The organism is Brevundimonas sp. UBA5713, assembly GCF_002419815.1.
Classification (GTDB): Bacteria; Pseudomonadota; Alphaproteobacteria; order Caulobacterales; family Caulobacteraceae; genus Brevundimonas.
This window is the reverse complement of record NZ_DIGV01000036.1, coordinates 1-57013: the sequence shown is the minus strand read 5'-3', so window position 1 is coordinate 57013 and position 57013 is coordinate 1. Positions and strand designations below refer to the sequence as shown.

Genomic DNA, 57013 nt, shown 5'->3' with positions numbered 1-57013 from the left:
CGCCTTATAGTCGGCGACGACCTTTTCCCAGTTCTCGGCAGTCAGCTCGGTATCGACCGAAACGCCCAGACGTTCCTTGTGCTGGTCCAGCACTTCCTCGAAGTGGTCGTGACCAAGGCCAAGCACCACGTTCGAATACATGGCGATGAAGCGACGGTAGCTGTCGTAGGCGAAGCGACGGTCACCCGACAGCTTGGCCAGACCTTCGACGGTTTCGTCGTTCAGGCCCAGGTTCAGCACGGTGTCCATCATGCCCGGCATCGAGGCGCGTGCGCCCGAACGGACCGAGACCAGCAGCGGGTTCTCTACCGAACCAAAGGTCTTACCGACCACGCCTTCGACCTTAGCCAGCGCCTCGGCAACCTGCGCTTGCAGATCAGCCGGATAGGTTTCGCCGTTGGCGTAGTAATAGGTGCAGACTTCCGTGGTGATGGTGAAACCCGGAGGGACCGGAAGCCCCAGAGAAGACATCTCGGCGAGGTTTGCACCCTTGCCCCCGAGAAGGTTCTTCATCGATGCATCGCCGTCAGCCGAGCCGCCGCCGAAACCGTACACCCACTTGGTCATATCGCCGTTCCTAGGTCGTGGTCGTCGCACAGGGTATATGAGAATCCTGTGTTTCGAGCGCCTCTCTATCGCGCTGCACCTGCGAAGGCCACAGTTAGCCAGTCACAATCCGTGATGGGTTGTAGCAATTTCTCGAAATTTTATTCGTAGCCGCATGGAAACGCGCGCCCGAAACGCAAAACGGCACCACTGGGGTGCCGTTCGCGTCAGGATTGTCGGGACCGTTCCGGACTAGCCTGCGATCTGACCGAAGTCGGCCACGCGGCCCATCACTTCACGGACCTGAACCAGCAGTTTGAGGCGGTTGTCGCGCTCTTCTGCCACGTCCGAGTTGACCATGACGCCGGTGAAGAAGGCATCGACCGGAGCGCGAAGCTGGGCCAGTGCCGTCATGGCGGCGGCGAAGTCTTCGGTCTTAAGGGCAGCGTCCACAGCGGCATCCGCCGTTGCTGCGGCGTTGGCCAGAGCGATTTCTTCGGCAGGCTGGTTGGCCATAGAGGTCGAAACCTCGCCCGACGGCAGAGCGCCCTTCTTCTCCTCGGCCTTGAGGATGTTGGAGGCACGCTTGTAACCGGCCAGCAGGTTGGCACCGTCGTCGGTGGCGAGGAAGCCCGACAGGGCCTCGACGCGCGACACGATACGCACCAGATCGTCATCACCCAGCGCGAACACAGCCGCCACAAGGTCGTGACGCTGGCCTTGGTCACGCAGCAGGACGGTCAGACGGTCAGCGAAGAAGGCGACAAGCTCTTCCGTCGCTGCGCCAGCGCCCGACAGCAGCGAACGCAACGAGGCGCGGACATTGTTGTCGAGGATCAGACGAATAACGCCCAGAGCCGCACGGCGAAGAGCGTACGGGTCTTTCGAGCCGGTCGGCTTCTCGTCAATCGCGAAGAAGCCCGACAGGGTGTCGATCTTGTCGGCCAGTGCAATCGCGACGGTCAGCGGTGCGGTCGGCACGCTATCCGACGGGCCTTGCGGCTGGTAGTGGTCGCGGATGGCGTCGGCGATGGCGTCCGGCTGGCCAGCGAGGCGGGCGTAATAGCCACCCATGATGCCTTGCAGTTCAGGGAACTCGCCGACCATGCCCGAAGCCAGATCGGCCTTGGACAGACGCGCGGCCTTTTCAGCCTCGCCCGCATCTGCACCGACCAGCGGCGCGATCTCGGCGGCCAGTTTGGCGATACGCTCGACGCGGTCGGCCATCGTGCCCAGCTTGGCGTGGAAAGTGACTCCCGACAGCTTGGCGTTCCAAGCGTCGAAGCCGACCTTCTGGTCTTCTTCCCAGAAGAACACACCGTCGCTCAGACGGGCCGACAGAACCTTAGAGTTACCGGCAGCCAGAGCCTTGCCGCCATCGGCAGCTTCAACGTTGGCGACAACGACATAGTGCGGAGCGAGGCCTTCAGCGCCCGGCGTGCGGACGGCGAAATACTTCTGGTGCACCTTCATCGACAGACGAACGACTTCCGGCGGCAGAGCGAGGAAGGCGGGGTCCATGTCACCAAGGATCGGGGTCGGCCATTCGGCCAGACCAGCCACCTCGTCCAGCAGGCCGATGTCATCGACCAGTTCCAGACCCTTGGCGGCGCAGACGGCCTTGGCGCCTTCCAGCACCTTGGCCTTGCGGTCCTCGAACGACAGAACGACGAAGTTGCGCTCCAGCTTGGTGCGGTAGTCGGCGAAGTCGGTGACTTCGAACGGCTGGCCCGAACCCATGAAGCGGTGGCCTTCGGTCACGTTCGACGCGACGATCTTGCGGCCTTCACCACCGATGGTGCTGCCGAGGTCCAGCGCATAGGGGATCACTGCGCCATCAAACAGGGCGATGATGCGGTGGATCGGACGAACCCAGCGGAAGCTGCCCGAGCCCCAACGCTGGGACTTCGGCCACGCCATGGTGCGGAAGATGGTTTCCAGAGTTTCGGCCACAAACTCGGTCGTGGCGCGGCCCTTCTGCGAAACCTGCGCGTAATAGATGCCGTCACGCTCGACCAGTTGGTCCTGCGTCAGGCCGGTCTTTCGCAGGAAGCCTTCCAGCGCCTGAGCCGGAGCCGAGGTTTTGGGACCTTTCAGCTCTTCGTTCAAGTCCGGCGTTGCCACCGGCAGGCCTTCGACCACCAGCGTCAGGCGGCGCGGGCCGCCATAGGTGGTCAGGCTGTCCCACGTCAGGCCTGCCTTTTTAAACGCGTCCGACGCGATGCGTTCCAAATCACGCGCCCCGCCCTGCTGCATGCGGGCCGGGATTTCTTCGGAGAAGATTTCAATAAGAAGCTGGGACATGATCAGGCGTTTTTCGCTTCGGCAGCCGCTTCTTCGCGGCGCTCTTGTTCGACTTGGGCGGTGGCGCAGGCCTTACACAGGTCGCGGATGCGGCCGATATAGGATTGGCGCTCAGCCACGGCGATAGCACCGCGTGCGTCCATCAGGTTGAACAGGTGCGAGGCTTTGAGAACCTGATCATAGGCCGGCAGAACCAGCGGTTGGCCTTGCGGGCCCTTCATGGCCAGCAGGCGCGAGGCTTCGGCTTCCATGTCCTCGAAGCGGCGCTTCAGACCGGCAACGTCATAGCCGTGGAAGTTCGCTTCCGACTGCTGGCGCTCGTTCTCGAGGAAGACTTCGCCATAGGTCAGGCCTTCCTTGTTGAACTTCAGGTCATAGACGTTGTCGACGCCCTGAACATACATGGCCAGACGTTCCAGACCGTAGGTCAGCTCGCCCGAGACGACGTCGACCTCGATACCGCCCACGCCTTGGAAATAGGTGAACTGCGTGACTTCCATGCCGTCACACCAGACTTCCCAGCCCAGACCCCATGCGCCGACGGTCGGGTTTTCCCAGTCGTCCTCGACGAAGCGGATGTCGTGAAGGCTGGGGTCGATGCCGATGGCGCGCAGGGAGTTGAGATACAGCTCCTGCAGGTTGTCAGGGTTCGGCTTCAGAATGACCTGATACTGGTAATAGTGCTGCAGGCGGTTCGGGTTTTCACCGTAACGGCCATCGCCCGGACGACGCGACGGCTGAACATAGGCAGCCTTCCACGGCTTCTTGCCCAACGCGCGCAGGACTGTGGCGGGGTGCAGGGTGCCCGCGCCCACCTCGATGTCATACGGCTGCAAAATCGCGCAGCCTTGCTCGCTCCAATATTGGTGCAGGGTCAGGATCAGGTCCTGAAACGAAAGAGGTTCAGATGCGGCCACGGTCGACATTCAGTGCGATTTCGGGAGGCGCGGACCATAAGCCCCTCGCCCTGTCGCGGCAAGGCAAGGCAGGCCTTCATTTTCCCGCAATCATCGTTGCGTTAAACGAGCGTTGCTATGAAAGAACGTCTGGACCAGTTTCGCCGCCGTGCCGCCCGCTATCTGGGGCGCGATACCGTGCGCGTGGGGGGCGGTCGCGGGGTGTTGAGCCTCAGCTTTGACGACTTCCCCAAGAGCGCGTGGGAGCTGGCCGGGCCGATCCTGAAGGATCAAGGCGTGCATGCCACCTATTATGTGGCGGGAGGCCTGTGCGACGGCACCAATATCGGCAAGGTCCAGTTTTCAGAGCGTGACCTGCAAGAGGCCCATGCGGCGGGCCACGAGATAGGGTGTCACACCTTTTCCCACGTCAGCGCGTTGCGGCTGGACAAGGCGGGGCTGGCTGCCGAACTGGATCGCAATGCCGCTTGGGTGGCCGAGCGGCTGGACGGGCACCGGATGACGCACTTCGCCTATCCGTTCGGTGATGTGTCGGTATCGGCCAAGGCGGTGACAGGCGCGCGCTTCAAACACGCCCGCAGCGTGCGCGATGGCGTGAACCATGGCCCGTCGGACCGCAACAACCTGCTGGCGATCGGCATGGAGAGCCGTCGCCTGCCCCATTATGATCTCAAGGCGCTGATGGCCCAGACAGCCGAGACCGGCGGCTGGCTGATCGCCTATGGCCATGATGTTGAGCCGGACCCGACACCCTATGGCTGCACCGAACAGGATCTGGTGCGGGTCATCACTCTGGCACGTCAGGCAGGGCTGGACATCCTGCCGGTCGGGGCAGCAGGCCAGCGAATGATCGGCTAGATCAGGCCCGACCGCTCGGCCCATTGGATCAGCGAACGGCGCGGCCATGCGATGACATAGCTGCACGGCACGTATTGGCCCAACTCGATCAGGGCACGGCGGGTCGGAGACTTGGCCGAGGCCCGCTCCGTATGTATCGGGTGCGGCCCTTGGTGGATCGAGAAAGCCCCGTTGGCCAAGGGCATCTGCCGCAGATAGGCCAGACGCGGACTGACCTCTTCCAGCTGTGGGTCATAAAACCAGCTGGAGCCGATAGCTCCGGCCAGATGGGGACGGGTTTTCAGGATGGCGGCGGCGTGGGCCCACATCTTTTCCCAGCCTTCGGGGTTGAAGTCGGCCAGTTCGCGCGAGTCCGTGTGGTTTTCCAGCCAACAGCCCCAGCCGCGCGTTCCCAGCCAGCCGAATACAGGGGCGATGCCATGCCCCTTGGCCGCATTCATTACCACCTGACGCGGGCCCAGTGGCGAGGACAGGTCCAGCACCACCGTCCGGTTGGCCGGAACGCTGAGCCCCAGCACAAACCGCACATCCTTGGACCAGAAGTCCTGATCGTAACGGTCGGCATCGCTGTTCAGAAAGTCGATCAGCCGGTCCGTCCATGCCGGATACAGGGCCATGATCTGCGGCGGCAGGTTCATCGCATCCAGCCGCGCGGGCAAGGTCTGCGCCCAGCGCGCCAGCAGGCCGCGACGCAAGGCAAAGGTGGCAGGATCGCTGCACGGCGTGCCGATCACCTGATCCACCCGCTTGGCGCACAGTTCAAAATCCCAGTGCGGAGCGACCTCGATGGCCGCTGTCTCGGCCTCGGGCAAAAGTTGCGCCAGACGCTCGCGGTCGTGTGGCGACAGGCGGTCGAGAATGGCGGTTAGCGCATGGATTTGCGGCAGCGTCAGGCTTTTCATAACCGCGTTCTAACGCCGTGCCGCTTGCGATACGGTTAAGTTATACCGCGCCCAACACCACAGGCCTCACCCACCAGTCCACGCGGTCCAGCATCAGGGTCGCGCCAATAGCCTCTTCGCGGGTTTCAAACAGGCCAAAGACCGTGGCCCCCGAGCCTGACATGCGCGCCAATCGGCAGCCGGGCACCAAACGCATAACCTCCAGCCCCTCGGCAATATCGGGGGTGACAGCCAGTGCGGGGGCTTCCAGATCGTTGCGCTGGGCCGACAGCCAGTCGATCACAGCGTCAAAGCTGGCAAAGTCCGGCTCGGCGGGGCGATCCGCCCGCCCGACCGGCGCGCTGTCATAGGCACGGTAAACCGCCCCTGTCGGGGACGGCAGGCCCGTATTCAGCAGGACGGCGTGCAGCGGCGGCAGGCGCGGCATGTCCTCCAGCACCTCGCCCACGCCAGAGGCATAGGCCGTGCGGGCGCGCAGACACATCGGTCCATCGGCCCCGACAGCACGCGAGACCTCTTCCAGTGCGGCCTCGTCCAGCGACAGGTTTAACAGTTGGGCCGTGGCGCGAATGGCGGCTCCGGCATCAGATGACCCGCCGCCCAAACCGGCCGCGATGGGCAGGCGTTTGTCCAGAAACACCGACACGGGCGGATCACCGATTCCAGCGGCTGCACCCAGAGCGCGTAGGCCCTTAAGGACCAGATTGTCCCCCTCGCCTGCCAGCGCGGCCCCGAACGGGCCACCGACAGTCAGGGCCAGATGGTCCGACGCCTCGACCGTCACGCGGTCGCCCACATCGGCAAAGGCCACAAGGCTTTCCAGCGGGTGATAGCCGTCTTCACGCACCGCACCGACGTGCAGAAACAGATTGATCTTGGCGGGAGCCAAAACCGTCAGGGTCGTCTCGGTCATGTCAGGCTCAGTCCGCCAGTTCGACGGTCGGCGTGGTTACGGTAGCCGGTTCGCGGCCCAGGCGCTCGCGCAGCTTGGCCTCGACCTCGGCGCGGCGCTCGTCATCGACCTCCAGCGTCAGCACGCGCTCCCACTGAAAGCCCGCCTCGCGCTGGCGGCCCACGGCCCAATAAGCATCGCCAAGGTGATCGTTGATCTCGGCGTTGGCCGGTTCCTTGGCAACCGCCTGTTCCAGATTTTCGAGCGCCTGTTCCAATTGGCCCTGTTTGAACTGAGCCCATCCGAGCGAGTCCTGGATGTTGCCATCCTGTGGATCAGCGGCAAAGGCGCGGGCGATCAGGGAGGCCCCTTCCTCGACCCGGCGACCGGAGTCGACCCACAGATAGCCGAGGTAGTTCAGCACCGTCGGATTATTGGGTTGGCCTTGATAGGCATTCCACAGTTCGGCTTCGGCCTCGTCGACACGGCCCAGCGACTCATAGGCCGCGCCGCGCAGGAAGCGGACCTCATAGCCCTGTTGGGCATGGTTCAGGACCGGACCGTCCAGTACCTGAAGCGCCTCTTCATAGCGCTTCATCTTGATCAACTGGCTGGCCAGCGCGAATTGGTAAGCCGCCTCCTGGGGCCGAGCCTGTGCGGCCAGACGATATTCGGCCAAGGCCTCTTCGTCGCGGTCGGCCTTGTCAAAGCTGGCGGCACGCTGTGCGCGGGCCGAGGCATAGAAGGCCGGCGGGTTTTCAGGCACCTCTGCCAGCGCCGCACGACCGGCTGTATCCAGACCGCCGTTGATCAGCGACTGGCCGATGACCAGCTGGGTCTGGGTCTGCGGGACGATGGACTGGGCCAGACGCGCATAGACAGCAGCGAACTCATGGGCGCGCTGGGCGATCATCTGGTCGGCAGCGGTGCGCAGCGACATGGCCACGCCTTCGCGATAACGCAGAGGGGCGGGAGCTCGGCCCTTGGCCTCAACGCGGGCCTTGGCCTCGATAATACGCGCATCAGCCTGATTGGCAGCAACGGCGGCTTCATAGATGGCCAGCGCCTCGTCACGGCGACCACGGCGCTCCAGAAACTCGCCATAGGGAAGACGGAACAGGGCACCGGCCGCGGCGTGCGCGACCAATTCCTTCCACTCGGCATCGGCCTCGTCGTGGCGGCGGCGGATTTCCAGCAGGCGGGCGCGATTGCTGCGCGCCACCAGAATGCTGATCGGGTCGAAATCGGCAGGCGGGGCGGCCAACGCGCGGTCCCAGTCACCGGCCTCTGCGGCGATCCACACCTGCGCATAGACGGCGGCGCGGTCGTGCGGCAGACCGACAGGATTATCGCGCAGATAGGCGTTGGCGCGGCGTGCGCCCTCAAGCTTATAGGTCTGGATGCCCTTCACCAGACGCCCTGCCTCGACGATGACCGGCGACAGGCTGGCATCGTCCGGAGCAATACGGGCGGCGAACTCCAGATCACCGGCCAGAATGGCACCGGTAAAGGCCTGTTCGCGCAGGCGCGGCTGTTCGGGCGTCAACTGATAGGCGCGGCGCAGCTGTTCTGCCCCCACCGCAGTCTCTCCGCGCGACAGGGCATAGCGTCCGGCCAGAAAACGGCCAAATCCGCTGATGCCCTCTTCATCGGTCGGGATCGGGGCCCAGACCGACGGGATGGCCACCACCTCTTCGGCAGCGTCTTCGGGCAGCTCGGTACCTGCGGGCTCTCCGTCCTCGCCCTCTTCGGGAGCGGGGGCGATGATGATGTGCGGCACGGGGCGGACCGCATCCTCGTCCAGCGGCACTTCCTGCGCGGTGTGGGCCGGAATCGTCGCCTCGCCCTCGCGTTCGGGCTGCGGCGCCTCCTGTGCCACAGCCGAAGAAGCCAGGGCCGTCGCCGCCATCACGGACGCCAGCGAGGTCGACAAAAGCAGGGAGCGCATCGGTATCATGCGCGGACCCTTCACGTTTTCTCGCCGCGCGGCAAGGGCTTCGCGGTGGGCGGATGTAAAAAAGGAGGCGCTGCGAACTCGCAACGCCTCCTCCAAAACCTTCAAACCCTACAGGGCCTTATCTGTCCGATTACATGTTCGGATAGTTCGGGCCGCCTGCGCCTTCCGGCGTGGTCCAGACAATGTTCTGCGACGGGTCCTTGATGTCGCAGGTTTTGCAATGGACGCAGTTCTGGGCGTTGATGACGAAACGCGGATCGGTCTTTTCCGCTTCGTTGGCATAGACCACTTCGTACACGCCCGCCGGGCAGTACAGGCGAGCGGGCTCACCGTATTTGGGCAGGTTGACGTTGATCGGCACGGACGGGTCCAGCAGCTTCAGGTGGGCCGGCTGGTCCTCGGCGTGGTTGGTGTTCGAGATGAACACCGACGACAGCTTGTCGAAGGACAGTTTGCCGTCCGGCTTCGGATACTGGATCGGCTTGTGCTGCGAGGCCGGTTCGGTCGAGGCCGCATCGGTCTTGCCATGGCGCAGGGTACCGAAGAAGGAGAAGCCGCCGGTCAGGTGGTTGACCCACAGGTCGAACATGCCGATCGCGCCGCCCAGCATGGTGCCGAACTTCGACAGCAGCGGCTTGGCGTTACGAACGATCTTCAGTTCCTTATAGACCCACGACTTCTTGTAGGACGCCTCATAGGCTTCCAGAACGTCGCCTTCGCGGCCCGCGATCACGGCATCATAGGCCGCATCGGCGGCCAGCATGCCGGTCTTCATGGCATTGTGGCTGCCCTTGATGCGCGGCACGTTCACGAAGCCTGCCGAGCAGCCGATCAGGGCACCGCCCGGGAAGGCCAGCTTCGGCACCGACTGGAAGCCGCCCTCGGTGATAGCGCGTGCACCGTAGGAGATACGGGTACCGCCTTCGAGGTGTTTGGCGACGGATTCGTGGTGCTTGAACCGCTGGAACTCGTCGAACGGCGACAGGAACGGGTTCTTGTAGTTCAGGTGAACCACGAAGCCGACCGACACATAGCGATCGCCGAAGTGATACAGGAACGAGCCGCCGCCCGTTTTGTCATCCAGCGGCCAGCCCGTGGTGTGCTGGACCAGACCCGGCTGGTGCTTGTCGGCCGGAATCTGCCACAGCTCCTTGATGCCGATGCCGAACTTCTGCGGGTCGGCATTGTCGCACAGGTTGTGCTTGGCCATGATGGTCTTGGCCAGAGAGCCGCGAACACCCTCAGCGATGAATACATATTTGCCGTGCAGTTCGATGCCCGGCTGGAAGTCGCCGGTCGGCTTGCCTTCGCGGTCGATGCCGAACACGCCCGCGACAACGCCCTTCACGCGGCCATCGTCACCCCAGACGACGTGGCTGGCGGCCATGCCCGGATAAACTTCGACGCCCAGCGCCTCGGCCTGCTCGCCCAGCCAACGGGTGACGTTACCCAGCGAGGCGATGTAGCAGCCGTGGTTGTGCATGAACGGCGGCAGAGCGAACATCGGCAGGCTGATCTGGCCTGCCGGACCCAGCACCAGGAATTTGTCTTCCTTGACCGGCGTTTCCAGCGGCGCGCCCATCTCTTTCCAGTTCGGGAAGAGTTCGTTCAGCGCCTTGGGATCGATCACGGCACCGGACAGGATGTGGCCGCCGATTTCGGCAGACTTTTCCAGTACGGCGACGTTGATTTCCTTGCCGTCTTTTTCCGCGCGCTGTTTCAGTCGAATAGCTGCCGACAGGCCGGCGGGACCACCGCCGATGATGACGACGTCATATTCCATCACTTCACGCTCGACGCCTGCCAGCGCTTCCAGCGGCGGCAGGTTGTCGATGACGGCCTCTTGCCAGGCGTTTTTGGCACCGCCTTCGGACAAATGATCTGCCATGGTTCCCCGAAATCCTTATAGTCGACGTGGTTGTATGCCTTATCAGTAGGTGACGTGGCGGCGGTCAAGGCTTATTGCCATTTGTTGTAATGAATGCACACGCACTGGATATGGCTGCCTATGAATCCCTTCTCGCCTTCTGGCGGGACGCGGGGGTGGATGCCTGTTATCTCGGCAGCCCCATAGACCATACGGAATTCAAGCCCTTACCGACTCCGGCCACGGTGCAAAAGCTGGCGGCAGTTCCCGTCACGCGCGGCCCGCTGGGCGCCACCCACGTCGGATCAGGCGTCGAAGAGGCGCGTCGATTGGCCCAGTCCGCCAATGATCTGGACGCGCTGGTCGCGGCCGTGGCCCAGTTCGAGGGCTGTGCCCTGAAGAAGATGGGTGCGCGATCCACCCTGTTCGGTCACGGCCATCCGCAAGCCGATCTGCTGGTCATCGGCGATGCCCCGACCGACGAGGACGATGCTGCCGGACGCGCATTCGCCAGCCCTGCCGGACAAATGCTCAACCGTATTCTGGACGCCGGAAAGCTGACAGAGCGCGCCTATCTGACGCAGTCTGTGTTCTGGCATCCGCCCGGCAACCGTCCGCCCACTCCCGAGGAGCAAGCCGTCTGCCTGCCCTTCATCGAGCGCGCCTGTGCGCTGATCCAGCCCAAGGCCGTGCTACTGATCGGGTCTATCGCCGCGCGCGGTGTGCTGAAAACCGATGAATCCCTGCTGAAACTTCAGGGTCGCTGGCGTGACTGGGAGCCTGAGGGGGCACCCGCCGTGCCTGCCATCGCCACCTTCCACCCCGGATTTTTGCTGCAACAACCGCAGGCTAAGGGATTGGTTTGGCGCGATATTCTATCTATCAGCGCACGTTTAGGTACGGCAAAGATTGAGCCTCAGCCATAAAATGGGCATGCTGGGCCTATTAGGATGACCAATCCACAGAGCGCCTGAACGTCCAGGGATGGGATGTTCCGGTTGCCGATGAAGGGGGCCTCCGCGCTCATGATTCCAGTGTACCGAGCGCGTCGCGCTGCTGTATCGAACCGTCGCCCGTTAACCCTGTATGCACTGCCTGTTTTGGCGTCGCTGGCCTTCGGGATCGGTTCTGAAGCCCGCGCTGACGTGACTGTCACTGTGGCCGCAGCCAATACGGCGGCGAACTATGACGGGCCTACGCCCTCGGCGCTGAGCCGCGAAGACCGGCTGACCTATACCACCGCCTTTGATGCTCTTCGCCGGGGTGATCTGGAGAGTGCCCGCGAAACCGCGCGCCGCGCGCAGGACCGCATTCTGCTGGGTCAGGTCGAGTTCGAACGCCTGTTCCACGCCAACCATGTCGCCACCTATGAAGAACTGGTCGCGTGGCTGACCGAGTATTCAGACCTTCCGATGGCCGAGCGGGTTTACACCCTGGCCATGCGCCGCTTGCCGGACGGGGCGACGCCGCCACCGCGCCCAGGCAATATTCTGGCCCGCACATGGGACAGTGTGGCCCGATCCGGTCATGCCGCCGATCCGGCCAAGGCCGCGCGCGTCATGCTGAACAATGACGATCTGCAGAATGCCTATACGACAGGGCTGGAGATCGGCGACCTCTGGTCGGCAGCGCTGGCAGCATGGCGTCTTGGAGAGTTCAACAACGCCTTCCGCGCGTTCGAACAGGTCGCCAACGATCCCACCGAAGATCCTTGGGTACGCGCAGGCGGTGCGTTCTGGGCTTCGCGAGCGGCCGGACAATCGGGCCGTCAGGACCGGATTGCCGAGATGTTGCGCATAGCCGCGCGATGGCCGGCGACCTTTTATGGCCAGATCGCCCTGCGCCAGCTGGGCGAGGAGCCGGAAATTCTAAACATCGGCCCGCGTTCCTATATGGCCGAGACCCAGCGCCCCCAAGTTTATGAGCCCAATCCGGTTCCTAACGGCGATCTGAATGCCTTTGTGCAGAACGACGCGCACGCCCGGCGCGCTCTCGCCCTGTATGAAGTCGGTCGCCGTACCGACGCCGCCGCCACCGCCCGAGAGGGCATGCGTCAGGCGCGCGATTTCCAGCAACGCCAGTTGTGGAGCGGTCTTTATCGTCTGGTCGCCCCCAGCCGCGCGGCGGATCGGGCAGCGTCACGTATCGATGCCGCCGACTATCCCCTGCCCGACCTGATGCCCGAGGGCGGCTTCACCGTCGAGCGCGCTCTGGTCTATGCTCTGGTACGCAAGGAATCCGGCTTTAACGCCAGTGCCCGCTCGCATGCGGGTGCCTATGGCATCATGCAGGTCATGCCCTCGACGGCGGCCTATATGACCGGTGACCAGTCCTATACGCGACAGCCGCAACGACTGCTGGACGCCTCGCACAATCTGAAACTGGGTCAGGAATACATCAACCGCCTGCTACAGATCGAAAGCTTCCAGGGCGATCTGCTGAAGACGGTGGCCTCCTATAATGCAGGCCCCGGCCCCATGCTGGCGGCTATCCGCAAGCTGGGCCCGACCACCGACCCGCTCCTGTTGATCGAGACCATCGATGTGCCCGAAGCGCGCGATTATGTAGAAAAGGTCGTCGCGGCATACTGGATCTATCAGCGCCTGCTGGGCGGGCCGCTGAACACGCTGGATGCTGCCGCGTCCGGCGCGACGTCGGTGCCGCTGCGCCTTGATTATCGTCCGCCCGCGCCGCAACCCTTGCAAGCGGCAGAAGCCACTGTTCACAGCACGGGTAACTAGGCTTTCCGGGGTCGGTGCGCTTTAAGCCATTCCGCTTTGCACCAGCACATAGGCCGCGCCGATCAATAGCGACAGCAGGCCATAGTTACGGAGACGGCGTCCCCAGTTGATGCCCCGATCAATAGTGCGCATGTCAGTCTGCCCCTTAGACAGACTGACACTGCCGCAAATAGTTTAAAACATCGTTCTCTGAAAAGGCGGTCGGCCTAGTGCGAGGACGAGAGTTTCAGCGCGACCAGACCCGACACGATCAACAGGGCCCCTGCCACGCGCATGGGGGTAATGGCCTCGCCCAATACCGTGATACCGACGATGAAAGCGCCCACGGCACCGATGCCGGTCCAGATGGCATAGGCCGTGCCCAGCGGCAGAGACTTCATCGCTACCGCCAGCAAGCCGAAGCTGACAATCATAAATCCGATGGTGCCGATCGACGGCCATAGCTTGGTGAAGCCCTCGGAGCTTTTCATCAGAAAAGCCCAGACGATTTCGAACAGACCGGCAAGAAGAAGGAAAACCCAGGCCACGACAGACTCCCTAGCATGGCAAGCCGGGTCGTCCCGGCGTGAGTGCCCAATGCGGGGAGGTCGTCCTCCTGATCGCCTGTCACATAGGACAAGCCACGGCGGAGTAAACCCCTTTCTTCTATGAAGGTTTCATGACCCCTGCATAACAAGGCTTTGTGCGCCTTGACTCCTACCGCCTACGGAAGGAATGAGCGGGTCCATGATCACGCGCTATACCCGCCCCGAAGCCGTCGCCATCTGGTCCCAAGATACCAAGTACAAGATCTGGTTCGAGATCGAAGCCCACGCTGCCACCAAGATGGCCGAGCTGGGTGTCATCCCGACCGAGGCTGCCGAAGCCATCTGGGCCAAGGGCAAGGATGCGACTTTCGATGCCGACCGCATCGACGAGATCGAACGCACCACCAAGCACGACGTCATCGCCTTCCTGACGCACGTTGCGGAAATCGTCGGTGACGAAGCCCGCTTCCTGCACCAGGGCATGACCTCGTCGGACGTGCTGGACACCTGCTTCGCCGTGCAACTGGCCCGCTCGTCGGACCTGCTGCTGGCGGGTGTTGATCGCGTTCTGGCCGCGCTGGAAACCCGCGCCAAGGAACACAAATACACCGTCTGCGTCGGTCGCTCGCACGGCATCCACGCCGAGCCCGTCACCTTCGGCCTGAAACTGGCTGGCTATCACGCCGAATGGCAGCGCGCCCGTCGCCGTCTGGTGACCGCCCGTGAAGAAATCGCCACCTGCGCCATTTCGGGCGCTGTCGGCACCTTCGCCAACGTCTCGCCGGAAGTGGAACAATACGTCGCCGACCAGATGGGTCTGCAGGTCGAGCCGGTCTCGACGCAGGTCATCCCGCGCGACCGTCACGCCGCCTACTTCGCCGCCCTTGGCGTCATCGCCTCGTCGATTGAGCGTCTGGCCACCGAAATTCGCCACCTGCAGCGCACCGAAGTGCTGGAAGCCGAAGAGTTCTTCGACAAGGGTCAAAAGGGCTCGTCGGCTATGCCGCACAAGCGCAACCCGATCCTGACCGAGAACCTGACCGGCCTCGCACGTCTGGTCCGCTCCTCGGTTGTTCCGGCTATGGAAAACGTCGCCCTGTGGCACGAGCGCGATATCAGCCACTCGTCGGTCGAGCGCGGCATCGGTCCGGACGCCACCATCCACCTCGACTTTGCCCTGCACCGTCTGGCGGGCGTCGTCGAGCGCATGAACATCTATCCGGAGAACATGCAGAAGAACATGGACCGCCTCGGCGGTCTGGTCTTCTCGCAGCGCGTCATGCTGGCTCTGACCCAAGCGGGTATCAGCCGCGAGGACGCCTATGCCGCCGTGCAGGAGAACGCCATGAAGGTCTGGCGTGGCGAGGGCCGCTTCATCGACTTCCTGAAGGCAGACGAGCGCGTCACCCTGCCGGACGCCGAGCTGGAGGCCCTGTTCGACATTGGCTACCACACCAAGAATGTCGACGTGATCTTCAACCGCGTGTTCGGCCAAGGCTGATCATTCGGCAACAGTCTGAAGTTTGGGGCAGCGTTTATAGGCGCTGCCCCTTTTTCATGACTTCATGATTGTCTATCACCGCAGCGCAAAATTTTATCATCTGCGGCGTATCCTCCCAATGATCCTGACACTTTCTTGCCCCGACCGTCGCGGTCTGGTGGCGGCTGTTTCCGACTTCCTGCTTCAGCGCGAAGCCAATATCATTGACGCCCAGCAGTTCGGAGAGCCGAGCAGCAGCACCTTCTTCATGCGTGTGGCCTTTGATCTGGCCGCCCATGACAGTGAGGACGCCATCCGAACGGCCTTTGCCTCGATCGCCGCCCCCCTGCAGATGGACTGGCAGATGCGCGGGGCTGAACCGCGCAAAGTCATGATCCTGACCTCCAAATTCGATCACTGTCTGGCGGACCTGCTGTACCGCTGGCGCATTGGCGAGCTGGAAATGGACATCACCGCCGTGGTCTCGAACCACCCGCGCGAGATGATCGGCCATGTCGATCTGGGCGATATCCCCTTCCACCACCTGCCGATGAAGGGCGACAAGGCAGAGCAGGAAGCCCAACTACTGGCACTGGTCGAGGAAACCGGCACAGAGCTGGTGGTGCTGGCGCGCTATATGCAGATCCTGTCGGATGATCTGGCCGCCAAGCTGGCCGGTCGCTGCATCAACATCCACCACTCCTTCCTGCCGGGCTTCAAGGGGGCCAAGCCCTATCATCAGGCCCATGCGCGCGGCGTGAAGCTGATCGGTGCCACGGCCCACTTTGTGACGGCTGATCTGGATGAAGGTCCGATCATCGATCAGGACGTCGAGCGCATCAGCCACCGCGACGCGCCCGCCGACCTGATCCGCAAGGGCCGTGACATCGAGCGACGCGTTCTGGCCCGCGCTGTGTCGCACTATCTGCAAGATCGTGTTCTGATCCACGGCGATAAGACTATCGTTTTCGACTGAGGCCGATAATGCCCACGCCCGCGCCACAGCGCGCCAAAGGATTCGCACCGGCGGTGACGCCCGATATTCGCGTGTTGATCCTTGGCAGCTTGCCGGGCGTGGCCTCTCTGGCGGCAGGGCAATACTATGCCCATCCGCGCAACAGTTTCTGGCCGATTATGTCGGCCCTGCTGGGTCAGCCTCTGGTGCAGATGCCCTATGAGGCGCGGCTAAAGGCGCTTAACGCAAGCGGTGTCGGTCTATGGGATGTGTTGGCCTCGGCCGAGCGGTCCGGCAGTCTGGACGCCGCCATCCGCTCGCCCGAGGCGGCGGATTTGCGCGGATTGATCGACACCCTGCCCGACTTGAGGGCGGTCGCGTTCAACGGCGCAAAATCGGCGGCTGTCGGCCGGAAGATCCTGAAGGATCATCTTCCCGGGATGGAACTGGTAGACTTACCGTCATCCAGTCCCGCCCATGCCCGCCCCCTCGAAGACAAGCTGGCACGGTGGGCCGTTCTGGCCCCGTTTCTTATCCGTCAGGGCCAATAAAAATATCGGAGTTATGCATCCATTTCGGATGCCAACCGTAAATTGGGGCATCGCAAAACTGCGTGAGCTAGGGAGCCCCCAATGAATACGACCGTTCGTACTGCCGGCCTTTTTGCTGCTGCCGCTGCCGCCCTGACCTTGGCAGCCTGTAACAACAATAACGCCGATGCCCCTGCGACCCCCGCAGAGCCGACGCCGGAAACTGCGCCCTTGAATCCTTCGACGACCAACGGCGCTGAAACCTCCGATATCGTGGCCGCAGCCTCGACCTCTCCCGAGTTCACCACCCTGACCAGCGCCATTCAGAGCGCAGACCTGCAAGGCCGCCTGTCGGGCCCGGGTCCGTTCACGGTCTTTGCCCCGACCAATGCGGCCTTCGAGAAGATTCCGGCTGCCACCCGCACCTCGCTGATGCAACCGGCGCAAAAAGCCGATCTCAGCAAGATTTTGACCTATCACGTCGTGCCGGGTCGCCTGACCGCCGCGGACCTGCAGGCTCAGGCCGCGGCCAATAATGGCGTTGCCACCCTGTCGACCGTACAAGGCGGCAAGCTGACCGCCCGTGATGCCGGCAACGGACAGTGGGAAGTCACCGATGCCAAGGGCAACAAGGCCAAGATCACTCTGGCCGACCAAACCCGCAGCAATGGCGTGGTGCACGTTATCGACACCGTGCTGATGCCGTAAAATACGGTGCAACCGAAGACGTCAGCCGGAGTTTAGCTGAAGTGTGTCCTCCTTGGCGCTTTGACTTCTCCCCCGACAAAGCGCCGGTGAACAAAAAGGCCCGCAACCGGATGGTTGCGGGCCTTGATGTTTTTTAAAGGCGAAATGCGCCGCGACGGGCTTATTCGCCGGCGCGGATGGCCTCGCGCGCAATCGACGCCAGCTCGTCCATCTTGGAACGGACTTCGGATTCCGACACGGTCAGGCCAGCGCCTTTGAAATCGCCGGCGATCTTGCGGAATACATCTTCATCGCCCGGCTGTTCGAAGTCGGCGCGCACGACAGCGGCAGCGTATTGCTCTGCGCTCTCGGCGGACAGGCCCATCTTCTCGGCAGCCCACAGGCCCAGCATCTTATTGCGACGGGCGATGGCCTTGAATTCCTGTTCCTGATCGAGGGCGTATTTGGCCTCGTAGGCCTGTTCCCGATCTTCGAAGGTCGTCATGCTCGTCGTAACTCCTGATCACGGACACGCAGCTCGTCCGCCATGCGGCTCTATGGCCTTACGGATGCCCGCAGGTCAACAACACATAGATACACCGAAGCACGCGAAACGCTCTAAGGATATTTGTGTCACAGCCCGCCATCAGCTAAAGGGGCGTCGGTTCTATTTAGCCGCCGTCGATTCAAGGACCGCGCTGCCCTCTGCCCCGTGCAGGCCGGGTCGCGCGTTTTTCGTTTTGTGGCAGTCTGTTACCTCCCTGTGCGGGACCACATCTGATGAACACCAAGCGCAACAAGATCTATGAAGGCAAGGCCAAGATCCTTTACGAGGGTCCCGAGCCGGGCACGCTGATCCAGTATTTCAAGGACGATGCGACCGCCTTCAACGGCGAGAAGAAGGCCCAGCTGGAAGGCAAGGGCGTCATCAACAATCGTATCAGCGAATTTGTGATGACCCGCCTAAACCAGATCGGCGTCACCAACCACTTTATCAAGCGTCTGAACCTGCGCGAGCAGCTGATTCGCGAAGTCGAGATCGTTCCGCTGGAAGTGGTGGTCCGCAATATCGCCGCGGGCTCGATTGCCAAGCGTCTGGGTCTGGAAGAGGGCACCCCGCTGCCGCGCTCCATCATCGAGTTCTACTACAAGAAAGATGAACTCAACGATCCGATGGTGTCGGAAGAGCACATCACTGCCTTCAACTGGGCCTCGACCCAGGAGATGGACGACATGTTGGCTACCGCCATTCGCGTGAACGACTTCCTGTCGGGTATGTTCTCGGCGGTCGGCATTACGCTGGTGGACTTCAAGATCGAGTTCGGCCGCATTTACGAAAACGATTTCTCGCGCGTGATTCTCGCCGACGAAATCAGCCCCGACTCGTGCCGCCTGTGGGATACCGCTACCGGCGAGAAGCTGGACAAGGACCGCTTCCGCCGCGATCTGGGCAATGTCATCGAGAGCTACACCGAAGTGGCTCGCCGTCTCGGCATCATGAAGGACATGCCGACTGTTATTCAGGGGGGTCTGCACTAATGGCCAAAGTTAAAGTTCACGTCTTCCTCAAGCCGGGCGTGCTGGATGTTCAGGGCAAGGCCGTCGAAGGTGCCCTGCAAGGTCTGGGCTGGGCGGGTGTCGCCAACGCCCGTGTCGGCAAGCTGATCGAGTTCGATCTGGCTGACGACGTGGCCGACAAAGATGCCGAAGTGAAGCGTATGTGCGAGACGCTTTTGGCCAATACGGTCATCGAGTCCTACAAGATCGAAATCGCCTAAGATGATTTTGCGGCCCGAATCCCCTGCGGATCGGGCCGCAATTTTTGCCCTGACCCAGCTGGCGTTTCAGGGACATCCCCACAGTGACGGGTCAGAGCCACGCATTATCGACGCGCTGCGCGATGCCAAGGCCCTGACCATCTCCATTGTGGCGGATCTGGAAGGCCAGATTGTTGGTCATGCCGCCTTCTCTCCCGTCGAATGGAATGATCAATCCGGCTGGTTCGGACTGGGGCCTGTGTCCGTACACCCCGACCTTCAAGGGCACGGGATCGGTCGAAAGCTGATCGAAAGCGGTCTGGAACAGTTGCGCGTCATCGGGGCCAAGGGCTGTGTCGTGCTGGGCGATCCCGCCTATTATGGACGCTTTGGATTCAAGCCGGACGCGCGTTTCACCTATCCGGACGTTCCGGCTGGATATTTCGCCGTTCTGTTATGGGATGAGCCCGCCCCGATTGCCGGGACCGTCCACTATCACCCCGCCTTTGGCTAGAACGCGGCAAACCGTCCACGGGTGATCGTCGCCTGCCTCTTGCAGGACGCTGTTCTGTTGCCCATCAAGGGTTCACCAGCGTCAACCATCTGCGGAGGGATCGCCTTATGACCTTTACCCTGACTTCCAACGACCTGACCGACGGCGGCCAGCTGCCGGACGCGCAGGTCTACGCCAAGGGCAATGTCTCGCCGCATCTGAAGTGGTCGGGCGCGCCGGAAGGCACCAAGTCGTTCGCCATCACCTGCTATGATCCCGACGCACCGACGGGCTCGGGCTTCTGGCACTGGACGGTGGCCAATATTCCGGCAGACGTCACCGAGCTGCCCGCCGGTGCCGGAACACCGGGCCATAGCGATCTGCCGTCAGGGGCCATTCAGGGCCGTACCGATTTCGGTCAGGCAGGTTTTGGTGGGGCGGCCCCACCCGCGGGCCACGGCCCGCACCGCTATATCTTCACCGTCTTTGCGGTCGACACCGAGCGTCTCGAGGTCAGTGCCGACGACTCCGGTGCTGTCTACGGCTTCAACCTGCATTTCCATACCTTGGCCAAGGCCTCGATCACCGGCATTTACGAGAACAAGGGCTGAGACCTATGGGGGGCGTCGATCCAGATAAATTGGCGGCGCTCCCGCGCCTGTTCCGCACGTTGATGCAGGCCCCCCTCATGCCCTTGCTGAGGGGTTTTCTGCCCGAAAACGACGCCGTCTACCTGCTTTACGAGCAAGACGAGCCGGTGCGCGTCGGCAGCCCGCCCCATATCGACGAATCCCTGCTCCGCTCGTCGGTGCGCATTCAGGTGTCGCTGTCCACGGGCACCGGTACGCCAGCGCCATTACACGATCCGGGACGTTTCAACCGCGTCTTGCATGCTCGGTGGATCAAGCTGGACGATCCGATGATGCGCCTGATGCTCGAAGTGTATGCCAGCCAGTTTCTAGGCGTCGCCGTCAGCAATCCACGGCTTATCAACACACTGATGTCTCCGACGGCCTCTACGAATTATAACCGCCAAAGCGCTTAAATCTTCGCCTGCCCCTTACCGAGGGCAGTTCCAGATGCCAGATACGCGGCATGTCCTCCCCAGACCTTGACGCCGCGTCCACCCCCACCCCTTTTCTTTCCGGTCAGCGCTTGGCGCTGGTGCTGATCTCGCTGGCTATGGGCGGGTTCGCCATTGGCGTGACCGAGTTCGCCGCCATGAGCGTGCTGCCCGACTTTGCCAAGGGATTGGGCGTGGACGAGCCCACCGCAGGCCACGTCATCAGCGCCTATGCGGCCGGTGTGGTGGTCGGTGCGCCGATTCTGGCCGTCATGGGCGCACGGCTGCCGCGCTGGCTACTGCTGATCGGCCTTATGGGGCTGTTTGCCATCGGCAATGGCCTCAGCGCTATTGCTCCGGACTATCAGTGGATGCTGGTGTTCCGCTTTCTGAGCGGCATCCCGCACGGGGCCTATTTCGGTGTGGCCGCATTGATGATTGCCAGCATTGTCCCGTTGCAGTTCCGTGCGCGGGCGGTGTCGACCACCCTTCTGGGCCTGACCTTCGCCACGGTCTTCGGTGTGCCCGCCGTCAATCTGGTCAGCCAGCATTTCGGGTGGCGGTGGACCTTTGCCATCGTCAGCGTGGTGGCCATTCTGACGATGGTGCTGATTGCCCTTTACGCACCGCGCGACAAAGGCGACCCCGAGGCCGTGCCCATGCGCGAGCTGGGCGCACTGAAAAGCGGACAAGTCTGGCTGACGCTGGGGGTGGGTGCCATCGGCTTTGGCGGCATGTTCTGCGTCTATGCCTATGTGGCGTCGACCGCACAGGCGGTCACCGGCGTGGGCCCCTCTATCCTGCCCGTCATCTTTGCCATCTTTGGCGTGGGCATGATGATCGGCAATGTGCTGGGGGGCTGGGCCGCCGACCGGTTCGGCATGAAGGCAGCGGCGGGTCTGTTGCTGTGGAGCGCATTTGCACTGTGCCTGTATCCTCTGGCCGCGCAGAACCTGTCGACGCTGCTGCCGGTCGTCGTGATGATCGGCATTGGCGGCGGTCTGGGATCGGTGCTGCAAACCCGCCTGATGGATGTGGCAGGCGATGCCCAAACCCTGGCCGCCGCGCTGAATCACTCGGCCTTTAATCTGGCCAATGCCTTGGGGCCCTTATTGGGGGGAATGGCCATTGCAGCGGGCTGGGGCTTTGCCTCGACAGGGTATGTCGGGGCCGGTCTTGCCCTCGGGGGGCTGGCGATCTGGGTGGTCGCCTATCTGACCGGTCGCAAAACTGTCGTGAAAAACCCCTGACCGTCGACTGACATTTTCCCAGAAGGGTGCTAGGAGCCCGCGTTATGAGCGCAGCCGTCATCGTATACCCCGGTTCCAACTGCGACCGCGACTGTAAGGTCGCCGTCGAACGCTCCACGGGCGAGCAAGTCTCCATGGTCTGGCATGACGAGACCGAACTGCCTGCGGACCTTGACCTGATCGTCATTCCGGGAGGTTTCTCCTATGGTGACTATCTGCGTTGCGGGGCCATGGCGGCCCAGTCGGCCATCATGCCTGCCATCAAAAAGGCCGCCGAACAGGGCGTGACCATTGTGGGCATCTGCAACGGTTTCCAGATCCTGTGCGAAATGGGCCTGCTGCCCGGTGCCCTGCTGCGCAACCAGAACCTGAAATACATCTGCAAGCCGATCAGCCTGCAGGTCGCCAACCCGAACACCCGCTTTACCAAACTCTACGGCGAGCAGGCCGAGGTCGTGATGACCCAGGGCAATGGCGACGGTAACTATTTCGCCGATCCCGAGACGCTGCAGCGCCTCGAGGACAACGGTCAGGTCGTCTTCCGCTACGTCGACAACCCGAACGGCTCGGTCAACAACATCGCCGGCATCATGAACGAAGCGGGCAATGTCATCGGCATGATGCCCCACCCCGACCGCGCCTTCGAAGCCGAACTGGGCAGCGCCGACGGTGCTACCCTGTTCCAGAGCATCTACGCCTCGCTGTAAGGTCTGGGACCACCGTGATCGAAAAGCCCCGCCAGAGCGATCTGGCGGGGCTTTTGCTTATTTGCGGTCCAGCACACTGGCAGCGCGGCCGGTGTCGGACTCGATGGTTTCGTCGGCCTTGCGCTTTTCGGTGCCGCCTTCCAGCGTGCCCTTCTCGCCGCTTTCGCCGATAGCGGCCAGTTCTCTGGCACCGACACCCAGACCCTGTTGCACAGCGCGGTTGGTGTCGACTTCTTCCGGTTCGTTGTCGAAATCGTCCTGCGGGCGGTCAGCCATGGCGGTCTCCTTTGCGTGGGGTTCACCAGATCAACCCGTCCACGGCAGTGGCGGTTCCGTGAACCATCGCGCCCCCTATGCGTAGTTACAGGCGATACCCGCGCTATTTGTGGGTCTTGGGTTGGGAGCTGCCATGTCCATCGAACGTCCTACGCCTGCACAGAGAACCCGTCGTCTGGCGGTTCTGGCTGCGGCTGTTTTCGCCATTGTGGTGCCGCTGCTGCAGAACCTGCTGAATCTGGGTCTCACACAGGCCGAGTTCGCGGCGGACGGCAATGAGACCCTGCGCGTGGCGGGATATGCTTTTTCAATCTGGGGGCTGATCTACGCGGGCATCGCGGCCTATGCGATCCGGCAGGTCCTGCCCAATACCGGCGAAAGTACTTTGATCAACCGCATGGGCTGGCCGTCGTTTGTCAGCTTCTTTGGCATCGGTCTCTGGATCATCATGGCGGCTGCCAATCTCAAGGTGGCCAGTGTTCTGGTGATCTTTGCCAGCCTGCTGGCCGTGCTGGTGCCACTGCTGGCCTTGTCCGGCGTCATTCGCTCGACACCGCTTATGCACCGTGACCGCATGCTTCTGATCTGGCCGCTGGCCGCACTGGCCGGTTGGTTGACCGTGGCGGCACCGTTGAATCTGATTACGACGGCTACGGCGCTGGAAGCTCTGCCGACGGCCTTGTCACCGGTGGGCTGGGCGATTCTGGCCGTTGTGGCCATCACGCTGGTGGGTCTGGGCGTGAGCTGGGCCCTGCGTACCCTCGCCTATCCGCTGCCCATCGCATGGGGCCTGATCGGAGCCTTCGTGGCCGAGCAGGAAACCCAACCCATGCTGGCGTTTACGGCGCTGGCCGCGGCTCTTTTGCTTGTGGTTGGCGGTGTGATCTTCGCGTTTGGTCTGCGTCGCGGCATCGAACGCGTCGCCTGACACAAAACAGTTGCCAAACGGTGGCTGACAGAACGTCCGTACAAGGCTAATAGGCGCGCTTATGAGCGCGCCACAAAAGACCCCCGAGAAGTCAATTGCCCAACTGGCCGAAGAGTACGGCCTCGCCCCTAACGAATATCAGGTCCTGCTGGACCGGTTGGGCCGTGAGCCCAATCAGGTCGAGCTGGGCGTCTTCTCGGTGATGTGGTCCGAGCACTGCTCGTACAAATCATCCAAGAAGCAGCTGATGAAATTCCCCGTTACGGGCGAACGCGTCATCTGCGGTCCGGGCGAGAACGCCGGCGTCATCGACATCGATGACGGCGATGCCTGCATCTTCAAGATGGAGAGCCACAACCACCCGTCCTACATCGAGCCTTACCAAGGCGCGGCGACGGGTGTGGGCGGCATCATGCGTGACGTCTTCACCATGGGCGCGCGCCCTGTGGCCCTGCTGAACGCCCTGCGTTTCGGTGACCCGAGCCACGAGAAGTCCAAGCGTCTCGTCAAGGGCGTGGTCGCCGGTATCGGTGGCTATGGCAACTGCGTCGGCGTCCCGACCGTTGCGGGCGAGACCAACTTCCACAAGGGCTATAACGGCAACATCCTCGTCAACGCCATGTGCGTGGGCTTGGCCAAGGCCCACGAGATCTATTATTCGGCCGCACCGGAAGCGGGCCACGATGTGGTCTACTTCGGCTCCAAGACCGGCCGCGACGGCATCCACGGCGCGACCATGTCGTCGGCAGAGTTCGACGATGAGTCCGACGCCAAGCGCCCGACCGTTCAGGTCGGCGACCCGTTCGCTGAAAAGCTGCTGATCGAAGCCACGCTGGAACTGATGCAGTCCGGCGCAGTCGCCGCCATTCAAGACATGGGTGCCGCTGGCCTGACCTCTTCGTCGGTTGAAATGGCCGGCAAGGGCGGCGTGGGCATCGAGCTTGACCTCGACAAGGTTCCGCAGCGCGAAACCGAAATGACCGCCTACGAGATGATGCTCTCGGAATCGCAGGAGCGTATGCTCGCAGTTCTGAAGCCGGGTTACGAAGAGACCGGCTACCGCATCTTCAAGAAATGGGGTCTGGACTTCGCCATCATCGGCAAGACCACCGACACCGGCCATCTGGTGCTGAAGCACAAGGGCGAGACTGTCTGCGACGTGCCGCTGGCTCCGCTGTTCGACGATGCGCCGCTGTATGACCGTCCGTGGGTCCAGCCGGAACTGCATCCGGCCCTGACGCCTGCCGATGTTCCGGCACCGGAAAGCTGGAACGATGCGGTCCTGTCGGTGCTGACCTGCCCTGACATGGCCTCCAAGCGCTGGATCTGGGAACAGTACGACCGTCACGTCATGGCTGACACCTTGCAAGATTCGGCCACGGGTGCTGACGCTGGCGTAGTTCGCGTGCATGGCACCGAAAAGGGTCTGGCCGTCACCTCGGACTGCACCCCGCGTTATGTCCAGAACGATCCGTATGAAGGCGGCAAGCAGGCTGTAGCCGAGGCTTGGCGCAACCTGACGGCCGTCGGCTCGCGCCCGATCGCCATCACAGACAACCTGAACTTCGGCAACCCTCAGCGCCCTGAAATCATGGGCCAGATCGTGCGTGCCACCGACGGCATGGCCGAGGCCTGCCGCGAACTGGACTTCCCCGTCGTGTCGGGCAACGTCTCGCTCTACAACGAGACCAATGGCGTCGCCATTCCGCCGACGCCGACCGTGGGCGCTGTTGGCCTGCTGCCGAACTATGACGTGGTCACCGGCTTTGCAGGCGCGGCAGAGGGCGATGCCCTTGTGCTGATCGGCGAAACCAAGGGTTCGCTGGGTGCGTCCATCTATCTGCGTGAAGTGCTGAACCGTGAAGACGGCGCACCGCCGCCAGTGGACCTGAAGCTGGAACGCAAGACGGGCGACTTCGTCCGTTCGCTGATCGAGGCTGGCGAGCTGACGGTGGTTCACGACCTGTCGGACGGCGGTCTGGTCGGTGCGGCGGGCGACATCGCCCTCGCCTCGGACGTCGGTATCGAGCTGAACGCTGGCGAGGCTGCGGCCCACGGCTTCTTCTTCGGTGAAGACCAAGCCCGCTATCTGGTTGCTGTGACCAATGCCGACGAAATCGTCGCCAAGGCCAAGGCTGCCGGTCTGGTCGCCTCGGTTGTCGGCAAGGTGGTCGGGAACGACTTTGTCGGCTCGGACGCTTCAGGTGAACTGTTCCGCATCCCTGTCGCGCATCTACGCGAAATGCACGAAAGCTGGATGCCGAACTGGATCGAAAACTAGTCATCCCAGTCGAGGTTGTTGATGCGCCGTCTTCTTCTTGCTGCTGCCCTGCCCTTTGCCCTTGTGGCCTGTGACGGCGGCGGCGACCCTGTCGCGCAGGCGACGCAGGAGATTGCGGCCAACAACCACGCCCGCACCGTCAAAGACGGTACGGTGTCTGGTGCAGAGGTTGATCATGCTGCCATGGGTCACGGCACACATGGCAGCGACGGCCCAACCGAGGCGGACAAACTGTACGCCGAAGGCGAGGCCGAAATGCACCGCCTGATGGCTGCCGCATCGGGCAATACGCCGGACGAGGCCTACATCAACAAGATGATCGCCCACCATCAGGGCGCAGTGGCCATGGCTCGCACGGCGCTGGCCAATGCCAAGGACCCGCAGGTTCGCCAGTGGGCCCAAGGCGTGATCGACGCTCAAGAGCGCGAAATCGCCGAAATGCGCGCCTGGAAACCGGCGCAGTAAGCCTTCCGCCCCAGCATTACGAAAAAGAGGCCTTTCGGCCTCTTTTTTTATGCGCCGAGCAGGGTTACGCCATGACGCATGACCGATCACCTAGCGGATCAGCGCCTGCGCATCGCCATCGTCGTTCCGCCCGGAGGCCTGTTCTGCGCGCGCCAGCCGAACTCTATGGAGACGGTGATACGCACCCTGACGCACCATGTGTCGGCGCAAGAAGACGTGCGTATTTTTGCCTCGGCGGGCGCACAGGATCACGACAGCGCCGTGCCCGTGGTCACGATCGATCCGGCCCAGCCCAATGCCCTGATTGATGCCCTAAAGGCGTTTGATCCGCACATCGTCGAATGCCACCAGCATGTGATCGAGGCGACCCGCATCGCCAGCCACCTGCCCGATGCCGTCAGCGTGGTTTACCGGCACAATGCGCTGAAGGCGTCCAAGGGTTTCATCAGCCGTTGGCGCTATCAGCAGCGCTATAAAAAGATCGACCATTTTGTCTTCGTCAGCCAGTCCGAACGCCGCATCTTCATGCGCGACTATCCGGCGCTGGCTGAACGGGCCCATGTGGTGCCCAATGCCATTTATGTTGCGCCTTGGCGGGCCGAGGTGGCCGAGCGCGACAAGCTGATCGTCTTTTCCGGTCGCGCCATGCCGGAAAAGGGCGTGTCCGAAGTGTGCACCGCCCTGCCCGCCGTGCTGGATGCCCGTCCCGACTGGCGCGCGGTGCTGCTGTTGAACGACTGGCTGACGCACGAGGCATGGGCCGCGCCGCATGTCGCCCCGCTGCGCCGCTATAAGGAACGGGTGCAGGTGCTGCATTCGGCCCCCTTGGCCGAGGTGCAGGCCATTATGAAATCCGCCGACATCGCCCTGACGCCATCCCTATGGGAAGAACCGCTGGGCCTGACGGCGCTGGAGGCCCATGCGGCGGGGGTGGCTCTGATTTCATCCGGTCGTGGCGGACTGAAGGAGGCCAGCGGGCCCCATGCCTTTTATGTCGACCCCGTGACGCCCGAGGCGCTGACCACCGCCATGCTGCATCTGATCGATCACTCGGCCGAGCGGCTGGAGATGGCGCGCGTGGCCCAGACCTATGTGGTGGATGAACATTCGCCGGCCAAACGCGCGGCAGAGCTGACAGCGCTGAGATTGAGAATGGCAGGGCGCGCCATTACGGCATAGCTCTTCTTTTTGACATCTTCGTCAGTATGATGCCTTGTGATGAGAAGGAGTGCATCATGACTGACGCCGCCGCCTCGACCCCGTTGGTATCCAGCGGCTTTCGCCCCTGGGTTCCCGCGCAGCGCACCAAGGAAATGGGGCTTGTGCCCTTCCTGTGGGAAAGCTGGCGCAACCCGTTGCAGATCTGGGGCCGCATCCACTTCAAACAGCTTTATGTGGCAGGCATGTCGCCGCTGGGCCGCACGCTGGTGGTCAGCGATCCTGCGGGCGTGCGCCATGTGCTGACGGACAATGCGCTCAACTATGAAAAGGGCGACCTGCAACGCCGCGTGCTGGGCCCGATGCTGGCTGACGGACTGTTGCTGACCGAAGGCGAGCAGTGGCGTCGCGCCCGCCGGATCATGGCCCCGCTGTTCACCCCTGCCTATACGGCAAAGACCGCCGAGATCATGGATGCTGTCTGCCGCCGCCGTGTGGAGGGCTGGCATCTGGATCAGGGCGCGCGTGTGCTGAACATCGACCACGAGATGAGCGGCCTGACGTTCGACATTCTGTCAGCCACCATGTTCTCGGATGATCTGGACGGCGATGCTGCCGGTTTCGAGCGGGCGCTGAACTCGTTCCTCAACGTCGGCGCACGCATCAGCCCGCTGGACGCCCTGAAGGCACCGGACTGGATTCCGCGCATCGGCAAGGTCGCCACGCGCGGCTCGGCCCGCTTCTTCGAGGAGCGGGTGAAGGCGCTGATCGTGCGACGCCGCAAGCGGATCGAGGCGGGCGATGCGCCCGATGATCTGCTGACGGCCCTATTGTCGGCGCGCGATGAGGAAGGCGATGGCTCGGGCCTGTCGGACCATGAGGTTATGTCCAACATCCTGACCTTCATTCTGGCCGGGCACGAAACCACAGCGCGGACGCTGGGCTGGACCCTGCATCTGATCACCCGCGACAAGGGCGTGGCCCAAAAGCTGAAGGCCGAGGCCGACGCATGGGATCGTTCGCCTGCCGGTATCAAACAGATGGTCTGGCACAAGGCTGTCATCGAGGAAGCCATGCGCCTGTTCCCCCCTGCCCCCGCCATGGTGCGTCAGGCTGTGGCCGACGATGTGATCGAGGGCCATGAGGTGAAGGTGGGCGACAGCATCGTCATCGCGCCGTGGCTGATCCAGCGCCACGAACTGCTGTGGGACGAGCCGGACGTGTTCAAGCCAGAGCGCTTTTTGCCGGAAAACCGCAAGAGCATCGACCGCCATGCCTGGCTGCCGTTCAGCGGCGGACCACGCATCTGCATCGGCGCGGCCTTTGCCATGCAGGAAGCCGTGGTGGCGCTGGCCGAGATCATGAAGGCCGTCGAAGTCGAAGCCATCACGCCCATCGAGCCCAAGCCCGTCCATCAGGTAACCCTGCGCAGCCGCGAGACGTTGCGGTTGAGGTTGCGGGCAAGGAAATAGGCCGTCCCCCTCCCCCGCTTTATGGGAAAGGATGAAAGACACCGAGCCGTGTCGGGTCGGGAGGTCCCGAAGGGCCGACGACCGCGGCTAGCTTAAAAGGCCGCGTCGGGTCGAAAAGGCGGAGCCTTTTGATCGCGGCCAAATCATCAGGGCCGCGTCGGGTCGGGAGGTCCCGAAGGGCCGACGACCGCGGTCCGGATCTAAAGCTCCGGGATCGACTGCTTGAGGCGTCCGCCCACGCGGATGGGCTCGATGCGCTTGGCGAGGCCCGTGCGGTCGTCGGTTTCGACGAAGACGCCGCAGACGGTAGCGGGACCATGCGCCGGCGCATAGCGACCGCCCGACAGGCGGGTGGTGAAGCGGCGCAGCGGCTCTTCTTTTTCGTTGCCGATCACGGAGTCATAGTCGCAGCAACCACCGGCGTCGGTCTGGAAGGCGGTGCCGTGCGGCAGGATTTGCGCGTCGGCGGTCGGGACGTGGGTATGTGTGCCCACCACCAGCGAGGCGCGGCCGTCGCAGAAATGGCCCATGGCCATTTTTTCGGACGTCACCTCGGCATGGATGTCGACGATGACGGCATCGGCCACAACGCCCAGAGGCGCGGCATCCAGTTCGCGCTCGACGGCGCTGAACGGATCGTCCATCGGGTCCATGTGCACACGGCCCAGCACATTGATGACCAGCACCCGCATACCGTCCGGCGTGACGAAGACGTCAGCGCCGCGACCGGGAGCATCCATCAGGCGCGGATAGTTAGCCGGACGGATCAGGCGCGGTTCGCGCACGATATAGGTCAGGGCCTCGCGCTGGTCCCACGAATGGTTGCCCAGTGTGATGACATCCGCACCGGCGGCGTAGATTTCATTGGCCGTGTTCTCGGTAATGCCGAAACCGCCTGCGGCGTTTTCACCATTCACGACCACGAAGTCGAGTTTCAGGTCGCGGCGAAGGTTCGGCAGATGGTCTGCCAGACCATCACGTCCGCTCTTGCCGATGACGTCGCCGAAAAATGCCAGTCTCATTGGAAATACTGCCTCATGTGAAGGCTCTATACCCGTTCTCGGTCAGAACGCCATGCAGACGTATGTCATGCGCCTCTGTCGGCAGGGGTTCGACCTCCTGGGCAGCAAAGGCCAGACCCACGCGGATCGCCTGCGGCAGAACGGCCAAGGTACGGTCATAGTGCCCCCCGCCCTGCCCCAACCGATAGCCACGGGCGTCAAAGGCTACCAGCGGCGCGATCACCAGATCGGGTACCACCTCGCTGTTCAACTCCAACGGCGCGGGGCATCCGGCCATATCGTCTTCCAGCGGATCGCCCGGCGTCCAGACGCGGAACACCATGGGCTGATCGCGCGCCACCACCACCGGCAGGCAGAGGGTGCGCCCTTGATCGAGGAGGATCTGCGCCAGTGCCTGCGTCGGCATCTCGGCCCCGATGGCGTGATACAGGGCCACCACCTGCCCCTCGGGCAAGGCCGCAGCATGTGCGCACAGGGCGGCCACTGTGTCGGGCCGGATCATATCCTTGCGCAGGGCGCGCAGACGGGCGCGGATGTCGCTCTTGTCCATACAAGGCCTATGACAGCCTTGGGCCCAATACAAAACCCCGCCTGCAAGCAGACGGGGGTTAGGTTGGCGGCGCCACAAGAACCGTGGGGCGATGAATCCTCTCGAACCTGAAAGACAGGTGGGCGCCATATACTCAGGCCCTCGGGCCCATGCAGGGACAGCTCCCTTCGAGATGATTAAGGCCGGGAGGAATGTTGTCCCCGACGAGGGCCGCAGCAAGACCCGCCAAGGCCCTAGATAGGGCCGCGCTGCCGTCTTCTCAAGAGGGAATAGATTAGGCCGCGCGGGTAGCGGCGGCGATCAGGTCTTCCAGATCAAGCTGGCCCTCATCCACATCGGTTCCGGCAACCAGACGCGGGCGCGGACGCGGTCGATGCGTCCCGCGCGGATCATAGCTGGGCTGGGAGTCCAGCCAGTCCAGCAGGTCCAACTGGCGCTCGTCACGCCGTCGCGCGCCCTTGCGGACACGCGGGCGTGTCGTCTTGCGACGAGGTTTGGGTGGCGATGCGGAAAGGGGGCGTATCAGCTAAAAGCTTTGCGCCAGCTTCTCCAGACGGGTGGCGACGGCGTTCAGGGCCTCGGCCACGCCTTCATTGTTCTGGGGCGGCGGATTGGCCGTGACCACCTGAACCTGACGGCCCTTCTTGGCCTCGGCCAGTTCATCGGCCAGCATCAATGCGCCCATCAGGAACAGGTTGAGATCACCCACCTGCCCCACTTGCTCGGCCACAGACTGGACCTTGCTGTTGAACTGTTCCGCCAGAAGTTTGACGCGTTCTTCCTGACCGTCGGCGCACCCGACCGGATAGGGCCTTCCGTTCACTTCGACGGTAACTGTGGCCATTAACGGGACTCCACGGTGGACTCTTTACCCTCAGCGTCAACGGACTCATCCGTTTGCTGTTCCAATACTTCTCGCACAGCCTGTGCCGCAGCGGCCAGCGCTTCGGCGGCTTCCTGCCCTGCGGCTTCCAGATCGGCAATACGGGCTTGATCGGATGCACTGGATGGCAGGGGGGCGAAAAGGTCATCATCAGGCGCAGCCGCGCCCGATGCCGCCCGCGCCTTCAGCGCGAACAGTTTGAGTTCGATTTCATTCAAGGCCCGATCAATACGGGCCTTGGCAGCAGTCAATGCGTCCATGACCGTCCTTTCGTCACGATTCGCTATAGAACCTCTCGGCGCGTCGGGGTAAAGCGGCGCCAATCCCATTTCTCTGTTCTGAAAAAGGCTTTGCCGTGACAGACGCCCTCTCCATCTTCACCAAACCCTCTCCGCAGATGATGGCGAACGCCATCCGCGTACTGGCCATGGATGGGGTTGAAAAGGCCAAGAGCGGCCACCCCGGCATGCCCATGGGTATGGCCGATGTGGCCACTGTCCTATTCTCCAAGTTTTTGAAGTTCGACGCCAGCCGTCCTGACTGGGCCGACCGCGACCGCTTCATTCTGTCGGCCGGCCACGGCTCCATGCTGCTGTACGCCCTGCTGCACCTGACCGGTTACAAGCAAGCCACGCGTGAACAGCTGGAAAACTTCCGTCAGTGGGGATCGAAGACCGCAGGCCACCCCGAGTACGGCCATCTGGAAGGCGTCGAGGTCACCACCGGCCCGCTTGGTCAAGGTCTGGCCCACTCGGTCGGTTTCGCCATGGCCGAGCGTCACCTGAACGCGCGCTTTGGTGATGATCTGGTTGATCACCGCACCTGGGTGATCGCCGGTGACGGCTGCCTGATGGAAGGCATCTCGCAAGAAGCCATCGCCCTGGCTGGCCGTCTGCAGCTGAACAAGCTGTGCGTGCTGTGGGACGATAACGCCATCACCATCGACGGTTCGGTCGCCCTGTCGGACGCGACTGACCAGCTGGCCCGCTTCAAGGCATCGGGCTGGGCGGTCAAGGCCATTGATGGCCACGACCACGGCCAGATCAAGAAGGCGCTGGCTTGGGCCACCAAGCAGGACAAGCCGACCCTGATCGCCTGCAAGACCAAGATCGGCAAGGGCGCTGCCACCATGGAGGGCAGCCACAAGACCCACGGTGCCGCCCTGGGCGCGACCGAAATCGCCGCCACCCGTCAGGCCATGGGCTGGACCGCAGAGCCGTTCCACATTCCGGCCGAGCTGGACAAGGCATGGAAAAACGTCGGCAAGGCCGGTGCCAAACACCGCAAGGCCTGGGAAGCGCGCCTGCTGAGCCACAATCTGCGCGACGACTTCACCCGCGCCATGGCTGGCGATCTGCCCAATGGTGCCTTCGCCGAACTGGAAGCCAAGCTGAAGGCACTGGTGGCCGACAAGCCCGCCATGGCCACGCGCCAGTCGTCGGGTGAAGCCCTGTCGACCGTGTTCGAAACCATTCCGGAACTGGTTGGCGGCTCGGCCGACCTGACCGGCTCGAACAACACCTTCGTCAGCAATACCCAGATCATGGATGCCCCGACCTATCACGGTCGCTATGTAAACTATGGCATCCGCGAGTTCGGCATGGCCGCCGCCATGAACGGCATGGCCCTCCACGGCGGTGTCATTCCGTACGGCGGCACCTTCATGGTGTTCTCGGACTATAGCCGTCCGGCTATCCGTCTGGCGGCCCTGATGGGTATTCGCGTGGTGCACGTCCTGACCCATGACTCCATCGGTCTGGGCGAAGACGGCCCGACCCACCAGCCGGTCGAGCATCTGGCGGCCCTGCGCGCCATCCCGAACCTGCTGGTCTTCCGTCCGGCAGACACGGTGGAAGCGCTAGAGTGCTGGCAGGTCGCCCTGCAGAACAAGACCGCCCCGTCGGCCATGTGCCTGTCGCGCCAGAAGACTCCGGCTGTCCGTACCACGGACGCGGGAGAGAACCTGTCGCGCAAGGGTGCCTATGAGCTGAAGGCCGCAGATGGTGCAGCCAAGGTCAGCCTGTTCGCCACCGGCACCGAAGTGGCTATCGCTCTGGACGCCGCCGCCAAGCTGGAAGCCGAAGGCATCGCCACCCGCGTGGTGTCGGTCCCGTCGTTCGAGCTGTTTGCCCAACAGCCGAAGGCCTATCAGGACGCGGTCATCGCGCGCGGCACTGTCCGTATCGCGGTCGAAGCCGGTCTGGAGCAAGGTTGGTCGAAGTTTATCGGCGAAGACGGCGGCTTTGTCGGCATGACCGGCTTCGGTGCCTCGGCTCCGGCGGAAGTGCTCTACAAGGAATTCGGCATCACCGCCGACGCTGTGGTCGAACAGGCCAAGCAGCGCCTGTAATCAGGCGCAAGGGGTGACGCCCCCCCTGATCCGTAGTGATATGGCGGCCTCGTCAAAGGAGGCCGCCATGTTACGGATACTCACGCTCGCTGCCTGTCTGGTTATCGCTCCGGCCAGCGCATTGGCGCAGACCGTAGAACCAGCCCCGCCCTCCCCCGCACCGACATCCGCTGTAACCATCACCATCACCCTTGCGTCGGATGTGATGGATAAGGTGCGCGAGGTGAATGTGCTGTTGCCGCGTGGCTATGAAACCGGTTCACAGCGCTATCCGGTTATCTATTTACTGGATGGCGGCGTATCTCAGGACTGGCCGAACTATAGCGCCCGCATCCGCGAGGCCATGGACAGTGGAACGGTACGCCCCGCCATCCTCGTGGGCATTGCCACCGAAGACCGCCAGAATGAACTGACCGCACGCTCGACCGACCGCCGGATCATTCGCCAGTGGCCCAACCACGGACAGTCAGAGCGTTTTCGCCGCTATATTGAAGCAGAGGTGAAGCCCGCCATCGAGAGCCGTTATCGCACCAATGGCGATGATGCAGTGATCGGAGAATCCGCAGCGGCGCTGTTTATCGTCGAAGCCTTCCTGCGCCAGCCGACCTTGTTTGACCGCTATCTGGCCGTCAGTCCCAGCCTGTGGTGGGACCGCGAAAGCCTTTCCAAAAATGCATCAGCACTGTTGGCGGCGCACCCTGAGGGGGATCGCCAACTTCTGCTGACCATTGGCGATGAAGGCGGGCAAATGCAGTCCGGTATGGACCGTCTGGTTCAGGCTTTGCGAAATAACCCACCAAAGGGGCTGGTGTGGGAATACGAACCGCGCCATTCGGAGACCCATTCTACCGTCTTTGCAGCCTCGGCGATTGATTTCCTTAGCCGGGCCTATCCCGTTCAGGAGCCTGTTTTACCGTGACCCACCCCTTCCGTCTTGGCACCCCGCTTTCGGACAGCGCCGTGCGCGTCATGCTGTTGGGTTCGGGCGAACTGGGCAAGGAAGTGGCGATCGAGCTACAGCGCCTTGGTGCGGAGGTGGTCGCTGTGGATCGCTATGCCAACGCCCCCGCCATGCAGGTGGCGCACCGCAGCCACGTCATCCCGATGACCGATCCGCAGGTTCTCAACGGCCTGATCATGGCCGAGGCCCCGCACATCATCGTGCCGGAGATCGAAGCCATCGCCACCGACGCGCTGGCCTTTATCGAAGAGGCGGGTCTGGCCAAGGTGGTGCCGACGGCCCGCGCCACCCAGCTGACCATGAACCGCGAGGGCATCCGTCGTCTGGCCGCCGAAGAACTGGGCCTGCCGACCAGCCCCTATGCCTTTGCCGGCAGCGCCGAGGAACTGGCGGCGGGGGCCCAAAAGGTCGGCTTCCCCTGCTTCGTGAAGCCGGTCATGTCGTCGTCAGGCAAGGGCCAGTCCTATGTCGAGAGCGCCGACCAGATCGAGGCCGCATGGAACTATGCCGAGGAATCCGGCCGTGTGGCCGGCGGTCAGGTTATCGTCGAAGGCCGCATCGATTTCGACTTCGAGATCACCCTGCTGACCGTGCGTTCGCGCGGGGCGGACGGTGAGACCGTTACCTCGTTCTGCGCCCCTATCGGCCACCGTCAGGTCAAGGGCGACTATGTTGAAAGCTGGCAACCGCAGGCCATGAGCGAGGCCGCGCTGGCGTCCGCACAGGACATTGCCGCCAAGGTCACGGCGGCTCTGGGCGGCTGGGGCGTGTTCGGCGTCGAACTGTTCGTGAAGGGCGATCAGGTCTGGTTCTCGGAGGTCTCCCCTCGCCCGCACGATACAGGTCTGGTCACGCTGGGCAGCCAAGCCCAGAGCGAGTTTGCCCTACATGCCCGCGCCATTCTGGGCCTGCCGGTTGACGTGACCCAGCGCGAGCCCGCGGCCAGCGCCGTCATCTATGGCGGCATGGAAGCGGCGGGCATTGCTTTTGAGGGCGTGGCAGAGGCTTTGGCCGTGCCGACCGCAGAGCTGCGTCTATTCGGCAAGCCGGAAAGCTATGAGCGTCGCCGTATGGGCGTGGCCATTGCACGGGGTCGCGACACCGACGAAGCCCGTGCCCGCGCCTCCGAGGCCGCTAAAAAGGTTAGGCCCGTCAAAGCTTAAGATCAGCGATCTACGACCTTAGTCGTGCAGCCGAATACCGACGGTTGCGCGACGCCCCCTTTGGGGTTCAGTCTCCCGGCAAAGACCGTCTGTTAGGGCGGCGCGGGAGGATCAGTCTTGGGTAAGTTAAAAACCGCCCTGATATTCGGGGCCATCGCCATTATCGGCGCGATTTCCATCGCGGTGCTGGCCCTGCACAAGGGTGAAAGCATCAGCGCCGTCTGGATGGTGACCGCCGCCCTGTGCGTCTATGTCATCGCCTATCGGTTCTATGCCAAGTTTCTGGCGTGGCGCGTTCTGCAACTGAACGCCCGGAGGCCGACGCCTGCCGTACGGCACAATGACGGGCTGGACTATGTGCCGACGCCCAAGAATGTGCTGTTCGGCCACCACTTTGCGGCGATTGCGGGCGCAGGCCCCCTCGTCGGTCCGGTGCTGGCGGCGCAGATGGGCTATCTGCCCGGCATGCTCTGGATCCTGATCGGCGTGGTCATCGCCGGTGCGGTTCAGGACATGTTGGTGCTTTTCATGTCGACCCGCCGCGACGGCAAGTCGCTGGGCGACATGGTGCGCACCGAAATGGGGCCCATCCCCGGCATTATCGCGCAGGTCGGCGTGCTGATGATCATGGTCATCATTCTGGCCGTGCTGGCGCTGGTGGTCGTGAAGGCGCTAGCCGAAAGTCCTTGGGGCACCTTTACCGTCGCCGCCACCATTCCCATCGCTATCTTCATGGGGCTGTACAGCCGGTATCTGCGCCCGGGACGTGTGGGTGAAGTGTCCGCCATCGGCGTGGTCCTGCTGATCGGGTCGATCATTCTGGGCGGTCAGGTGGCCTATCACCCATTCTGGGGTCCGGCTTTCACCTTCTCGGGGACCACGCTGGCGATCGCCATGATGGTCTACGGATTTGTCGCTGCCGTTATTCCGGTGTGGCTGTTGCTGGCCCCGCGTGACTATCTGTCGACCTTCCTGAAAATCGGCGCGATTGCCGCGCTGGCTGTGGGCATTCTGATTGTCCGCCCCGATCTGCAAATGCCCGCCATCACCCAGTTTATCGATGGCTCGGGTCCGGTGTTCTCGGGTGCCCTGTTCCCCTTCCTGTTTATCACCATCGCCTGCGGTGCGGTTTCGGGTTTCCACGCGCTGATTTCGTCGGGCACCACGCCCAAGCTGCTGGAAAACGAGAACCAGATTCCGATGATCGGATACGGGGCCATGCTGTGCGAAAGCTTCGTGGCCGTGATGGCCCTGATCGCAGCCTCCGTGCTCGATCCGGCGGTCTATTTCGTGATGAACAGCCCTGCTGCAGTTATCGGCACCGATGTGACCTCTGCCGCTGCGGCAGTGGCCCAATGGGGTTTCCACATCACGCCCGAAGCGCTGGATCAGTTGGCCAAGGACGTAGGTGAGCACTCTATCCTGTCACGCGCAGGCGGTGCGCCGACACTGGCTGTCGGCATGGCGCACATCCTGTCCAGCGTGATTGGTGGTCAGGCGATGATGAGCTTCTGGTACCACTTCGCCATTCTGTTCGAGGCCCTGTTCATCCTGACAACGGTCGATGCGGGCACCCGCGTTTGCCGCTTCATGATCCAGGACCTGCTGGGCGTGGCCGTGCCCAAGATGCGCAATACGCAAAGCTGGACCGGCAATGTTATCGCTACGGCGCTGACGGTCGGTCTGTGGGGTTATTTCCTGTATGCAGGTGTGGTTGATCCGCTGGGCGGCATCAACAGCCTATGGCCGCTGTTCGGCATCGCCAACCAGATGCTGGCGGCGATTGCCCTGATGCTGGGCACGGTCGTGCTGTTCAAGATGAAGCGGCAGCGGTTCGCGTGGGTCACTCTGGTGCCGGCGGCGTGGCTGCTGGTCTGTACCCTGACGGCAGGCTTGCAGAAGCTGTTCCATCCGGATGTGCGGGTCGGCTTCCTTGCCCATGCGCGCCAGTATCAGGATGCCATGGCGGCAGGCGAAATCCTCGCTCCGGCCAAATCCGTCGCCGACATGCAGCACATCATCTTCAATGACTATGTGAACTCGGCACTGACGGCAGGCTTCCTGTTCGTGGTGGTGACCATTCTGGTCTACGCCATCGGGGCTTGCCGCAAGGCACTGGCCAATCCGCAACCGACGGCGGTCGAAATCCCGTCCGAGGCGGAACTGGCACAGGAGGCCCCAGCCCGTGCTTAAGACCCGCCTGCCAGAAGCGCTGTGCGACTGCCGCGACATGCTGACCCGATGGGGCAAGGATGCACGGCGGACCGCCAGCCTGATGATCGGACAGCCGGACTATGAGGCCTATGTGGCCCACGCCCGCGCCACCCATCCGGATCAACAGCCGATGGACCGAACCGCCTTCTTCCGTCTGCACGAAGCGCGACGTTTCGGCGCGGGCGGCGGTTTCAAATGCTGCTGATTCTCTAAAACCCGAACCCGGTCCGGCCCTGCTGGATCGGGTTCACTGATTTTTGGGCGAAATTTCGTTCCTGTAACTGATGTTCGCTATCTGTGAGCGCCCAAGACTTGCAAGTCTGCGCTCATCGTCCCATTGAGACGCCAAACTTTCGTCGTTCCTGACTTGGAGATCCAACCATGACCGTTCGCGTCGCCATTAACGGCTTTGGCCGTATCGGCCGTCTTGTTCTTCGCTCGATCGTCGAGCATGGCCGTAAGGACATCGAGGTCGTGGCGATCAACGACCTGGGTCCGGTTGAGACCAACGCCCACCTGCTGCGCTATGACTCGGTTCACGGCCGTTTCCCGGGCACCATCACCTCGGGTGAAGACTGGATCGACGTCGGCTACGGCAAGATCAAGGTCACCGCAGAGCGTGACCCGTCCAAGCTGCCGCACGCCGAACTGAACGTCGACATCGCGTTCGAGTGCACCGGCATCTTCACCTCGAAGGAAAAGGCTTCGGCCCACCTGACCGCAGGTGCCAAGCGCGTGCTGGTTTCGGCTCCGGCTGACAATGCCGACAAGACCATCGTCTTCGGCGTGAACCACGAAACCCTGACCGCAGACGACATCGTCGTCTCGAACGCTTCGTGCACCACCAACTGCCTGGCCCCGATCGCCAAGGTTCTGAACGAACTGGTCGGCATCGAGCGTGGCTACATGACCACCATCCACGCCTACACCGGTGACCAGCCGACCCTCGACACCATGCACAAGGACCCGTACCGCGGTCGCGCTGCTTCGCTGTCGATGATCCCGACCTCGACCGGCGCTGCAAAGGCTGTGGGTCTGGTTCTGCCGGAACTGAAGGGCAAGCTGGACGGCTCGTCGATCCGCGTCCCGACCCCGAACGTCTCGGTCGTTGACCTGAAGATCGTTGCCGGTCGCGCTACCACCAAGGAAGAAGTCAACGCTGCTCTGGAAGCCGCAGCCAACGGCGCAATGAAGGGTGTTCTGTTCACCTCGAACGATCCGCTGGTGTCGATCGACCTGAACCACCACAACGCCTCGTCGACCGCTGCCCTGCCGCAGACCCAGGTCATCGACGGCACCCTGGTTCGCGTGCTGAGCTGGTACGACAACGAGTGGGGCTTCGCCACCCGCATGTCGGACACCGCCCTGCAAATGGCCAAGTTCCTCTGATCCGGTCGCGGGTCATGACGGCCCGCCCCTGAACAGAATGACTATCCATGAAGGGCTCCCTCCATCCGGCAGGGAGCCCTTCTTTCAAACCTAACGGCCTTACGTCCCTTATTCCGGCCAAAAGATCAGATTGATCCCATGACCTTCCGCACTCTCGACGACGCCAAAGACCTTTCCGGCAAAACCGCCCTCGTCCGCGTGGACTTTAACGTTCCGATGGAGAACGGCGCAGTTACTGACGACACCCGCCTGCGCGTGGCCCTGCCGACCATCAACAAGCTGCGTGAAGCCGGTGCCAAGGTGGCCCTGCTGGCCCACTTCGACCGTCCCAAGGGCGAGCGCGTGCCATCCATGAGCCTGCTGCCGGTTGTCGCACCGCTGGAAGCCCTGCTGGGCGCGCCGGTGCGTTTCGCAGAAGACTGCATCGGTGATGCCGCCAAGACCGCGCTGGCCGATACCGATGCTGGCGGCGTGGTGCTGCTGGAGAACGTGCGCTTCCACAAGGGCGAGGAAAAGAACGACGCGGACTTCGCCAAGGCTCTGGCCGAAATCGGCGACATCTACGTCAACGACGCCTTCTCGGCGGCCCACCGCGCCCACGCTTCGACCGAAGCCGTCGCCCGCATCCTTCCGGCATACGCTGGTGAGTCCATGCGTCGCGAACTGGAAGCTCTGGACAAGGCTCTGGGTACGCCAGTCAAGCCGGTGATCGGCATTGTCGGCGGTGCCAAGGTTTCGACCAAGCTGGACCTGCTGAAGAACCTTGTCGCCAAGCTGGACTACCTCGCCATCGGCGGCGGCATGGCCAACACCTTCCTGCACGCCCAAGGCGTCGATGTTGGCGGCTCGCTGTGCGAGAAGGACCTTGCCGACACCGCGCGCGAGATCATGGAAGAAGCCCGCCAAAAGGGCTGCGAACTGCTGCTGCCGGTTGATGTGGTTGTGGCCAAGGGCGTCAAGCCGGGTATCGAGCACGGCGTTCGCGCGCTGGACCGTATCGCCGCTGATGACCTGATCCTCGACGCCGGACCTGAAACCGTAGCTCGCCTCACCCGCGCCATGGGCCTGTCCAAGACCCTGATCTGGAACGGCCCGCTGGGCGTGTTCGAAGTGCCGCCGTTCGACGCCGCGACCGTGGCCGCTGCCAAGGAAGCCGCTTCGCTGGCGACCGCTGGCAAGCTGACCGCCGTGGCCGGTGGCGGTGACACCGTCGCCGCTCTGAACCACGCGGGCGTCGTCGACGACATGACCTTCGTATCGACCGCTGGCGGTGCCTTCCTCGAGTGGATGGAAGGCAAGGAACTGCCGGGCGTCGAAGCCCTGCGCGCCTGATCAGGAATACGGGCGGACACCGCGTGTGTCCGCCCTTTTGCTTATAGCCCGTATAACGTGACTTCACGGCCAAGCCGCTGTAAGTCCAAAGACAAAGACACCGTTTCTGGAGACCTCTGATGGCACGCATCACCCTGCGCCAGCTGCTCGATCACGCCGCTGAAAACGACTACGGCCTGCCCGCCTACAACATCAACAATATGGAGCAGGGTCTGGCCATCATGGAGGCCGCCGACGCCGTGAATGCGCCGGTCATCATCCAGGCCTCGCGCGGTGCCCGCTCCTATGCCAACGACGTGGTTCTGGCCCGCCTGATCGACGCACTGGTCGAACTGTATCCGCACATTCCGGTCTGTATGCACCAGGACCACGGCAATGGTCCGGCGACCTGCGCTACCGCCATCCAGTATGGCTTCACCTCGGTGATGATGGACGGCTCGCTGGAAGAAGACGCCAAGACCCCGGCATCGTACGAATACAACGTCGACGTCACGCGCCGCGTCACCGAAATGGCCCACTCGTGCGGCGTTTCGGTTGAAGGCGAACTGGGCGTGCTGGGCTCGCTGGAAACCGGCATGGGCGAGGCCGAAGACGGCCACGGGTTTGAGGGCAAGCTGGACCACTCGGCCCTGCTGACCGATCCGGACCAGGCCGTCGAATTCGTGAAGGCCACCAAGGTCGATGCTCTGGCTATCGCCATGGGCACCTCGCACGGCGCCTACAAATTCACCCGTCAGCCGGACGGTGAAGTGCTGGCCATGAACGTGATCGAAGAGATCCACCGTCGCCTGCCGAACACCCACCTTGTGATGCACGGCTCCTCGTCGGTGCCGCAGGACCTGCAGGACATCATCAATGCCTATGGTGGCCAGATGCCGCAAACCTGGGGCGTGCCGGTCGAAGAAATCCAGCGCGGCATCAAGAACGGCGTGCGCAAGGTGAACATCGACACCGACAACCGCATGGCCATGACCGGCGCTATCCGCAAGCTGCTGACCGAGAAGCCGCACGAGTTCGACCCGCGCGCCTATCTGAAGCCGGCCAAGGAAGCCATGCGCAAGCTGTGCCAAGAACGTTACCTGCAGTTCGGTTGCGAGGGCATGGCCGACAAGATCAAGCCGCTGTCCACCGCCCAGATGGCCAAGCGCTATGCTTCCGGCGCGCTGGATCCGCAGATCGGGTAATCGTCCCGCCAAAGCTAGCTATCAAAATCCTCGTCGGTCTCCGGCGAGGATTTTTTCTTGGCCGGGTCACAAGCTTTGCCATACCGCGTAGTAATACTCAGTATTTTACACGAGTATACAATTCAACATCGTGAACAATCATAACATTCATCAGCATACTGGGAACCTATTCGTATAGCGTTGCTTTCCGGATCAGAAATCGTCTCGTTTCTTGGGTCTGGGAGTAAGTTATGAACATCACACAAAAGCAGGCTCTGCTCTGTGCCGTGGCGTCAGTCGCGCTGGTCAGCGCTTTTGACGTGCAAGCCCGACAGCAAGTCGGCACGACCAATGGCGCTGAATCTATCGCTCTGGGTGCCAATAGCGTCGCGAACGGTGATCGCGCCAGTGCAGTGGGCGATGGAGCCACTGCTGACGGTGCCGACAGCACTGCGGTCGGCGCACGCGCCAAAGCCACCACAAACGGCACGGCATTAGGCTCCGATACGGAAGCCACCGGCAGCGGTTCCACAGCGATTGGTTATAACACGACGGCTAGCGGCGTTAGTTCGATTGCCATTGGCCTGGCTTCATCGGCCACCGCCCAGTCCGCCGTCGCTATCGGTAACGGTGCCGCGGCGTCGGGCCAGAATGGCGTGGCTCTAGGCCTAAATGCCCAAGCCCACGCGACCAATGCCGTCTCTATCGGACCGAGCGCAGGTCGTGATTCAGCTGTCACTTCCGGTGTATTCATCGGCTGGCAGCGGGCTCCAGTGCAACGGGCGAGAAAACAGTTGGTATCGGCAACAGCGCCGGTGCAAACTCGCAAGGCGTCCTGAATACCTTCGTGGGCTCGGATAATACCGGCTCTGGCGTCATCGGTAGCCGTAACGTGGGTCTGGGTCAGGCTTCACTGTATAGGACCGTCGGCAACGTCAATACCGGCGTCGGCCATCAGGCCGGTCAGAACTCAAACGGCGATGCCAACGTTGCGGTCGGTAGCGCTGCCGGCTCTTGGCTGAACGGCACGAACAACATCGCCATCGGCCAGATCGCAGGTGCAGGTGGTAACTCGTCCAGCCGTCTCACGGCCGACTACACCACTTCGATCGGCACCGCCGCGCGTTCAGTTGCCAACTACGGTATCGCTATCGGCTCCGGCGTGGACAATAACGGCGTCATCAGCGCTGGTGCCATTACGGCTGGTGTCGGCGGCATTGCCATCGGTTCGAACGGTGTGAGGGGCGCTCGTGCCGATGGCGCGAACGCCCTCGCCCTCGGTGCCGAGTCCCGTTCCTACGTCGACGGTGCCATCGCCATTGGCTACCAAGCCGCGGCACAAGCCGCTGACACCGTCTACATCGGCGTCGGCGCAGGCGCTAACGGCCTTCCCACCAACTGGCGCACTGTCGCCGTTGGCTCCGGCGCCGGCAGCTCCTCCAACGGCGAGGACAATTCGTTCTTCGGCCACCAATCCGGCGTCTCGACCGTGGGTAGCGAAAACGTCGGCGTGGGTGACTTCAGCCTTTACGCCTCCGACGGCTTCTACAACACCGGTCTGGGTAGCCAAGCTGGCCGCAATGTCACCGGCGGCGCGAACACCGCCGTGGGCGTCGAGGCGGGTAGCTACCTGATCGGCGCAGGCAATACCGCCGTCGGTTCGGATGCCGGCAAGGGAACGGATTCCGCACCTCGCGAAGTCAACAACAGCACCTCCATCGGTAATAAGGCAGACGCTGAATCCGATGAATCGGTCTCCATCGGTTACCAGTCAACCGCAGTGGGTGTGGGCTCTCTGGCTGCCGGTTCGAACAGCAACGCTGACGGTCTGGACGCCATCGCCCTCGGTAACGGCGCGAATGCCTATGGTGACTCGACCATCGCGGCAGGCCGCAGCACGGCAGACGGCATCGGCGCTATCGCTATCGGCACCGGTCTCGAAGTTGAAATGCTGAACGGTATTGGCATCGGCAACGACTTCGACATTGACGGTGAAGGTGCCATCGGTATCGGCACCGGTCTTCGCGTTGACGCTCTGAACGCGACCGCAATCGGTACTGAAGCGTGGGCCCGGGCAGAAAATGCGGTAGGTATCGGCACCAACTCGCAAGCGACTGCCGAAGGCGCTATCGCCATCGGCTCTTCGGCCACTGCTGAAGGTTTGGCTGGCCTTGCCATTGGTACGGGCGCAAAGGCGGTAGGTGCGAATTCGATTTCGATCGGTAACGGCAATACCGTTAACGGTGAGAACTCAGGTGCCATTGGCGATCCGAGCGTCATCGACGGTGCCAACTCCTATAGCGTCGGTAATAACAATACGATTGGCCTGGGCGCAGATAATGCCTTCGTCCTCGGTAACGACGTCAACATCGCAGCCGGCATTACCAATGCGACCGCACTGGGCAATGCCTCGCAGGTGAACGCTGCAGGCGGCGTGGCACTGGGTTCGGGTTCGATCTCGGATGCTGCGGTGGCCACGACCGGCACAACCATCGGCGCGACCAACTACACCTTCGCAGGTGCGGCTCCGACGTCGTCGGTGAGCATCGGCTCGGCAGGTAGCGAGCGGACCCTGACCAATCTGGCGGCGGGCCGCCTGTCGGCGACGTCCACCGATGCCGTCAACGGCTCGCAACTCTTTGCGACCAATCAGGCTGTTTCGGCACTGGCCGCCACGACTGGCAAGGTTCCCTATGTCAGCATCAATCGTCCAGGCGCGCCTGCAGGCAACTTCAACTCGGACGGCGCGACCGGCGGCAATGCTATTGCCATCGGCCCCGATGCAGGCGCAACGGGTAACAATACCGTAGCACTGGGCAATAATGCCAAGGCCACGGGGAACGAAGGCATCGCAATTGGCCTGAACTCTGTGGTGAGCGGCAACGCAGGCCTCGCCATGGGTAACAACGCGCAGGCCGCACGTCTGAGCACTTCACTGGGTGCCAACACGCTTACGGTCGGCGAACGTGCGACCGCTCTTGGCGAGCGTTCTCAAGCCCTGGCCAACAACGCGATTGCTGCCGGTAGCGACGCTGTCGCCAGCGGCGTCCGTTCGATCGCTATCGGTAATGGTACACGGGCTGTTGGTGCCGACAGCACAGTGATCGGACGCAATGCCGGTATAGACTCAACGGCTGCAGCAGTCGACCAGCTTGCGCTGGGCCAAAACTCGGGTCGCAGTGTCGATGGTTTCGGCAATATCTCGGTTGGCAAGAACTCCGGTCAATCTGTCGTCGGTAACCGGAACACCGCGATGGGCGATGGGACCGGCACTGATGTAACCGGCAGCCGCAACGTGGCGGTTGGTGATAATGCGGGCAAGTTCGTCACCGGCGGATACAATGCCGCTTTTGGTGCCGAGGCAGGCCAGCAGGTCACAGGTGTCCGTAACCTTGCCGTCGGCGCACAAGCTGGCTCCACTGTCACGGGTGAATACAACGCTGCCTTCGGTGAGTCCGCTGGTCGTGACGTTGAAGGCAACGGTAACCTCGCCTTGGGCCGCGGTGCCGGTTCCAATATCACCGGTTATGGTGTCTTCTCGAGCGGCGGCCACAACAACGTAGGCATCGGCCGTAACGCAGGTAGCGACGTCGCCGGTTCGCGTAATGCGGCACTGGGCTTCAATGCCGGTATTGGTGCAGGCGGCAATAACAACACGTCGTTTGGCTCGTTTGCCGGTAACAACGTATCTGGCAACTTCAATATCGCCCAAGGTTACTGGGCTGGCAGCAATGCTACGGGCCAACTGAACGTGGCCACGGGCTTTGGTGCCGGATCCTATGTCACCGGCAATAGCAATATCGCCATCGGTAACGAGGCCGGCACACTCGCCCGCGCTTCGGAAAGTGTCATTGACGGCAGCCTGAACGTCACGACCACCACGCCGCTGGACGTCGATTTTGCGGTTGCAGTCGGTTCGCGAGCCGTCTCCCAGGTCGACTCCGGTGTCGCCATTGGCTCGCTTGCAAATGTCACTGGTGCCCGTGGTCTGGCTATTGGCGCAGGTTCTTCGTCCACGGAAGCGCGCAGCATCGCACTGGGTGATAATGCGACCACAACTGCCGCAGTGGGAACCAGCAGCGCCACCCTGCACGGCACCACCTACAACTTCGCAGGTGCGGCTCCGGTGGGCACCCTCAGCATCGGTTCGGCTGGTGACGAGCGCACCCTGACCAATCTGGCCGCAGGTCGCTTGACGGCGGACTCTACGGACGGGGTTAATGGTTCGCAGTTGTTTGCAACCAACCAGGCTCTTCAGCTGCTGTCGGCTACCTCCGGCTCGGCCCACTACTTCAGCGTCAACGACGATGGTGTCCAGAAGGGTAACTACAACTCCGACGGCGCAACCGGAATTGACTCGGTCGCTATCGGCCCAGATGCTTATGCTGAGGCGGCTAACGCAACAGCGCTGGGCTCCGGCGCGATTGCCGAAGGTGCCGACAGCCTGGCCATGGGATCATACAACTCGGCCGAGGGCGCTGCATCGCAAGCTGTCGGTTACGACAACGAAGTTGTATCCGATAATTCCGCTGCATTCGGCACGAGCAACCTAGCCTATGGTGAAGGCTCGCTTGCTATGGGCACGAACAACATTACCCAGGGTGCCTTCTCACAAGCCATTGGCGTAGAGAACTATACGACTGGCGAACAAACCACTGCTCTTGGCTACATGAACCACGCCGACGGTATTAGATCGCAAGCCATCGGTTTTGAAAACGAGTCTATCGGTGAATATAGCCTCGCCTTGGGTTCAGATAACACAGCCGAAGGTAACGAAAGCTTGGCTATCGGTATCGGCAACGGGGTCGATAGCGAACATGCGATATCCCTCGGGGCATATAACGAAACACAAGCCGAAGGTGGTATAACCATTGGTCGCTACAATGATGTTGAGGGCCTGGATTCGATCGCCATCGGCACAAGAAATGATGTTGAGGGGAATAATGGTGTCGCTCTGGGTTCCAACTCGGTAACCGCCGCCGCTGTGGGTACCGCTTCGACCACTCTGCAGGGCACCACCTACACCTTTGCAGGTGCGGCTCCGGTCGGTACCGTCAGCATCGGCGCAGCGGGTAGCGAACGCACCCTGACCAACGTCGCAGCAGGCCAGCTTTCGGCAACCTCTACCGACGCCGTCAACGGCTCGCAGCTGTTTGCTACCAACGAGGCCTTGAACACCCTGTCGACCTCGGCAGCCGCCGGCTGGAACATCAGCGCTGATGGTGCCAACGCCACAGCCGTCGGCACGGGCAGCACGACCGGCAACGCGGTGGATCTGTCGAACACCGACGGCAACCTTGTTGTCGCCAAGACGGCCACATCCAATGATGTGACCTTCGATCTGGCCGATGATCTTTCCATCGCCAATAGCGTCAGCGTCGGCGGCAACGTCATCAATACGGCGGGCGCCACCTTCAACACCCTGAACGCCGGTGGCGGCCAACTGGTGGTGAACAACACCGGTGGCTATTACACCGGCCCGATTACCGACGATAACCATCTGGTCAACAAGGCCTATGTTGACGACTCCATCGTCGCTGCCTCGGGCAATGTGAATATCGGCTTTGCGGGTAATCAGGGCGGTGTGGTCCGTCGTACCAATGGTCAGGACGTCGCCATCGTCGGCGAGGCCACGACCGACGGCGACTACTCGGGTGAAAACATCCGTACCGTCACCGATGCGGCCACCGGCTCCGTCCAACTGCAGATGGCCGAGGCACCGCGATTTGGCGATGTCACGGTCAACGACGGCGGCACGGGACGTATCACCGGCGTCACCGCAGCCATCTTGTCGAACACCAGCACCCACGCCGTTAACGGCAGCCAGCTTGTGGCTCTGGGCGACAGCTTCGCGGCGGCGATCGGCGGCAACTCGGCCTATGATCCCACGACGAACAGCTTCACCGCCCAGATTGCGATCGGCGATGTGGTCTACAACAACGTGCAGGACGCCATCCAAGCCGCAATGCGCACCGCTAATGGTGGCACCGGCGGCAATGGCGGCTGGTCGCTGAATACCGGCGCAACCGGCTCGGGCGTGGTGAACAACAGCACCCCGACCACCATCGCACCGGGCGGCTCGGCCACCTTCACGGCGGGCGACAACATTGTCATGACGCAGAACGGCTCGGAAGTTCAGATCGCGGTCAACCGCAACCTGAACAATATGGAGAGCATCTCCATCGCCAATGGCCCGACCATCAATGCCAACGGCATCGACATGAACAACCGCCGGATCACCAATCTGGCTGATGGTGTCGATCCGGGTGATGCCGTGAACATGCGCCAGTTCAACGCCGGTCTGACCGATACGCTGAACAAGGCCAACATCTATACCGACAACGCTGTTGCGCGTCTGGGCGGCCAAATCGATGACTTCCGTCGCGACGCCAGCGGTGGCACGGCGGCAGCCATGGCGATGGGCACCCTGCCCCAGGCCTATCAAGCCGGTGCCAACGTCGTCGGCATGGGCATCGCGGGCTGGGGTGGCGAGCAAGCGCTGGCCGTGGGTTACTCCCGCGCCACCAGCGATGGCCGCTACATCCTGCGCGCTTCGGGTACCTACAACACCCGTAACCAAGGCGGTGCTGCTGTCGGCATCGGCTACCAGTGGTAACCACCGGCTAATACAGCCATGGAGAAGGGGGGGGTTTNNCCATGGAGAAGGGCGGGATCAAACGATCCCGCCCTTTTTTGCGGGCAGTGCAACACACCCGCGCGCCAACCGTTACGCTTCCAACGCGGCCTCTGTGCCCTTCCGGAACTATAAGAATGAAAAAGCTTTTCGCCTGTTCGCTTATGGCAATGACGATTGGAGTGATCACTTTTACCACTCTAATGGCCAGCCCGCGTCACGCGCTGGCGCAAGCCAACAACCCAGATGCCTATATTCAGGCAGGCCTGGGCATTGTCTCGGCCATCGACCGCTATGAGATGGGCGCAGTTTGGGATTCCGCCTCTGCGATCATGAAGTCATCCGTGCCTCAGGACCGCTTTATCGCCAACATCGCCCAGCGCCGCGCCCAGTTGGGCACCATCCGCAACCGCGAATGGATGTCCGTAACCAAGGTGCCGATTGCCACAGCCGATGGGTCCCTGCCCGCCGGCCAGTACGTATCGGTGCGCTTTGCTACCGCCGGCAACAACGGCAAGGTCATGGAAGAAGTCATCTCCTTCCGCTTTGACGACGACGGCCAGTGGCGTCTGGTCGGCTATACCCTCAACTAAGCCTCAGCGGGCCCGCATCAGAATAAAGCGGGCCTCGCGTTCGGCTTCATGCAGCCGATCTTCGGCGCGGCGCACAGCGCGGTGGGCGCGCTCCAACTCGTCGCGGACCTCGCGTATACGGCGGCGGATCTGCTCACGTTCTTCACGGCTCAGATCGTCCTGACGCAGTTCATCCTGCTTGGCCTCCAGCTTCTTCTCGCGATCCCGCACCCGCGCAATGGCCGAGTTCAACTCGCTCTCGGCATCGGCGACCAGCTTCTCGGCCTCATAGATGACGCGCCCGTCCTCATAGGCGGCCAGAAAAGCCCCCTCGTCCGCCGGGCGCACACCCCGTTATAGCTGTCGCCACGCCGTCCGCGATCATAACCGCTCTACGGTGTGCAATACTGGCGCAAGCCCTGCTCGCGCGCCGAGTAATAGGCCGAGACATTGGGCGTCACGCCATGTTTGGCGCAGGCCTTGGCATGATCATCCAACCGATCCGAACGCAGACCGTTCAGCCCGTCCTGATAGCCTCGACCACCCCAGTCACCCACCAGACACTGATCCGCGCTCATGGTCTCGCAGCCCGACAGCCACAGACCGCCGGCCAAAGCCACCGCTGACACCCACACCCACCGCATGCCCAATGCTCCTCAAGTCCCTATCGCCCTCTGTCTAGGATCACACTTCGGGCCAAAGCCATGCTATTTCGCCTCATGGCTCCTGAATATTTGCTGACAGAAGACGATCCGGCCGGCGCTGACGCCGATATCCTCGAAGGCGAGATCACCGGGGTTGGCGCACGGCTGGACAAGGCGCTGGCCGAAGCCTTCCCGTCCCTGTCACGCGCCCGCCTGCAAACGCTTCTGGCCGAAGGCGCGGTTAGCAAGGACGGCATTGTCATCACCTGTGGCAAGGCCAAGGCTCAGGCAGGAAGGTATCAAATAGCCCTGCCGCCCGTCGCGCCTGCCGACCCGGAGGCGGAAAACATTCCCCTGACGGTCCTTTTCGAAGACGACCACCTGATCGTCATCGATAAACCCGCGGGCATGGCCGCCCACCCCGCACCGGGTTGCGAACGCGGCACCTTGGTCAATGCGCTATTGTTTCACTGCGGCGACAGCCTGTCCGGCATTGGCGGCGTCGCCCGCCCTGGGATCGTCCACCGGCTGGATAAAGACACCTCTGGCGTCATGGTCGCGGCCAAGAGCGATGAGGCGCACAAGGGCCTGTCCGCCCTGTTCGCGGCCCACGATATCGAGCGCACCTACACCGCTCTGGTGCGCGGCTGTCCCTCCCCCTACAGGGACCGGATCGAAACTCTGATAGGCCGCTCGCCGCATGACCGCAAAAAGATGGCCGTGCTTAAATCCTCGGGCCGAAACGCCATCACCGACTATGTGGTCCAGCAACGCTTTGGCCTGCCCGCCAAGGCGGACCGCGCGCCCATGGCTGCGCGCGTGGCCTGTACCCTGCACACCGGACGCACCCATCAAATCCGCGTGCACATGGCTTCAAAAGGTGCCCCGCTTTTGGGCGATCCCGTCTATGGCTCAGGTGCCCCCGCCGCCCCTGTGCGCGAGGCCTTGGAGGCCCTGAACTTCCGTAGACAGGCCCTCCACGCCTCGGTTCTCGGTTTCGTCCACCCCGTCAATCGGCAGGCCCTGCGCTTCGAAACCGCTCTGCCTGCAGATATGCAGGCGTTGCAGGACCATCTTGCCGCACTTGATTAGCAACAAACGCTGTGCTAGTTAAATCGCACGCCGAGACGGCTTGTATGACGCCCGACACCCGTGGGCAAAAAAGGCAGAACGGACACCCTTTCGCCTCTTTAAATTCATGCAACAGATTGCCATCTCTAACCATTGAGGGGCGTGGACGTGGTGCACAGTGGTGGCCACGACCGAGGTGCCTGCTCTAGCTTTCGGTCGGAGGGACCACATGGCCAATAACACTTTGACGGTAATGTCGCCTGAACAGGGACTGTCCCGTTATCTGTCGGAAATCCGCAAGTTTCCGATGCTCACCAAAGACGAAGAGTTCATGCTGGCCAAGCGCTGGTCTGAACATCAGGACCCCGAAGCGGCCCACCGTCTGGTGACATCGCACCTTCGCCTCGTGGCCAAGATCGCCATGGGTTATCGCGGCTACGGCCTGCCGATCGGCGAAGTCATTTCCGAAGGCAACGTGGGCCTGATGCAGGCCGTCAAAAAGTTCGATCCGGACAAAGGCTTCCGTCTGGCCACCTATGCCATGTGGTGGATCCGCGCCTCGATTCAGGAATACATCCTGCGTTCGTGGTCGCTCGTGAAAATGGGCACCACCGCCGCGCAAAAGAAGCTGTTCTTCAACTTGCGCAAGGCCAAGAGCCAGATCTCGGCGTTCGAGGATGGCGACCTGCTGCCCGAACACGTCGAACAGATCGCCACCAAACTGGGCGTAAGCGAGCAAGACGTCATCGACATGAACCGTCGCCTCGGCGGTGACTCGTCGCTGAACGCGCCTATGCGCGCGGACGGCGAGGCCGAATGGCAAGACTGGCTGGCCGATGATGATGCTGTCAGTCAAGAAACCCAGTTGGCTGACAACGAAGAGCGCGACATCCGCATGACCCTCCTGCAAGAGGCCATGGAAGAGCTGACGGACCGCGAAAAGCACATCCTGACCGAGCGTCGTCTTAAGGATGATCCGGTCACTCTCGAAGAGCTGGCAGGCCAATACGGCGTCAGTCGCGAGCGCGTCCGCCAGATCGAGGTTCGCGCGTTCGAAAAGCTGCAAAAGGCCATGCAGGCCGCCGCCATGGAACGCAATCTGGTCGACGCCTAAGCGTTCTGGATCGGGTACCTAACAAAAAGGGGCATCCCGCACGGGGTGCCCCTTTTTTCTATCCGGCGCGGGCAAAGGTCTCTGGCGCGGCTTGCGCCAGAACCGTCCTCACAGGCCCCATCAACTCCTGAAGGCTGACACGGCCCAAATCCAGTTCCGTATCCAGTCCCGCTGCGGCAATCGCCAGCGCCGCATCGCCCTGCTCCACCGCCAGCTTTTTCAGAATGCGTGACTGCTCGCGAATAGCCCGTACAGCCTGCGCCGGATCCGCGTTAAACTGCGTCAGCGCCGACGCCAGAATCCGCATGGCCTGATCCTTGGTCGCCACCTGCGTGGGCACCGTATTGCCGGCATCCTGCTTGCGCTTGCGGGGCCCTGCATAGTCGGTCGAGTTGAACCGGCGCCGGTCCGGCCCGACATAGCCCACAGCCTCGACCCAGTTGCGCGGCTTGGTCGCCAGATTCTCGATCCGGCGGTAAAGGTCGCCACTGGTAAACGGTTTGCGCAGGAATTCATGAACGCCGGCATCGCGCGCGCCCTTGATGGCGCTCGCCGTCGCTTCTGCGGTGACCATCATGATGGGCGCACGACGGCTGGACAGGCTCGAACGGCGGATACGACGCGCCAAGGCCTCGCCATCCAGCTGCGGACCGGAATGCTCAATCACATACAGACCCGGCTCCATTTCACGGGCCAGATCGATGATGCGATCCTGATCGGATTCAATCGCGATATCGCGGCTGCCAAACCCCTTCAGCAGGTCGGACATCAGCCGTGCCGCCGCCGGATTGGGGTCCACGATCACCACACGGCGCACCACGGGCGCGATCTTCTGCATCGACTTGTTATCAAGCGCGAACAAGGCTGGCCTCCTGTCAGAAAGCCAGCCTTGCCATAAGCGTGTAAAAAATCTGTTTTCCGCAGCACTTGCGGGCGAGATTCTTATTCGAACGGATCGCGCATCAGAATGGTGTCGTCACGCTCGGGGCTAGTCGACAGCAGAGCCACCGGCGCACCGATCAGTTCTTCGATACGGCGCACATATTTGATGGCATTGGCGTTCAGGTCCTTGAAGCTACGGACACCGCCCGTGCTCTCATCCCAGCTATCCAGCTCCTCAAACACCGGCTCGGCCGCTGCCTGTTCCTTCAGGCTCGACGGCAGATAGTCCAGCACCTCGCCATTCACGCGATAGCCCACGCAAATCTTCAGCGTCTTCAGACCATCCAGCACGTCCAGCTTGGTCAGGGCGATGCCGTGGATGCCATTGATCGCCACCGACTGGCGCACCAGCACAGCATCGAACCAGCCGCAACGACGCGCACGGCCCGTGTTCACACCCACCTCGCGACCGACAGTCGCCAGATGCTCGCCGATCTCGTCGTTCAGTTCACAGGCAAACGGCCCTTCGCCCACGCGTGTCGTATAGGCCTTCACAATGCCCAGCACATAGCCCACGCCGCTGGGGCCCAGACCCGAGCCTGCCGCGGCCTGACCGGCCACCGTGTTGGAGCTGGTCACATAGGGATAGGTGCCGTGGTCCACATCAAGGAAAGCGCCCTGCGCCCCTTCGAACAACACGCGCTTGCCGGCCTTCTTGGCCTGATCCAGCACGCGCCATGCCGGCTTCACATAGGGCAGAATCTTCGGCGCAATATCCAGCAGCTGCTTCAGCAAGGCGTCAGGATCGATCGGCTCCAGCCCCAGACCCGCGCGCAGCGGATCATGGTGCGAGCGCAGACGCTCGATCTTGACCTTCAGGTCTTCCTCATTGGCCAGATCGCACACGCGGATCGCGCGACGGCCGACCTTGTCCTCATAGGCCGGACCGATGCCTCGACCGGTCGTGCCGATCTTCGCACCCGGAGCCTTGGCCGCCGCCTCGCGCGCCACATCCAGCGCGGGGTGGATCGGCAGGATCAGACAGGCATTGTCAGCGATCGTCAGAATATCCGGGCCGATATGCACCCCCTGGGCTTCGATCTTTTCGATCTCGTTGACCAGGTGCCACGGGTCCACGACCACACCATTGCCGATAATGGACGGCTTGCCTTGCACCACGCCCGACGGCAGCAATGCCAGCTTGTAGACCTTGCCATCGACCACCAGAGTGTGACCGGCATTGTGGCCGCCCTGAAAACGGACAACCATATCCGCACGATTGGACAACCAATCGACGATCTTGCCCTTGCCCTCGTCGCCCCACTGGGCGCCGACTACCGCAACATTAGCCACTGCACTGATCTCCGCGAGTAAAACGCGGTAGCAGCCTATAACCCTTGAATCGCTTGCTGTCGCCCGTCAGCAGACGGAATTATCCGATTTCCGCCACAGCGGTCTCAAACGCCCATTCCAGCCACGGTCCAGCGGCCACAACATCAGCGGTCTCCACCGTCGATCCGCACCACAGGCGCAGGCCGGGCGGCGCATTACGGTGCGGCTCCATATCGAACACCGCCCCCTCGCCTTCCAGCAACGCCTTGAACCGCTTCACAAAGGCCTTCTGGCCCTTCTCGTCCAGAGCCGCCACCCGATCATCGGTAAACTTCAGACATACCGAGGTGGTCGAGCGGATATCCTTGCGCTGCGGCAAGAAATCGATCCACGGGGTACGTTCCACCCATGCGCTCAGCGCTGCATAGTTGGCATCGGTACGTGCAATCAGAGCCTCCAGCCCGCCGATCGCCTTGGCCCACTCCAGAGCATCGATCCAGTCCTCGATGGTCAGCACCGAATAGGTGTTGATCGCCACCCCATCGGCTAAGGCACGATCAAACTTGCCGTCCTTGCCCGTCAGACGCAGCACCTTGGGGACGGGCCATGCCGGAACATTCTCGTCCAGACGCGCCACCGCGCGCGGCGACAGCACCATCACGCCAATACCCGCTTCCCCGCCCAAGGCCTTCTGGAAGCTGAACGTCACTACATCCAGCTTGTCCCACGGCAAGGGCTGCGCAAACGCCGCCGAGGTCGCATCACAGATGCTCAGACCTTCACGGTCATCCGCGATCCAGTCCCCGTCCGGCATTTTCACGCCAGACGTCGTGCCATTCCACGGGAACACCACATCGTTTGACCAATCCACCGCCGACAGGTCCGGCAACTCACCCCACGGGGCCTTCACCACCGTCGGGTTCAGCTTCAGATGGTCCTTCACATCCGAAGCCCACGTTAGGCCGAAATTTTCATAGGCCACCACCGTTACCGGCTTGGGCCCCAGCATGCCCCACAGCGCCGCCTCGACCGCACCGGTATCCGACCCGGGCGTGTACAGCATCACATAGTCATGCGGCGGGTTCAGCACTTCGCGCGTCAGGCGCAGCCCATAGGCAAACCGCTCAACCACCTCCGGCGCGCGGATGCCGCGCCCCTGCAGGTTCTCCGGCAGTGCCGACAGCTTATAGCCCAGACGCTTGGCGGTCGGCCCCGCCGAAAACCACGGACGTTCAGGTTTCACTTGCGGCTTGGCAGTCATATCCGGCCTCGGAACAGAATGGATCAGCGGTCCTTAAGACTCACCCGTCACAGAACACCGCCCTGCCATAGGCCATCACTTGCCCGGCGTGTAGGGGCGATTTTTGCGCCAGTCCTCGGCAAACCGCACCAGCAGGTCATCCGCCTCTTCCGGCAGCGTCACCACCAGCTTGGCCAGCAGGTCCCCACGGCGTCCCTCGGCATAGGCCCCACGCCCCTTCAGACGCAGCACCTTGCCAGAGTTCGAGCCCTTGGGAAGGCTCATCACCACCTTGCCATCGGGGGTAGGCACCTGAACCTTGCCCCCCAGCACCGCATCGGGCACCGAAATCGGCAGGTCCATCGTCAGATTGGCCCCGTCGCGGCGATACAGTGGATGCGGCAACACCCGCAGCTCGATCAATGCATCCCCCGGCGCAGACCGCCCCGGTGCGCCCTGTCCGCGCAAACGCACCACCTGACCGTCAGCTGCCCCCTTGGGGATAGCCACATCCAGCATCCGTCCGTCCGAGAACTGGATCCGGCGTGTCGTGCCCGCAATCACCTCTTCCAGACTGACGTCCAGCGTGGCGCGGATGTCCTGCCCCTTGCCGCCGCCAAAACCGTTTCCGCGACCGCCAAATCCGGCAAACAGGTCCGACAGGTCGATATCCTCGAACCCGCCGCGATTGCCTGATCCACCAAAGCCCGAGAACCCGCCCGCGGCCCCGCCACGGCTACCGCCGCCAAAACCGCGAAACTGCTCGCGACCATCCGCATCGATCTCGCCGCGATCAAACTTCGCCCGTTTCTCGGCATCGCCCAGCAAGTCAAAGGCCGCCGTCACGCGCTTGAAACGCTCTTCGGCAGCCTTGTCGCCGGGGTTCTTGTCAGGATGAAGCTCCTTCGCCAGCTTGCGAAAGGCCTTCTTGATCTCTTCGGCGCTTGCGCCCTTGGAAACACCAAGCTCCTTATAGGGATCGCCAGCCACGCTCATCTCGCTCCGGGGTGATAAACTACTCCAGTGCGTCAGTTAGGGCATCGATGCCGCCCCCGAAAGGGGTCATCTCATCCAAGAGGGTAAACAGCCGCCTCGCCCCAGCCGGTGATCTCCCCCCATTGCGCGATCAGGATACGATCCTGCACGCCATTCCCCAGCGGAAAATCGCCTGCCAGCTCGGCCTGTGCATAAATGGCCTGAGCTCCCTCCACCTCCCACTGACGCACTACGCTTTCGCCCGACATCACCGTCAGCCTGAACCGCTGCGGGTCGACGCCTGCCCCCTCATAGTTCCAGTCCTCCGCCCCCAATCGGCTCTGCGGGACCCAAGCCAGCGCCAGCCCGTCATCGCGCATCTGTCCGCGCACATGCACCGGACGCCAGGGCCTCGCCTGCTCACGCCGCCACGCGAATTCGACCTCGGTGAAGTCGGCCCCGCCGGGCGGCAGCCCCTGCGGCCCCACGCGCCACAAACGCCCCAGCCC

General features: G+C 62.6%; 53 protein-coding genes, 1 other RNA gene and 1 pseudogene (1 of these 55 cut by a window edge). 32 read left to right on the top strand and 23 right to left on the bottom strand.

The window, feature by feature from the left end:
• The 3 genes from ppdK to B3B04_RS09075 form a co-directional block, all read right to left on the bottom strand.
• Positions 1-567, bottom strand: partial view of a pyruvate, phosphate dikinase gene (ppdK, locus tag B3B04_RS09085; protein ID WP_292042098.1) — the beginning only. Its footprint begins 2124 nt before the window's first position; 567 of the gene's 2691 nt are visible here — the first part of the coding sequence; the start codon lies at positions 565-567; its stop codon lies off the left edge, out of view.
• Between the two features lie 231 nt (positions 568-798).
• Positions 799-2850: a glycine--tRNA ligase subunit beta gene (glyS, locus tag B3B04_RS09080; protein ID WP_292042097.1), complete on the bottom strand. Its 2052-nt coding sequence runs from the start codon at positions 2848-2850 to the stop codon at positions 799-801.
• A 2-nt stretch (positions 2851-2852) separates the two neighbouring features.
• Positions 2853-3776 carry a glycine--tRNA ligase subunit alpha gene (locus tag B3B04_RS09075; RefSeq protein ID WP_409516055.1) on the bottom strand — a complete coding sequence of 308 codons (924 nt, stop codon included), beginning with the start codon at positions 3774-3776 and terminating at the stop codon, positions 2853-2855.
• A gap of 108 nt (positions 3777-3884) precedes the next feature.
• Between B3B04_RS09075 and B3B04_RS09070 the strand changes: the two genes are divergently transcribed.
• Positions 3885-4625, top strand: a complete 741-nt coding sequence (locus B3B04_RS09070; RefSeq protein WP_292042095.1) for a polysaccharide deacetylase family protein — start codon at positions 3885-3887, stop codon at positions 4623-4625.
• Here the strand turns inward: B3B04_RS09070 and B3B04_RS09065 are convergent.
• From B3B04_RS09065 to B3B04_RS09050, 4 genes are all read right to left on the bottom strand, one after another.
• Positions 4622-5527, bottom strand: coding sequence for a hypothetical protein (locus B3B04_RS09065; protein WP_292042094.1), 906 nt, complete (start codon positions 5525-5527; stop codon positions 4622-4624). The genes B3B04_RS09070 and B3B04_RS09065 overlap by 4 nt on opposite strands.
• A gap of 40 nt (positions 5528-5567) precedes the next feature.
• Positions 5568-6440, bottom strand: coding sequence for a 4-(cytidine 5'-diphospho)-2-C-methyl-D-erythritol kinase (locus B3B04_RS09060; protein ID WP_292042093.1), 873 nt, complete (start codon positions 6438-6440; stop codon positions 5568-5570).
• A gap of 7 nt (positions 6441-6447) precedes the next feature.
• Positions 6448-8376: a tetratricopeptide repeat protein gene (locus B3B04_RS09055; RefSeq protein ID WP_292042092.1), complete on the bottom strand. Its 1929-nt coding sequence runs from the start codon at positions 8374-8376 to the stop codon at positions 6448-6450.
• Between the two features lie 130 nt (positions 8377-8506).
• Positions 8507-10159 (bottom strand): electron transfer flavoprotein-ubiquinone oxidoreductase, encoded by a 1653-nt coding sequence (locus tag B3B04_RS09050; RefSeq protein ID WP_292042127.1) that lies wholly within the window; start codon positions 10157-10159, stop codon positions 8507-8509.
• A gap of 194 nt (positions 10160-10353) precedes the next feature.
• Here B3B04_RS09050 and B3B04_RS09045 point away from each other — a divergent pair, with 194 nt between their 5' ends.
• Both B3B04_RS09045 and B3B04_RS09040 read left to right on the top strand, forming a co-directional pair.
• Complete coding sequence (locus B3B04_RS09045) at positions 10354-11169, top strand: uracil-DNA glycosylase (protein WP_292042090.1); 816 nt, start codon at positions 10354-10356, stop codon at positions 11167-11169.
• Between the two features lie 99 nt (positions 11170-11268).
• Positions 11269-12984 carry a lytic transglycosylase domain-containing protein gene (locus B3B04_RS09040; protein WP_292042089.1) on the top strand — a complete coding sequence of 572 codons (1716 nt, stop codon included), beginning with the start codon at positions 11269-11271 and terminating at the stop codon, positions 12982-12984.
• 206 nt (positions 12985-13190) lie between these two features.
• Here B3B04_RS09040 and B3B04_RS09035 read toward each other — a convergent pair whose 3' ends face one another.
• Entirely contained in the window at positions 13191-13511 is a 321-nt protein-coding gene (locus B3B04_RS09035; protein ID WP_292042088.1) for a DMT family transporter, read from the bottom strand.
• 199 nt (positions 13512-13710) lie between these two features.
• Between B3B04_RS09035 and purB the strand changes: the two genes are divergently transcribed.
• The 4 genes from purB to B3B04_RS09015 all read left to right on the top strand — a co-directional run bounded on the left by purB (position 13711) and on the right by B3B04_RS09015 (position 17184).
• On the top strand, positions 13711-15012 hold the full coding sequence (gene purB, locus B3B04_RS09030) for an adenylosuccinate lyase (protein WP_292042087.1): 1302 nt from the start codon (positions 13711-13713) through the stop codon (positions 15010-15012).
• Between the two features lie 118 nt (positions 15013-15130).
• The gene (gene purU, locus B3B04_RS09025; RefSeq protein WP_292042086.1) at positions 15131-15967 is read left to right on the top strand and encodes a formyltetrahydrofolate deformylase; all 837 of its coding nucleotides are present in this window, start codon (positions 15131-15133) and stop codon (positions 15965-15967) included.
• 8 nt (positions 15968-15975) lie between these two features.
• Entirely contained in the window at positions 15976-16497 is a 522-nt protein-coding gene (locus B3B04_RS09020) for a DNA-deoxyinosine glycosylase (RefSeq protein WP_292042085.1), read from the top strand.
• 81 nt (positions 16498-16578) lie between these two features.
• Complete coding sequence (locus tag B3B04_RS09015; RefSeq protein ID WP_292042083.1) at positions 16579-17184, top strand: fasciclin domain-containing protein; 606 nt, start codon at positions 16579-16581, stop codon at positions 17182-17184.
• 160 nt (positions 17185-17344) lie between these two features.
• On the opposite strand, the gene B3B04_RS09010 is transcribed toward B3B04_RS09015, so the two are convergent.
• Entirely contained in the window at positions 17345-17668 is a 324-nt protein-coding gene (locus tag B3B04_RS09010; RefSeq protein ID WP_292042081.1) for a DUF1476 domain-containing protein, read from the bottom strand.
• A gap of 275 nt (positions 17669-17943) precedes the next feature.
• Here B3B04_RS09010 and purC point away from each other — a divergent pair, with 275 nt between their 5' ends.
• From purC to purQ, 7 genes are all read left to right on the top strand, one after another.
• Positions 17944-18702: a phosphoribosylaminoimidazolesuccinocarboxamide synthase gene (purC, locus tag B3B04_RS09005; RefSeq protein ID WP_292042080.1), complete on the top strand. Its 759-nt coding sequence runs from the start codon at positions 17944-17946 to the stop codon at positions 18700-18702.
• Positions 18702-18941: a phosphoribosylformylglycinamidine synthase subunit PurS gene (gene purS / locus B3B04_RS09000; protein ID WP_292042079.1), complete on the top strand. Its 240-nt coding sequence runs from the start codon at positions 18702-18704 to the stop codon at positions 18939-18941. The genes purC and purS overlap by 1 nt, the downstream gene beginning before the upstream one ends.
• Position 18942: 1 nt before the next feature.
• The gene (locus B3B04_RS08995; RefSeq protein ID WP_292042077.1) at positions 18943-19434 is read left to right on the top strand and encodes a GNAT family N-acetyltransferase; all 492 of its coding nucleotides are present in this window, start codon (positions 18943-18945) and stop codon (positions 19432-19434) included.
• Between the two features lie 107 nt (positions 19435-19541).
• Positions 19542-20024 (top strand): YbhB/YbcL family Raf kinase inhibitor-like protein, encoded by a 483-nt coding sequence (locus B3B04_RS08990; protein ID WP_292042076.1) that lies wholly within the window; start codon positions 19542-19544, stop codon positions 20022-20024.
• Positions 20025-20029: 5 nt separating this feature from the next.
• The gene (locus B3B04_RS08985) at positions 20030-20458 is read left to right on the top strand and encodes a hypothetical protein (RefSeq protein ID WP_292042074.1); all 429 of its coding nucleotides are present in this window, start codon (positions 20030-20032) and stop codon (positions 20456-20458) included.
• A gap of 50 nt (positions 20459-20508) precedes the next feature.
• Positions 20509-21726: an MFS transporter gene (locus B3B04_RS08980; protein ID WP_292042073.1), complete on the top strand. Its 1218-nt coding sequence runs from the start codon at positions 20509-20511 to the stop codon at positions 21724-21726.
• A 44-nt stretch (positions 21727-21770) separates the two neighbouring features.
• Complete coding sequence (gene purQ / locus B3B04_RS08975) at positions 21771-22433, top strand: phosphoribosylformylglycinamidine synthase subunit PurQ (RefSeq protein ID WP_292042072.1); 663 nt, start codon at positions 21771-21773, stop codon at positions 22431-22433.
• 57 nt (positions 22434-22490) lie between these two features.
• Here the strand turns inward: purQ and B3B04_RS08970 are convergent, their stop codons facing one another.
• Positions 22491-22709, bottom strand: a complete 219-nt coding sequence (locus B3B04_RS08970; RefSeq protein WP_292042070.1) for a hypothetical protein — start codon at positions 22707-22709, stop codon at positions 22491-22493.
• Between the two features lie 133 nt (positions 22710-22842).
• On the opposite strand from B3B04_RS08970, the gene B3B04_RS08965 reads away from it, so the two are divergent.
• The 5 genes from B3B04_RS08965 to B3B04_RS08945 all read left to right on the top strand — a co-directional run bounded on the left by B3B04_RS08965 (position 22843) and on the right by B3B04_RS08945 (position 29013).
• Entirely contained in the window at positions 22843-23637 is a 795-nt protein-coding gene (locus B3B04_RS08965; protein ID WP_292042069.1) for a hypothetical protein, read from the top strand.
• A 61-nt stretch (positions 23638-23698) separates the two neighbouring features.
• Positions 23699-25918, top strand: a complete 2220-nt coding sequence (purL, locus tag B3B04_RS08960) for a phosphoribosylformylglycinamidine synthase subunit PurL (RefSeq protein ID WP_292042068.1) — start codon at positions 23699-23701, stop codon at positions 25916-25918.
• A 21-nt stretch (positions 25919-25939) separates the two neighbouring features.
• Positions 25940-26383, top strand: a complete 444-nt coding sequence (locus B3B04_RS08955) for a DUF305 domain-containing protein (protein ID WP_292042067.1) — start codon at positions 25940-25942, stop codon at positions 26381-26383.
• 78 nt (positions 26384-26461) lie between these two features.
• On the top strand, positions 26462-27562 hold the full coding sequence (locus tag B3B04_RS08950) for a glycosyltransferase family 4 protein (RefSeq protein WP_292042066.1): 1101 nt from the start codon (positions 26462-26464) through the stop codon (positions 27560-27562).
• A 56-nt stretch (positions 27563-27618) separates the two neighbouring features.
• Positions 27619-29013 (top strand): cytochrome P450, encoded by a 1395-nt coding sequence (locus tag B3B04_RS08945; RefSeq protein ID WP_292042065.1) that lies wholly within the window; start codon positions 27619-27621, stop codon positions 29011-29013.
• A 200-nt stretch (positions 29014-29213) separates the two neighbouring features.
• Here the strand turns inward: B3B04_RS08945 and B3B04_RS08940 are convergent, their stop codons facing one another.
• The 6 genes from B3B04_RS08940 to B3B04_RS08915 form a co-directional block, all read right to left on the bottom strand.
• Positions 29214-30035 (bottom strand): TIGR00282 family metallophosphoesterase, encoded by an 822-nt coding sequence (locus tag B3B04_RS08940; protein ID WP_292042064.1) that lies wholly within the window; start codon positions 30033-30035, stop codon positions 29214-29216.
• 13 nt (positions 30036-30048) lie between these two features.
• Complete coding sequence (locus B3B04_RS08935; protein ID WP_292042063.1) at positions 30049-30585, bottom strand: 5-formyltetrahydrofolate cyclo-ligase; 537 nt, start codon at positions 30583-30585, stop codon at positions 30049-30051.
• Positions 30586-30650: 65 nt separating this feature from the next.
• A non-coding RNA gene (ssrS, locus tag B3B04_RS08930) (6S RNA) lies at positions 30651-30807 on the bottom strand.
• 52 nt (positions 30808-30859) lie between these two features.
• A complete protein-coding gene (locus B3B04_RS08925; RefSeq protein ID WP_292042061.1) occupies positions 30860-31015 on the bottom strand; it encodes a hypothetical protein in 156 nt (51 codons plus the stop codon).
• 96 nt (positions 31016-31111) lie between these two features.
• Positions 31112-31429, bottom strand: coding sequence for a cell division protein ZapA (locus B3B04_RS08920; protein ID WP_292042060.1), 318 nt, complete (start codon positions 31427-31429; stop codon positions 31112-31114).
• Positions 31429-31728: a hypothetical protein gene (locus B3B04_RS08915; protein WP_292042059.1), complete on the bottom strand. Its 300-nt coding sequence runs from the start codon at positions 31726-31728 to the stop codon at positions 31429-31431. Before B3B04_RS08915 ends, B3B04_RS08920 begins: the two co-directional genes overlap by 1 nt.
• Before the next feature lie 140 nt (positions 31729-31868).
• Between B3B04_RS08915 and tkt the strand changes: the two genes are divergently transcribed.
• From tkt to B3B04_RS08860, 11 genes are all read left to right on the top strand, one after another.
• The gene (gene tkt / locus B3B04_RS08910; protein WP_292042126.1) at positions 31869-33818 is read left to right on the top strand and encodes a transketolase; all 1950 of its coding nucleotides are present in this window, start codon (positions 31869-31871) and stop codon (positions 33816-33818) included.
• A 67-nt stretch (positions 33819-33885) separates the two neighbouring features.
• Entirely contained in the window at positions 33886-34737 is an 852-nt protein-coding gene (locus B3B04_RS08905) for an alpha/beta hydrolase (RefSeq protein ID WP_292042058.1), read from the top strand.
• Entirely contained in the window at positions 34734-35942 is a 1209-nt protein-coding gene (gene purT / locus B3B04_RS08900; protein ID WP_292042056.1) for a formate-dependent phosphoribosylglycinamide formyltransferase, read from the top strand. The genes B3B04_RS08905 and purT overlap by 4 nt, the downstream gene beginning before the upstream one ends.
• A 117-nt stretch (positions 35943-36059) precedes the next feature.
• Positions 36060-38135, top strand: coding sequence for a carbon starvation CstA family protein (locus B3B04_RS08895; RefSeq protein WP_292042055.1), 2076 nt, complete (start codon positions 36060-36062; stop codon positions 38133-38135).
• Positions 38128-38361 carry a YbdD/YjiX family protein gene (locus tag B3B04_RS08890; RefSeq protein WP_349679366.1) on the top strand — a complete coding sequence of 78 codons (234 nt, stop codon included), beginning with the start codon at positions 38128-38130 and terminating at the stop codon, positions 38359-38361. Before B3B04_RS08895 ends, B3B04_RS08890 begins: the two co-directional genes overlap by 8 nt.
• A gap of 176 nt (positions 38362-38537) precedes the next feature.
• On the top strand, positions 38538-39545 hold the full coding sequence (gap, locus tag B3B04_RS08885; protein WP_292042054.1) for a type I glyceraldehyde-3-phosphate dehydrogenase: 1008 nt from the start codon (positions 38538-38540) through the stop codon (positions 39543-39545).
• A gap of 138 nt (positions 39546-39683) precedes the next feature.
• Complete coding sequence (locus B3B04_RS08880) at positions 39684-40877, top strand: phosphoglycerate kinase (RefSeq protein WP_292042052.1); 1194 nt, start codon at positions 39684-39686, stop codon at positions 40875-40877.
• 119 nt (positions 40878-40996) lie between these two features.
• Positions 40997-42061 (top strand): class II fructose-bisphosphate aldolase, encoded by a 1065-nt coding sequence (gene fba / locus B3B04_RS08875; RefSeq protein ID WP_292042051.1) that lies wholly within the window; start codon positions 40997-40999, stop codon positions 42059-42061.
• A 230-nt stretch (positions 42062-42291) separates the two neighbouring features.
• Entirely contained in the window at positions 42292-42879 is a 588-nt protein-coding gene (locus B3B04_RS08870) for a hypothetical protein (protein WP_292042050.1), read from the top strand.
• A gap of 8 nt (positions 42880-42887) precedes the next feature.
• Positions 42888-48656: a YadA-like family protein gene (locus B3B04_RS08865; protein ID WP_292042048.1), complete on the top strand. Its 5769-nt coding sequence runs from the start codon at positions 42888-42890 to the stop codon at positions 48654-48656.
• Between the two features lie 200 nt (positions 48657-48856).
• Positions 48857-49267, top strand: a complete 411-nt coding sequence (locus tag B3B04_RS08860; RefSeq protein WP_292042047.1) for a DUF4019 domain-containing protein — start codon at positions 48857-48859, stop codon at positions 49265-49267.
• A gap of 3 nt (positions 49268-49270) precedes the next feature.
• Here the strand turns inward: B3B04_RS08860 and B3B04_RS08855 are convergent, their stop codons facing one another.
• Positions 49271-49594 carry a hypothetical protein gene (locus B3B04_RS08855; protein ID WP_292042046.1) on the bottom strand — a complete coding sequence of 108 codons (324 nt, stop codon included), beginning with the start codon at positions 49592-49594 and terminating at the stop codon, positions 49271-49273.
• 44 nt (positions 49595-49638) lie between these two features.
• Entirely contained in the window at positions 49639-49890 is a 252-nt protein-coding gene (locus B3B04_RS08850; protein WP_292042045.1) for a DUF2799 domain-containing protein, read from the bottom strand.
• Positions 49891-49950: 60 nt separating this feature from the next.
• Here B3B04_RS08850 and B3B04_RS08845 point away from each other — a divergent pair, with 60 nt between their 5' ends.
• Complete coding sequence (locus tag B3B04_RS08845; RefSeq protein WP_409516054.1) at positions 49951-50982, top strand: RluA family pseudouridine synthase; 1032 nt, start codon at positions 49951-49953, stop codon at positions 50980-50982.
• 208 nt (positions 50983-51190) lie between these two features.
• On the top strand, positions 51191-52075 hold the full coding sequence (gene rpoH, locus B3B04_RS08840) for an RNA polymerase sigma factor RpoH (protein ID WP_292042043.1): 885 nt from the start codon (positions 51191-51193) through the stop codon (positions 52073-52075).
• Between the two features lie 58 nt (positions 52076-52133).
• On the opposite strand, the gene B3B04_RS08835 is transcribed toward rpoH, so the two are convergent.
• The 5 genes and pseudogenes from B3B04_RS08835 to B3B04_RS08815 form a co-directional block, all read right to left on the bottom strand.
• Positions 52134-52937, bottom strand: coding sequence for a response regulator (locus tag B3B04_RS08835; protein ID WP_292042042.1), 804 nt, complete (start codon positions 52935-52937; stop codon positions 52134-52136).
• An 80-nt stretch (positions 52938-53017) separates the two neighbouring features.
• A complete protein-coding gene (locus B3B04_RS08830; protein ID WP_292042041.1) occupies positions 53018-54310 on the bottom strand; it encodes an adenylosuccinate synthase in 1293 nt (430 codons plus the stop codon).
• Between the two features lie 79 nt (positions 54311-54389).
• Positions 54390-55550 carry a phosphoserine transaminase gene (locus B3B04_RS08825; RefSeq protein WP_292042039.1) on the bottom strand — a complete coding sequence of 387 codons (1161 nt, stop codon included), beginning with the start codon at positions 55548-55550 and terminating at the stop codon, positions 54390-54392.
• A gap of 75 nt (positions 55551-55625) precedes the next feature.
• The gene (locus B3B04_RS08820) at positions 55626-56519 is read right to left on the bottom strand and encodes a DnaJ C-terminal domain-containing protein (protein WP_292042121.1); all 894 of its coding nucleotides are present in this window, start codon (positions 56517-56519) and stop codon (positions 55626-55628) included.
• A 77-nt stretch (positions 56520-56596) separates the two neighbouring features.
• Positions 56597-57013 (bottom strand): annotated as a pseudogene (locus B3B04_RS08815) (baseplate multidomain protein megatron); the annotation flags it as partial.

Bases quoted from the DNA above. Each gene is read 5' to 3' on its own strand.
- purB (WP_292042087.1), top strand. From the start codon at position 13,711: ATGATCACGCGCTATACCCGCCCCGAAGCCGTCGCCATCTGGTCCCAA.
- B3B04_RS09045 (WP_292042090.1), top strand. From the start codon at position 10,354: ATGAATGCACACGCACTGGATATGGCTGCCTATGAATCCCTTCTCGCC.
- gap (WP_292042054.1), top strand. From the start codon at position 38,538: ATGACCGTTCGCGTCGCCATTAACGGCTTTGGCCGTATCGGCCGTCTT.
- B3B04_RS08935 (WP_292042063.1), bottom strand. From the start codon at position 30,585: ATGGACAAGAGCGACATCCGCGCCCGTCTGCGCGCCCTGCGCAAGGAT.
- rpoH (WP_292042043.1), top strand. From the start codon at position 51,191: ATGGCCAATAACACTTTGACGGTAATGTCGCCTGAACAGGGACTGTCC.
- B3B04_RS09015 (WP_292042083.1), top strand. From the start codon at position 16,579: ATGAATACGACCGTTCGTACTGCCGGCCTTTTTGCTGCTGCCGCTGCC.
- B3B04_RS08955 (WP_292042067.1), top strand. From the start codon at position 25,940: ATGCGCCGTCTTCTTCTTGCTGCTGCCCTGCCCTTTGCCCTTGTGGCC.
- B3B04_RS08850 (WP_292042045.1), bottom strand. From the start codon at position 49,890: ATGCGGTGGGTGTGGGTGTCAGCGGTGGCTTTGGCCGGCGGTCTGTGG.
- B3B04_RS09055 (WP_292042092.1), bottom strand. From the start codon at position 8,376: ATGATACCGATGCGCTCCCTGCTTTTGTCGACCTCGCTGGCGTCCGTG.
- tkt (WP_292042126.1), top strand. From the start codon at position 31,869: ATGGCGAACGCCATCCGCGTACTGGCCATGGATGGGGTTGAAAAGGCC.
- B3B04_RS08985 (WP_292042074.1), top strand. From the start codon at position 20,030: ATGGGGGGCGTCGATCCAGATAAATTGGCGGCGCTCCCGCGCCTGTTC.
- B3B04_RS09070 (WP_292042095.1), top strand. From the start codon at position 3,885: ATGAAAGAACGTCTGGACCAGTTTCGCCGCCGTGCCGCCCGCTATCTG.
- B3B04_RS09050 (WP_292042127.1), bottom strand. From the start codon at position 10,159: ATGGAATATGACGTCGTCATCATCGGCGGTGGTCCCGCCGGCCTGTCG.
- B3B04_RS08990 (WP_292042076.1), top strand. From the start codon at position 19,542: ATGACCTTTACCCTGACTTCCAACGACCTGACCGACGGCGGCCAGCTG.
- purC (WP_292042080.1), top strand. From the start codon at position 17,944: ATGAACACCAAGCGCAACAAGATCTATGAAGGCAAGGCCAAGATCCTT.
- B3B04_RS08920 (WP_292042060.1), bottom strand. From the start codon at position 31,429: ATGGCCACAGTTACCGTCGAAGTGAACGGAAGGCCCTATCCGGTCGGG.
- purS (WP_292042079.1), top strand. From the start codon at position 18,702: ATGGCCAAAGTTAAAGTTCACGTCTTCCTCAAGCCGGGCGTGCTGGAT.
- purU (WP_292042086.1), top strand. From the start codon at position 15,131: ATGATCCTGACACTTTCTTGCCCCGACCGTCGCGGTCTGGTGGCGGCT.
- glyS (WP_292042097.1), bottom strand. From the start codon at position 2,850: ATGTCCCAGCTTCTTATTGAAATCTTCTCCGAAGAAATCCCGGCCCGC.
- B3B04_RS08995 (WP_292042077.1), top strand. From the start codon at position 18,943: ATGATTTTGCGGCCCGAATCCCCTGCGGATCGGGCCGCAATTTTTGCC.
- B3B04_RS08845 (WP_409516054.1), top strand. From the start codon at position 49,951: ATGCTATTTCGCCTCATGGCTCCTGAATATTTGCTGACAGAAGACGAT.
- B3B04_RS08870 (WP_292042050.1), top strand. From the start codon at position 42,292: ATGAACATCACACAAAAGCAGGCTCTGCTCTGTGCCGTGGCGTCAGTC.
- B3B04_RS09010 (WP_292042081.1), bottom strand. From the start codon at position 17,668: ATGACGACCTTCGAAGATCGGGAACAGGCCTACGAGGCCAAATACGCC.
- fba (WP_292042051.1), top strand. From the start codon at position 40,997: ATGGCACGCATCACCCTGCGCCAGCTGCTCGATCACGCCGCTGAAAAC.
- B3B04_RS08950 (WP_292042066.1), top strand. From the start codon at position 26,462: ATGACCGATCACCTAGCGGATCAGCGCCTGCGCATCGCCATCGTCGTT.
- B3B04_RS08940 (WP_292042064.1), bottom strand. From the start codon at position 30,035: ATGAGACTGGCATTTTTCGGCGACGTCATCGGCAAGAGCGGACGTGAT.
- B3B04_RS08905 (WP_292042058.1), top strand. From the start codon at position 33,886: ATGTTACGGATACTCACGCTCGCTGCCTGTCTGGTTATCGCTCCGGCC.
- B3B04_RS09040 (WP_292042089.1), top strand. From the start codon at position 11,269: ATGATTCCAGTGTACCGAGCGCGTCGCGCTGCTGTATCGAACCGTCGC.
- B3B04_RS08965 (WP_292042069.1), top strand. From the start codon at position 22,843: ATGTCCATCGAACGTCCTACGCCTGCACAGAGAACCCGTCGTCTGGCG.
- B3B04_RS09065 (WP_292042094.1), bottom strand. From the start codon at position 5,527: ATGAAAAGCCTGACGCTGCCGCAAATCCATGCGCTAACCGCCATTCTC.
- B3B04_RS08945 (WP_292042065.1), top strand. From the start codon at position 27,619: ATGACTGACGCCGCCGCCTCGACCCCGTTGGTATCCAGCGGCTTTCGC.
- B3B04_RS09060 (WP_292042093.1), bottom strand. From the start codon at position 6,440: ATGACCGAGACGACCCTGACGGTTTTGGCTCCCGCCAAGATCAATCTG.
- B3B04_RS08915 (WP_292042059.1), bottom strand. From the start codon at position 31,728: ATGGACGCATTGACTGCTGCCAAGGCCCGTATTGATCGGGCCTTGAAT.
- B3B04_RS09020 (WP_292042085.1), top strand. From the start codon at position 15,976: ATGCCCACGCCCGCGCCACAGCGCGCCAAAGGATTCGCACCGGCGGTG.
- B3B04_RS08825 (WP_292042039.1), bottom strand. From the start codon at position 55,550: ATGACTGCCAAGCCGCAAGTGAAACCTGAACGTCCGTGGTTTTCGGCG.
- B3B04_RS08970 (WP_292042070.1), bottom strand. From the start codon at position 22,709: ATGGCTGACCGCCCGCAGGACGATTTCGACAACGAACCGGAAGAAGTC.
- purQ (WP_292042072.1), top strand. From the start codon at position 21,771: ATGAGCGCAGCCGTCATCGTATACCCCGGTTCCAACTGCGACCGCGAC.
- B3B04_RS09075 (WP_409516055.1), bottom strand. From the start codon at position 3,776: ATGTCGACCGTGGCCGCATCTGAACCTCTTTCGTTTCAGGACCTGATC.
- B3B04_RS08980 (WP_292042073.1), top strand. From the start codon at position 20,509: ATGTCCTCCCCAGACCTTGACGCCGCGTCCACCCCCACCCCTTTTCTT.
- purL (WP_292042068.1), top strand. From the start codon at position 23,699: ATGAGCGCGCCACAAAAGACCCCCGAGAAGTCAATTGCCCAACTGGCC.
- B3B04_RS08880 (WP_292042052.1), top strand. From the start codon at position 39,684: ATGACCTTCCGCACTCTCGACGACGCCAAAGACCTTTCCGGCAAAACC.